The following is a 57,671-nucleotide window of genomic DNA, read 5'->3' on the forward strand; positions in this document are numbered from 1 at the left end:
GCTTCTCTAAGCTATATCCTTGTTTTCTAAGTTCATAGATCTGAACTTTATCATCATAAGTTAATTTCATAATAAAAACACCCCAAAAGTTAGATTTTTTCTGTCTAACTTTTGGGGTGCAGTTCAAGGTCAGCGATTTCTTGATTTTCTTGGAATTGTCCATCAAGAAGCTTACATCCAAAAACAAACTTTGTATACTGTTTGCTCTGTAGTTGGAAACGATTGGTATCAAAAACAGCTAGCAGTCTTTCAACTTTGGCTTTAAAACCGGTTTCTTCTTCAATTTCCTTGAGAATATTTTCTGTTGGAGAATAACTAACCTCACCAAAGCCACCTGGCAAAGCCCAATCATTCTCTCCTTGTCCCCTAACCAGACAAATCTTTTCGTCCTCAACAATCCAAGCACGGACGTCCATTAACGGAGTCGCATAAGCAGAAGTTGGCTTCAAGACTTCTGCCACTTCTTCGGCATCAAGGTCTGATGCTTGATTCAACATTTCAGATAAAAGGCCTCGCAAGTCTTCGTAGCGCTCACGGTCAAACGGATCTTTTGTAAAGGTTAATCCAGTATCTGTAATGGCAATCATTCTTTGCAAATACTTGACAAAATCACTTGTCTTCATTTTCTAAACTTTCTACCAACTTGGCTAGATTCATAGAGTTAGAGCCTTTGAGCAGGATTTGGTCATGAGCCCCAAGGCTTTCTTGGACCTGCTTAACTAGGTCTTCAAATTGGTCTTGGTCTTCTGTTTTCTTGAAGTAATAAACGTGTCCGATTGGGAACATTTGACTGGCAAGTTGGGCCAATTCTGCGATATCTGCTCCATAGAAAATCACGGTATCCAGTACATCTGGCGAGAGGCTCAGAATCATCTGGTTATGGAGTTGGACTGACTGGTCACCTAATTCCCTCATATCTGCTAAGACAGCGATTTTCTTGCCACCTTCATTGGCTGGAATAGCAGAGAAAGTCTCTAAAATCAATTTCATAGCAGTCGGATTGGCATTGTAAACATCTGACAGAATATCTGCTCCATTGGCTGCTTTCTTCCACTCGGTACGGTTACGCGTCAATTCAAGATTTTGGAAGGCCAAACGAATTTGCTCCTCTGAAACTCCTTCTTGCAGGGCAACATAGGATGCAATCATTGCATTGGTTGCATTGTACTTACCAGTCACTGGCAAATCAAGGGCTTGTCCTAAAAAATTAGCCTTAAAGGTCAGACTGTCCTTACGTTCTACCAGATCGGTAATTTCCAACTCTGCTCCTTGCCCAAAACAGACCACCTTTTTATCAGCTGGCAAATAGTCCTCTACAATAGGGTCAGCTGGCGTCAAGAGCAAGGAATTCGAAGCCATTCCATCAGCAATTTGCATTTTTCCTTGGGCAATCTCCGAACGGTCTTTGAAAAAGGCCAAATGGGCTTCTCCAACCAAGGTCACAATGGCTGTTTTTGGATGCGCCAATTCTGACAAAAGGTGAATATCTCCCAAGTGATCCTGCCCCATCTCCAAGACCAACTTTTCTGTCCCTTCAGGCATATGGAGAACTGTGTAGGGAAGGCCAATCTCGTTGTTGTAGTTTCCTTGTGTTTTGTAGGTTTTGTAGGTTGTTGATAGCAAGTGCGCCAACATATCCTTGGTCGTCGTCTTACCATTTGAACCTGTAACTGCAAAGACATCAACAGCCGTTTTCTCAAGATAATAGGCTGCTAGTTTTTGAAAGGCAGTCAACACGTCGTCTACTAGAATGTAGGGATGATTTGCGATTTCTTTCTCAGACAGGGTTACAGCAGCACCATTTTCAAAGGCTTTTTCGATAAAGTCATGGCCATCACGCGCACCTTTGAGGGGCACAAACAAGTCCCCTTCCTCAATCAAACGACTGTCAAACTCAGCATTTTCTAACTGGATGTCCTCAAAGATGCTGACATCATTTTTCGCTCCAACAGCTTGGGCAACTTCGTGGATAGTTAATTTCATTTCTACTCCTTTAAAAAGGGTCGAAGCCCGAGAACTCTGATCACCTTGCAGTGATGGTTCTGGCTTCTACCCTCTCTTTCATTTTTATAGCAAATGCGCTTCGCGCTTGTCAAAACTTTCCTTGGCAAGGTCAACCAATCGCTCAATTAGGTTTGGGTAGCTGATTCCCATATTGTCCCAAAGAAGTGGATACATAGACCACTGGGTAAAACCTGGCATAGTATTGAGCTCGTTTAGGAAGATCTCTCCCTTGTCTGTATAGAAGAAATCGCAACGAGAGAGACCGAGACCACCAATCGCACGAAAGGCCGTTTCTGCATTTTGACGCATGACAGCTACCACATCATCACTGATTTTAGCTGGGATGTCCATGGTAATCTTGTTATCAATATACTTGGCGTCATAGTCGTAGAAGTCAACATCCTTGACCACTTCTCCTGGCAGCGTGCTTTTGACATCGTAGTTGCCCAAGAGACCAACCTCGATTTCACGGGCGTTCACCCCTTGCTCAACCAAGACACGGCTGTCATATTGGAAGGCAAGTTTCAAAGCTTGACGGAGTTCTTCTTGATTTTCAGACTTAGAAATACCGACACTAGAACCCATGTTTGACGGCTTAGTGAAGACTGGATAAGTCAATTTTTCTTCCACTTCAGCGATTTTAGCAATCACATCATCCCCTTCAACGATAGCCACATAAGGAACTTGGGCAATGCCAGCAGATTCTAAAACACGCTTGGTCGTGATTTTATCCATGGCAAGACTAGATGATAAGATATTACAGCCGACATAAGGCATTTTCAAAACTTCAAGGAATCCTTGAACAGAGCCATCTTCTCCCATCGGACCGTGAAGAACTGGAAAGACCACTGCACCTTCTTCGTAGATAGCACTTGGTGCGACTTTCTTATCCCAATCAATTGTTTCATTGGTCATGAGACGGTCCTCTTGACCTGGAGTCTGGCTAAATTCCTGAGTTTTGATAAAGTCACCTGACTGACTGATAAAGAAAGTCTTGACTGTGAAACGATCGTAGTTGACCGCGCGCATGACACTTTCAGCTGAAAGGACAGAGACTTCGCGTTCCGCACTCCGTCCACCATATAAAAGAATAATCGTTTGTTTCATATTATTTGTCCTAATTCTACTAGAATACTCGCTCTTTAGTATATCATATTTGCTTGGTTTTTTAAAACTTGAACCTGATTCTACTCATCACACTATACAAAAAGAGGCCGATAGGAACGATTTTCAGCCTCCTTGATTTTTTATAAATGGATGAAGTTCGTAAATTTGCCTATACTTACAACTCTGTCCGATTTTCAATCGCTCGTAAGAGAGTCACTTCGTCCGCATACTCGATATCTGCTCCCACAGCAAGACCTCGTGCCAGGCGCGTAACCTTGATCCCAGCTGGCTTGAGCAAGCGTGAAAGATACATGGACGTCGCTTCCCCATCTGCCGTAGCATTTGTGGCCACTATCACTTCTGAAACCTCACTATCCATCAGACGAGTCATAAGACTCTTTAGATTGATATCATCTGGACTGATGCCATTCATGGGGGAAATGAGACCATGCAGGACATGATAGAGCCCATGGTATTCTTGGATATTTTCCATGGCTGCCACATCACGACTATCCTCTAGCACCAAAATAGTTGTCTGGTCACGACTTGGATCAGTACAGATGGAGCAGGGATCGTCATCAGTCAAACGACCACAGATGGAGCAATAGGTCAGCTCTCTCTTAGCAGAAAGGAGATTTTTTGCAAATTCATTGACATCATCATCAGACATCCCAATCGTATAAAAGGCCAGACGCGTAGCCGTCTTAATCCCGATACCTGGTAACTTAGAATAACTGTCAATCAGCTTAGCAATAGGTGTTGGATAAAGCATAAATTCCTTTCTAGTTCATTGGATGGTATTTTTGATACAGATTGATAATATCACGCGCAATGGAAGGTCCTACACCATTTGTTAGATTGGTATTATGAGGAAAGACCACTGCAACAGCGATTTGAGGATTATCAGATGGAGCATAGGCCACCGCATTGGTATTGGTTGCTTCCTGACCATCTGCCACATAGCTTTCGGCTGTACCCGTTTTTCCGCTAATGGATACCAAGGCACCATTTGAAAAGGCACGGCCAGTTGTCAACCCACTAGTCCCATGAGCAACCTGATAAAAACCTTGGTGCAAGACACTCATATCGGAGTCGGATATATTGACCTTATTCATCTCTGTCGGTTGCAGTTGCTGAATCAAGTCACCCAGTCCTCCCTTATCATTATTACCATAAATGCCTTCAACAATACGAGGAGCCACACGAACACCATCATTTGCAATAGTTGCTACATACTGAGCCAATTGCATTGGGGTATAGTTATCAAACTGCCCAAAGGCATTGGTAATGAAATTGGCAAAGTTATACTCTTTGGGAATAAATCCAGTAGATTCATCTGGTAGATCAATCCCAGTCGCAGCCCCCAAGCCATATTCGCCAAAGGTTGAACGCAATTTACCCATAGCAGACTCTAGATTGCTGGTGCCGACAAACATATTGGGTTGATAGGTCTGCCCCATAAGACCTAAGGCTGTTTGGACCATATAAGCATTGGATGAATACTCCAAAGCTTGAACCGCCGTAATCGGCATTGGCCTAGAAAAGGCAGTATACCAAGAATTAATTGGAGCTGAACCTTGAAAGACAATGGACTGGTCTGTCAAGGTCTGGTTTCCTGACAAGACTCCATTTTCCCAACCTGAGCTGATGGTCGCCGCCTTGACAACCGAACCTGGAACAAAGACATTGGTTACCGTTCCCAAGGAATCAGGCGTCAACTCTCCCGTTTTCAGGTCATGTTTGATCCCTGACATGGATAACACAGCACCTGTTTTGGGGTTAAGGGCGACTGCATACACGCCTTCAGAATACTTGGCCCCACCATTTCCCAACTCTGAATTGAAATAACTTTTCAGCAAATCATCCACACTATCTTGGAAGACCAAATCAATTGTCAGTTTAATATTATTCCCTTTAGTACCAGCTTCGATATTTTCAACACTTTCCATGTTACCGTACTTATCTAGATGAATTTCTTTCACCGAGCGTTTTCCTTGTAAGGTTTCCTCGTATTGTTTTTCCAGGTAAGAAGTCCCAACACGGTCATTAAGAGAATAACCTTTTTTAAGATAGGCATCCGCTTCTTCCGCTGGGAGACCAGCTTTTTCACTCGACACAATACCAATTATAGAGGAAAGGGAAGTTTCTAAAACTTTTCTTTCCCAAGAAGTAGAAATACTGATACCAGGTAATTTCTTGGAAGCGGAGGCAATCAAAGCAATCTGGGTATCTGTCAAAGAATCCGTCACAATGCTTCCTGTCGCAAAGTTTCCAACCGCATTTAACTGACTAAAAAGATAGACTTCTTTCTTTTCATCCTCTGTATAGTTTAGTTGACTCGTCTGGACACTATCGACCGCATTGTTATACAGTTCTGATTCAGATAGACGATTACCATCTGAATCCAAGCGTTTCTCACTTGGGAGAGCCTCTACTGTTTTTTTATAGATCTCAGGATCAGCTAAATAATAATCTGCCAGCTGGCGTTCTGTCAAATTTGGCGAAGTGATGCTCACATATCCCAGTAACTGACTAGCGATTTCTTTCAGATCTTTAGCCGTCATTTTATTACTACGCGTGAAGGAAACAACCTGCTTTAACGTATTTTCTACCAAAGGTTTTCCACTAGCATCATAAATCTCCCCACGGGCAGAACTGGTTGTGACCTTGGTCTGACTAGCTGAGGCTAGCTTTTTTTCGTAAAAATCCTTGTTCAGAACCTGCATATACAACAAACGACCAATAATGGTCAGAAAAAGTAAAATGACAATTGCAAACAATAAATTAAGCCGAATCGGAATCGAATGGCTATTAAATTTTCTCATACAAATCTGTCTCATTTCTAATAAAAATCTTACTCTCCATTTTACCATAATTTGAGAATAAAATTGTAGAAAAGAAGGAAGCTTTTTTCTTTTCCAATAGACAATACGTTTTTACTTAGTCATCCCTATATTATATGTTATAATAAATGTAAGACTAGCCTTTTTCCAATATGACTCGTATGAAGGAGCCTTCCCCATGAACAAACCGGATATCGCAACTGTCATTGATTCCCACTTCGAAGAAATGACAGACTTAGAGCAAGAAATCGCTCGCTATTTTTTGCAAGCTGAAACGATTACAGATGATTTATCTTCCCAACAGGTCACTCAAAAATTACATATCTCTCAGGCTGCACTAACTCGCTTTGCTAAAAAGTGTGGCTTTACTGGCTACCGAGAATTTATTTTCCAATACCAACATCACTCAAAAAAACAGGACACTTATTCTCACAAACATAGTCCTTTAACCAAACGAGTCCTCAGAAGCTATAGCAATATGAGGGAACAAACACAAGACTTGATTGACGAAGTCCAACTAGAACGAATTGCCCAATTAATCGAAGATGCTGAGCGTGTCTACTTCTTCGGAACAGGGAGTTCTGGCCTTGTCGCTCGTGAGATGAAATTACGCTTTATGCGTTTAGGAGTTGTCTGTGAAGCTATAACCGATCAAGATGGATTTGCTTGGACTACTAGTATCATGGATGACAATTGCTTGGTTCTGGGCTTTTCACTATCTGGATCTACTCAATCTATTCTGGATAGCTTATTAGACGCTAAAGAAATGGGAGCAAAAACAGTCCTCTTTACCAGTGTACCAAACAAAGAAAACCAACTGTATACTGAAACTGTACTGGTTGCTAGTCACAATCAATCATCCTATATTCAGCGTATCTCCTCTCAACTTCCAATGCTTTTTTGGATTGATTTAATTTATGCTTACTTTTTAGAAATCAATCGAGAAAACAAAGAAAAAATTTTCAATAGCTACTGGGAGAATAAAAAACTTAATGGCTATCGAAGACAAAGAAGAGCTAGAAAATCCTAGTTTGGCATTGCCAAACTAGGATTTTTATTCGTCACTAAACATAACTCATCTAGATCCTGAGTCAATCATATCTTGACTCGGTCTTAAATAATTTCATGTAATCACTTTTTGAAGGGAGTAAATAAGCAAGCCTGACGGTATCCTCAACAATTGTATATAATACGATGTAATCCTTACTCAAGGTCAATCCTCTCGTTTGATAGTGAGGATCTAATCTCTTACCAAATTTTTCATCGGCATCAAATCCAGCTTGGGGGAAAATTTCTAGCCGATGAATATCTTTTCTGATACTCGCCACTTTTCGTCTCGCAGCCTCTACAGAACCGATTTCCTCTGCTATATACTGATATATTTTATCCAGACTATCAATCACTCTAGGAGAATACAAAATCCTATATTTTTTATAATCCATAGCGTGTAACTACATCCTCATCTGTCAAGTGATTTCCAGCCTCAATCTTGGCATAACTTTCTTGAACTTCTGCTTGTAATTGTCTAAACAAATACTCCTTCTCTAATTCCTCTTCATTAAGTAAATCTACTTCATTTGTTACGGCAACATTCTTTAAAAATAATCTAAGTGCCGATGAAAGAGAGAGATTTTTTTCTTTTAACACTTTCATGGCATCATTTACCAATTCTCTATTAGCTTGGAAGGTCACAATTTTATTTGAATTCGCTATAGACATTTTATATAACTCCTTTATATATTTTATTTATTATCTCACGATTATAAAGAAAGTCAAGGGAACTTGATTAGAAAATCCTAGTTTGGCTGAGCCAAACTAGGATTGTTTTGTTTTGAAATGATAATAAGCACCCAACATCCCTGCTGTATTTTGGTGATGAGCAAATTCTAATCGTGTTTTTTCTGCTAGACTTGGTACCAAGGCCGCCTTCAGGGCTGTGCGGATCTTAGGTTTGAGAATTGCCTCTTGTCCCATGATACCGCCACCGAGAATGACCACTTCTGGATTGGCAACGTAGCAAATATTTGCCAGACCTTTCCCAAGATAATCTACCATGCGGTCAATACCAGCCATGCAGAGTTTATTACCTTCTGTAGCTTCCTTGAAAATGCGTCGACCATTCCACTGATCAACTGGATCGCCATGAGCTGTTGCTACATACTCCACCAATGCTGTCGTAGAAGCCAAATCTTGGAAATCTCCATCCTGCATATGCATATAACCGACTTCACAAGCTGAATTGCTAAAGCCATGGAAGACTTTTCCATCCATAATCAAGCAACCTCCGATACCTGTTCCAATGGTCAAGCAAAGGGTGACACTCGCTCCCTTACCTGAACCAGATACCGCTTCAGCAAGACCTGCACAGTTGACATCATTTTCAATTTCACAAGGAATAGTAAAGCTAGTCTCGATTTCCTTCTTGAACTGTGTACCTGCATAATTTGGAATCTGTGGGCCAGCATAGAAAATCTCACCCTTGTCAGGATCCACCATCCCAGCAGAAGAAATGGCAACACCTGCTACTGGGCCTTTTTCTAAATAGCTGGCTACAATATCTTTGGTCTTTTGTAAGATATGAGGTCCACCCTGATGCGCCTCTGTTGGCATTTCATGCGATTCAACAAGTTGGCCTTCTTGGTCAATCAAACCATATTTGATGTTGGTTCCACCGATATCAATTGCAACGTAGTGTGTCATAAATACCTCCTTATGAATTAGAGGAAGCGCTCCTTGGTTTCACGAATCAAGGCTGCAGCTGCTTCTACAACTGGACGATCGTCTTCAGTCACTGGTGTCAATGGTGAACGAACAGAACCAATATTCAAGCCTTCATTGATCTTCAAGACTTCCTTAATCACACCGTACATATTTCCATGTGCAGCAGTGAGTTTACCAATGATAGCGTTGATAGCATACTGCAATTCACGCGCTGTTTCCAAGTCTTTGTCAGCAATCAACTGATTGAGTTTCAAGAAAAGTTCTGGCATAGCACCATAAGTACCACCGATACCAGCTTTAGCACCCATGAGACGACCACCTAGGAACTGTTCATCAGGACCATTAAAGACGATATGGTCTTCTCCACCAAGGCTCACAAAAGTTTGGATATCTTGAACTGGCATAGAAGAGTTCTTAACACCGATAACACGAGGATTTTTCAACATTTCAGTGTAAAGGCTTGGAGTCAAGGCAACACCTGCCAATTGAGGAATGTTGTAGATAACATAGTCTGTATTTGGAGCTGCAGAGCTGATATCATTCCAGTATTTAGCAACTGAGTATTCTGGCAAGCGGAAGTAAATTGGTGGAATCGTTGCAATGGCATCTACACCCAAGCTTTCTGCATGGCGAGCTAATTCCATACTATCTTTGGTATTGTTGCAAGCAACGTGAGCGATAATAGTCAATTTACCTTTGGCAACTGCCATGACTTCTTCCAAGATTAATTTGCGGTCTTCAACGCTTTGGTAGATACATTCACCAGAAGAACCATTGACATAAAGACCTTGAACACCTTTATCAATGAAGTATTGAACCAAGGCACGTGTACGCTCTGGACTTACTTCTCCTTGTTCATCATAACATGCGTAGAAGGCTGGAATGACACCTTCGTATTTTTTTAAATCTGACATAGATTTTCTCCTATTATTTTTATTTTCTGCTAAAGCAGATTCTTTCTTTACTTCTTTAGTATACACTTTACTGAAAAGGCTTTCAATATCTTGTGGTCACTTAGATTTTAGTTTCTCGCTTATAGAATAGCTTTTGGAGCGTTTGAAAGTAGTTTCAGAAATAATTGCAACCCTTACTCATACTTAGCAAATAGCTTTTCCATCACTCCTACTTGTAAAAAAGCAAGAAGTCCAAAACCAAAGAGAATAAAAGCTGATCCTCCCAATAGAAGGGTAAAGGCTGATAGATATAGAAACATCAAAATCAAAAAGATAATTACGATCATCAAGATAAACCAAGGAGCGTTAAAACTAGCCAACATCAATCCTTTTTGAAGAATTTCTTTCCAAGATAGGTCATAACGTGCCGCGATAGGGTAACTAGCCAACATCACAATGGTAAGGAAAATCAGAATACCTAAACAAATAGCTTTCACTAATTGGAAGGGCAGAGCTGTTTGACCCCAGAAAAGATAGAGATCTGAAAGAGCAAGAAATACAATTCCTAATTCTAACATCCCCAACTGAAAACCTAATTTCAGATTTTGCCTGAAAGCTCTTAGATAGGTTCTAAAAACTGGAACACGTCTACTTTGCTTGACCTCAAACATCGTCTGATAGAGACTAATTTTGGCTACCCCAATCGTTACGATTGGCAAACAAGTTATTACAAAGAGAAGATTGACTGTTACAATATCTAAAACCTTCTCACTAATTCGCATTAGAAAATTATCTGTATCAAATGCAGCCTTGATGAGACTTCTTCCTTTTTGTGACATGTTTGCTCCCCCTATAATTTAATTTATATCACTTGCTAAATCACTCCGATTTATCAATTGATAAGATTCAACTCTTAAACTCAATTTTCAAAAGTGTTCAATAGTACTCAATGAAAATCAAAGAGCAAACTAGAAAGCTAGCCGCGGGTTGCTCAAAGCACTGCTTTGAGGTTGTAGATAAGACTGACGAAGTCAGTCACATATATATTCCAAGGCGAAGCTGACGCAGTTTGAATTTGATTTTCGAAGAGTATAAGATAGTCATCAGCTATCTCTGCTGATCATTCTAATCAATTAAAATTTTAAACAAATACTTGCGAACTTGATCTTCCATACCTGCATAACCATTTGGTTGATGTGGCTCTCCTGGGAAGAAAACTGCAAAATTGTGATAACCCAACAAGAGTGGGTATTTTTCATGACAATGGACAAAGCCAATGTCACTTGTTTCGTCAAATGCTACTGCTTCATCTTTGATACGTGAACCGTAGCTAGAATATTCATGGCCTTCTACCAACAAATGCAAGTCAGCATAGTTCTTGTGATGTTCAAATTGATCATTCTCAACTTTATTTAGGACATTTTCTTGAACAACTAGAAAGACCTTATCCCCATCAATATCATATTTTCCTAATTCGAACGAATCTTTACGATGTTCATAAAGATAATCAATTGCTTTATCAAGATTTGGATGAATCCCTTTATAAAAGCTAATATTTTTTAAATCGTCAAAAATCATTATTTTCTCCTTTAAAAATCGTCATTAAGCGATTAAAACTAACACCTCCAACAGTGTCATTCACTGTCGGAGGTTTTTAGATCATGCTAGCAATAGCAAATTGATACGGTAAAAGAAAGCGTTTCTTATCCTTTAACAGCTCCCATAGTAATACCCTGAGTGAAGGATTTTTGGAATACTAAGAAGACTGTTACGATTGGCACAGCAGCAAGAGCTGCACCTGCCATGATCAAACCATAGTTGGTTGCCATTTCAGCCTGCATAGTCGCAACACCGAGTGAAATGGTCAAATTATTACGTGAAGTCAACATTACCAACTGCATGAAGTAGTCGTTCCATGTATTGATGAAGGTAAAGATTGCAAGGGCTGCAAATCCTGGTTTCACAATTGGGAAGGCTACGCTCCAGAAGGTACGAATCTCACCACAACCATCGATTTTAGCTGATTCAAGCAACTCTGTAGGAATATTCTCACTGAACTGTTTCATGAGGAAGACCCCGAATGGCCATCCAATCAAAGGCAAGATAACTGCCCAGAGAGTATCGTGAATTCCCATGAAGTTGACGATACGTACCAATGGTACAAGGACAACTTGTTTTGGAAGTGCCATGGCAGCGATGAAGATGGCAAAGAGAATACGCTGACCATAGAAACGTTTTTTAGCCAATACATAACCTGCTAGAGATGAGGTCGCACAGACTAAGAACATGGTTACCAATGAGATAAACACAGAGTTCCACATCCACTGCATAGCAGGGTTTTGCACCATGAGTTGTTGGAAGTTTTCCATGGTCGGCATTTTAGGGAACCATTGTGGTGGAATCATAATGGTATCAGGTTGTGACTTGAAGGCACCTGTCAAAATCCAGTAGAATGGAAAGATAAACAGCACGGTCAACAAGAGCAAGATAATAGTTGAAATAACAGTGAAAGCTGTTAAAGGTTTCTTTTGTGTAGATTGCATAGCTGTCTCCTTTCTTTAGTATTCTACGTCGTTTCCGAGTGCTTTAAATTGAACAAAGCTTACGATCGCAATCATGACTGCCAAGAAGACACCAATTGTGTTGGCATAGCCGTATTCTGTCAATTGAAAGGCTTTTTCGTAAAGGTAGTACATCAAGGTACTTGTTGAGTAGTTTGGTCCACCAGATGTCAAAAGCTGAATCAAGGCGAAAACTTGGAATGAGTTGATTGTTGTGATGATTGCGATATAAAGAGTTGTTGGAAGAAGGCTTGGCCATTTAATCTTCCAGAAAACTTGAAATTCAGTTGCACCGTCTACACGAGCCGCTTCAACCAGTGAATTGTCAATATTCCCCATAGCAGCTATGTAGAGGATGATTGGTTGACCAACTGAAGTTGTCAAGAGGATAATCATAATTGCCAGTAATGCCCAGTGCTTATCTCCCAACCAAGAAATATTCTGGCTGATGATATGACTTGATTTAAGGACAAAGTTTAGAATCCCTGATAGTGGGTCATAAATCCATTTCCAAACAACTGTTACGGCAACACTACCTGTTACAACAGGAAGGAAGAAGACGAAACGGTAGAAAGATCTGGCAATAGCATTTTGATGGTAGGTTTGCGACGCCACAAAGAGCGAAAAGAGAACAACAATCGGTACAGATCCAACAACCAAAATAACTGTGTTAATCAAAGACTTCATAAAGACAGGGTCTTTAAACATACGAATGTAGTTGTCCAAACCCACAAACTCAAATTTAGTCATTGAATAGTTAAAGAAACTTGTAATGAATCCCATAATCATAGGAACCAATACAAAGATGACAAAGAAGAATAATACTGGTGCTAAGAAAGCGTAGGAAATCACTGTTTCCCGCATACGAATTTTATTGACTTTCACAGTCGGCACCTCTCTTTCACAAATAGAATATTTTGGATTTTCTTGAACTGTTTTAAAATCAAAATGAAATTTTTTAAGATTCTCTTATGTAAGAACTTCATTTTAATTTCGTGACAGTTCCTGATATTTCAAATAAAATCCTCCCTTTTCTTACATAGATTATGCACAGGGAAAAGGGAGGAGTCAATCTGATTCAGTGCTTATTGTTTTGTAGCTTTTTTGATAGTTTCGTTTGCTTTTTCAGTAAATGCTTTCAATGCATCAGCTGGTTTTTGATCGCCATTTGAAACTGATTGCAACATTGGGAACCATAGAGTTCTCATTTCTGCAAAACCATCAATTGTATTGTAGTATGGTGAGTAGTACTTAGTCCAAGCACCGATTGTTTCCATACGTTTGTCATCATAGAGTTTACCAAATGATGTACGAACTGGGAAGGCACCTGTACGAACAACATCTTTTGGACCCCATTCTTTGTCATCCGCGATGAATTGAACGAATTTCTTAGATGCTGCAACTTTCTTGTCGTCCTTGTTGTTGAATACTGCAAATCCGTTTACAAGGTATTCAAGAGCTGGTTTACCTGAATCTGATGGGAATGGTACTTCTAGCACTTCTACTTTACTTGCTTCCAAGAGTTTAGCTTGGATACCGTTTTGAGCTGGCGCCCAAAGGATTGTGTAAGATGTTTGACCATTCGCAAAGTTTTGGATATCTGCCCCACCGTCAAATTGTGAACCATTATTCAACAAACCGTCTTTGATCCAGCTAGCTGCTTTTTCAAGACCTTTGACGAATTTAGGATCATCAGTTGTATATTTTGTTACATCTTTGTCTGTTACAGAAGCTCCATAAAGATTAGAGATGAAGGCACGTGTTCCTTGGTCTCCCCCTTGACCAGAACTGAACAATGAACCTGGTGTATACCCTTTATCTTTAAGCGCTTTCAATACTTTTTCAAAGTCGTCTGTTGTCCAACCTTCTTTTACAAGGTTCGCAACTCCAGCATCTTCCAACATTTTCTTGTTCATGGCCATGTAGAATGGTGCTGAACTGATTGGATACATGTAAGCTTTATCACCAGCTTTACTTGCTTTTACAATGTTTTCATTGTTGACATCTTTAACAAAGTCATCCGTGAAGAGGTCATTCAAGTCAGCCAATTTACCATTTTTACCATATTGGATGATACGTCCTGGTGCGTCAAAAAGTACGTCTGGAGCTGTACCTGCTTCGATAGCTGTAGTGATCTTTTCTGGACCTGACTTAAAGTCGATTGTTTCCAATTTCACTTTTACATCTGGGTTTGCTTTTTCAAAGGCTTCGATGATAGATTTTTCATATGTTCCAACACCGTCACCAGTTTTTTCTTGAGTGAAGACTGGGAATGCCCACCAAGTGATTTCTGTTTTTCCGCTATCTCCACCAGATTTTCCAGCATCTTTACTTCCACCAGAATTTCCACATGCAGCAAGGCCAAGAATAGCAGCACCCGCAAGTACTGTACAAGCTAGTTTTCTAAATTTCATTTGTATTCTCCTAATTGATAAGCGTATCCATATTGGATAATGAGCAAGTTTTTATTTGTATACGTTTTCATTTTATCCGACGCATCCACCACTCTCCTCTGCTTTGAGATTGTGTTATTTAAGACCAGCAACAAAGCGTTCTGTAATCTCTTTTGGTCTAGTAATGGCGCCACCAACAACGATACCTCTCACTCCATATCCAAGGATTTGTTTGGCTTGTTCTGGTGTATGAATTTTCCCTTCGGCAATGACATCAACTCCTGCATCACAGAGTTTTTTGATCAATTCAAAATCTGGTCCGTCCACTTTTGGACTGTAAGATGTATAGCCTGATAAGGTTGTTCCGACAAAGTCAATCCCTGCTTCTACAGCTGCTAGTCCTTCTTCGAAGGTACTTGTGTCAGCCATCAAGAGCTGGTTAGGATATTTTTCCTTGACCTGACGGATAAACTCCTGAATCTCTAAACCATCGTAGCGTTCACGCTTGGTACAATCCAGAGCAATCACCTCGATGTCCAGTTCTGCCAATTCATCAACTTCTTTCATGGTAGCCGTGATGAAGGGTTCTTGTGGCGGATAATCTCGTTTGATAATCCCGATAATCGGAAGTTTTGTAACCTCCTTGATTTCTTTGATATCACGAACACTGTTTGCTCGGATACCGACTGCTCCACCTTGCTCAGCTGCTTTGACCAGCAAGGGAATGACTCCTCCCGCTTCTGTATAAAGCGGTTCGTGAGGAAGGGCCTGACAAGAAACGATGATTCCATCTTTGATTTGTGCAATCAAGGCTTCTTTAGTAATCTGTGGCATCCTCTTTCCTCCTTTTCTTTGTTCTTATGAGGTCATTATATACCATTTGTTAAGCGCTTTCAATACTTTGTGATAGAATAGATTTCAGTTTCAAAAGTATTTTATAGAACAGCTGTTTCTGAAAGTAGTTTCAGATAACATAAATATCCATACCTATTACTCAAAATTACGAATCTTATTATAAACTTCTATATCAATAAAACCAGTCTAGAATTCCCATCTTTTTACAGGACTCCAGACTGGTTTATTTTAGATTAACATAGAAGTTCAAAGAACAACAGAAGACAAATTAACTGTCTTTTCGCTTATAAGAAATCATTGCTCCAAGGAGCACTCCTACAAAACCAAATAAGATTGTTAGTGATGAGGCAGACTCACCTGTATTTGGTAACATAGACTGTTCGTTATTACTTACTTTATTCTCTAATCGATTAGATTCAGAGTTTTCATTTGTTGATAACAATTTAGGCGACAGTGAAATTTCCTCAGCCTTGTTATCTTCTGTAGGATTTTTAAATAGTGGATTGTCAATGGAGTGTCGGAAAGTCATCGCATAAATACTAGAATTATTAGTCTCAAAAATAATCTTTCCATCTTTTTGTTCGAATTCAATAGTGTGTAGTTTTCCTTCTGGATCTACAGCATAAACATTCTCAACGGACTGATCTATAGCAAAAGTAACAAGGACTTTTCCTTCAGGTTTAACATATCTGCCGTTTACATCCTTCAATTTGATATCAAATGCTTTATAGTTTAATGAACTTAAATCACTAACTTGAACTTCTTGAATTTGAACACCTATCACATTTTTCAATACTTCTTCTGAAGCTTGAATTTGAACACTTCCTGTTGCATTTTTTAAAATACGTTGCGAACTAGCAATTCCTGAGACAACGTGCTTCGTTTCTGATTCATCTTTAGTGTTTTTATTATTTACTTGTTTATCAGTAGATTTCACTACTGAACTTCCTTCTCCTGAGGTTGATAATGGACCCATATATTCTGGGATTTCTAGTATCGGAGATTCACCTCCATTCACGCCACCTGTGAAAGCTGGAAGGTGGTGGACATCAGCATCCGCACCATTAACTCCGCCTCTAAAATCTGGCTTAGCGACTGTAGGAGCTGGAAAATCTCCTAATGTGGACAGAGCGCCGCTATACTCTGGAACTTCTGTAACAAGTGAGTCGCCTCCATTCACGCCACCTTTAAACTCTGGCTTAACGACTGTAGGAGCTGGAGAATCTCCTAATGTGGATATAACACCGCTATACTCTGGAACTTCTGTAACGAGGGATACGCCTCCATTCACGCCACCTTTAAACTCTGGCTTAGCGACTGTAGGAGCTGGAGAATCTCCTAATGTGGATAGAATACCACTATACTCTGGAACTTCTGTAACAAGTGAGTCGCCTCCGTTAACTCCGCCTGTAAAGTCATGCTGTTCAACTGTTGGGGCCGATTCTTCTCCTGAGGTTGATAATACACCCGTATACTCTGGGATTTCCAGTATAGGAGATTCAGTGAAAGGAACTCCACCTTTAAACTCTGGCTTAGCGACTGTAGGAGCTGGAGAATCTCCTAATGTGGATATAATACCACTATACTCTGGAACTTCTGTAACAAGTGAGTCGCCCCCATTCACGCCACCTGTAAACTCTGGCTTAGCTACTGTAGGAGCTGGAGAATCTCCTAATGTGGAGAGAACACCGCTATACTCTGGAACTTCTGTAACAAGTGAGTCGCCTCCGTTAACTCCACCTTTAAACTCTGGCTTAGCTACTGTAGGAGCTGCAAAGTCACCAGATGTACCTAAAATACCAGAATCTTCTTTTCCACTATCTTTTTTTGGATCTAATTTCCCAGCTAAATCCTTATCCGAATCCTTCTTAGAAGGTTCCACTTCTTTATCTTCCACATAGACAGGATCTTTTGGTTGACCCTCAATATAAGAACGAACCCAATCCAACTGCTCTTTTGATAAAACCAAACCACCACTACGGCTTCCTACAACACCATTTTGGTGAACTCCAATTAAAGCACCTTTATCATTATAAAGACCACCACCAGACGCTCCAGGTTTCGTACCTCCATAGCTAATTCCCTCTATTCCAGAGCCGAAGTCTGTAGTTCCTACTACTTTGCTATCTAAAACTGGACTTAGCTTGTTATCTGGAAAACCATAGACCGAAACTGAATCCCCCTCTGCAACTTTCGAAGATTGTTTTACAACCTCTACAGGAGTTACTTCTTTTACTGTTTCTTTTAACCGAACCAAAGCTAAGTCATTTTTAAATCCAAATACTGAATCTTTCTTATTCCAATAAACAATATCATCATCTGAAAAATTCACAGACAACCCATTCGGTAAAGTTGCTTTATACACTGTATTGGTGCGACCAGACTTAGTAACTACCTCAGAACCTTTAACTGTTAAGAAATTATGAGCGACTGTTAACACCAAATTGGGTGCAATTAAAGTACCTGATCCCGACCCATCTGGCGTTTGAATGTGCGTTGTAGCATAGAAATTTTCTGAGCCATTCGGAGCTTGTAACACCTCTTTACTAGGTATAGGTAAGTTCGATTTACCACTCAAATCGACTTTACCAACTTCAGTTCTTGCAAAATCCGAAGAAGACGTAGATGGAGGAGTTACCGAATCTACTACCGCTCTTATAATTGTATCACCTAAAGCTAACTTACTGACATAGTCATCAGACCAAGTAGTATCACTTGCTAGTTTGTTAATTGGCACTCCGTTATAGGATACCACTTTAGCTGTTGGGGAAGTTGCTATTAACTGTTTGAAGTCTGGATTTTGTCTTAAATGAAAATTCAAGCCACTTCCAACAGGACCTTCCTGAACAACCTTATCTGAAATCAAACGAGTTCCTTTAGTATCTTCCACTCGAAGTAGAACACGACCTTTTTCTTCACCTTTTACTAAAGTAGCTCGACCTTTTTCATCAAAACTATATAAAGCACCATCAATCTCAGACTCTACATCTTTTAAAGCTATATGATTTTCATCATAGTAGTAACGGTTTGCACCATCTATATACCAACCCTTTATACCATATTTATCAATCATAGAACGAATCCAAGCTCTGTGATTTTCCGTAAAGATAGTACCACTGCCAATACGCTCACTCTCAGGAGCGTTTGAAGTATTTGTTCCGTGCTGGTGGATACCGACTACCTCTCCCTTATCATTAAACAAAGGAGCACCTGAAAAACCTCCTAAAGCTGAGGAATGATAAGTGACTGCACCACTCTCTTTATTGATACTGCTCACAGTTGTTGAGACTGAATAAGCCTTACCGTCTTTCAAGCGAGCTTTATTTTCTTTACTTAAATTTGGAGTAGAAAAATCATTAGGATATCCGACCATAGTGATTTTATCACCAGTAGAAACCTCTTTATCGCTCAGTTCTCTTGGTGAATCTTCACCACCTGTCATAGCTTCTACAGGCTTTTTAGTTACCACTACTGCTAAATCATTGCTATAGTCTTTACCAAGGTCTTTGCCGTTATACAAGTGAATAGAGTCTTTTTCAAGAGCTTCCGATACACCAGAAGTAGGTACTTTATTGCTTTTCTCCTTTTCCGAGTTCATTACAACATAACTACGAGCAGACTCCCCACCACGCAAGACCGCAGACTTATCCTCTTGGTTTTTATCATAGTAGTTATGAGCTACTGTTACCATCACATTCGGCGCTACAAAGACACCACTGCCAGACGCAGTTTGTTTTCCACTTGTTCCGCTATCATAAGTGGTATAAGTCATAGCAACACCTTCTGCAGATTTACTATGAACATCCACATCGTGAATATCGCTACCGCCTTGAATGACATCAGCAGAAACAACCCCACCACCAATAACTGGTAACTCTGGTGCAGCTAAACCAATCACCGCTGATAGTGTCAAACAACCAACCAAACCATAGGCTTTGGATTTACGAAATTTCCCTAAACCCTTTAAACATACAAACATACATTACCTCACTTTAACTTTCAAAGTTAATTTATCCAAGTAAATTCTAAAAAATAAAATATTACAGTTTCCATTAGCATAACACTCTCTACTTTGATTCTTACAATAAAAATAGACATGGACTATTTTGCTACTTTACAAATGATATTTAAGTACTGTATCTCCAAGAATATAGTTTTTTATAAGATATTATCCTAATCAGAAAAACTAAGTTATACATAAACTTATATATAAATGTTCATTTGTAGCCAAACTGTATATTTTCTTATAAATTATAACATATTTTACAGACGCTTTCCAATGTCTTGAAAGAACTATACCAAACTAGATAGCAAAATGAATTGTTTTACACCAAGGTCAAGAAAAAAACTCATACTCAATAAAAATCAAAAAGCAAACTAGAAAGCTAGCCGCAGGCTGCTCAAAGCACTGTTTTGAGGTTGCAGATAAAGCTGCCGTGGTTTGAAGAGATTTTCGAAGAGTATAAGATAACTTGTCACTCTCCGCTGATTCATACTAATTAAAAATCAAAAAAACAGAAATTGCAGCTTCGAAGTATTCGTATGATAGTTCATATTAAGGACTGTATCATTCTTTCCCTAAAATACAGTGATAGCTATAAGAGTTGCTGAATTTCAAAGTATATATGAACTAGAATATTTGCTGACTAGACTCTATACAAAAAGAGAGCCACTAGGCTCTCTCATTCATCACTTCACATATTTAAAAGGAATCTCACTACCACAAAGCCAGTTGTAGACTTGGTCATTGACAAAGACATTCATGGCTTCGTGGGCATACTCAGGCATGATGCGATAGGCCTTATCGCAGGTCAGACGGTTGTAAATTGCAAACTGGGTAATAGGATAGCAAACATCGTCGTCCAAGCCCGTAATCATCTTAACTTCACCCTTGATACGATGAGCGAGATTTTTCACATCGATATAGGCAAGGGTAGCCATGATTGCCTCCTCAGTTTCATGGAATGGATCATGGAACTTGAAATAACGGAAAAGTTCGTCGTAAGCCTCGCTAGTATTCCCAATCTCAAGCACCCGTCTAAAGTCTGACAAGAAGGGATAGATGGCAACTGTTTTCTGAATCCGAGGATTGAGCGCTGCTGCAACTAGAGCTAGAGCCCCTCCTTGCGAGGCACCATAACTAGAAAGTCTCTTCTCATTTACCTGTGGCAGACTGGCAATAATTTCAACCAACTGGTAAATATCCAGATAAACATCCTTATAAAAGAGATGCTCCCGACCTTCCACAGCACCACGGATGATATGCCCCTTAACGGTATTTCCAAGAGGAGAACGCAAACCGTCTTGCGAGTAACCTGACTGGCCCCGCACATCCATGGAGACAACACCGTAACCAGACACGGTATAGGCCAGCATGTCAGCCCAGTCCCAGCCACGTCCCATATAACCATGGAAATGGAAGATTAGAGGAACTTTTTCCTCACTCTTTGGAAGAACGACGCGCGCATAGACCTTACCTTCATTGGTTCCTTCAAATGTTAACTCATAGCACTTGACTTGAGGAATGCAGAAATCTCTTTCCTCCAACTGGTAGGCTGGAAGAGTTGAAACTTTTTTCACTTCCCCATCCCAGAAAGCATCAAAGTCTTCTGGAACCTCATCCCTTCCTCTATAAGTCTTGATTTCTTTTAACAAAGCTGGATTTTTCATAACATGCTCCTTTTTGTAATCGCTATCATAAATGTAGCATATCTAGAAAAGCAATGCAAGAAAGAAAAGCAAATAGAAAGTGATTTTAGATTCTTTACTTTTAGGATGATGGACTGAAAGTAGTTTTAGAAACGAAAAAAGAGCATTTCTGCCCTTCTTCTCTGTTCAATCTTATTTTGTTGCTTCTTTCTTTTGGAAAGTGGTTTGGTAATTTACTTTAATCGTTACTGTCATGTGAGAGTCCTCGTTTCTTTTTGATAACTCTAGTATAAAGGGCAAACCTGAAAGCTAGCTTAATACTCTTCGAAAATCAAATTCAAACCACGTCAGCGTCGCCTTACCGTACTCAAGTACAGCTTGCGGCTAGCTTCCTAGTTTGCTCTTTGATTTTCATTGAGTATAAGATTTCCTTAGAGAAAGCTCAATCTAGATGTTCTTTCTTTTCCAAATGAAGGGCAATCATGCGCCACTCTGGATCCTCTTGCCAACCTTCTATCGAACTAATGTAGCTAGCAACCTTTCTGGCTTCTTCTAAAATCGGAAAATCTTCGATAATATCAGCCACTTGAAACTCTGGGAGACCTGACTGTCTGGTTCCAAAAATCTCACCCGAACCCCGCATTTTCAAATCTTCCTCCGCAAGGACAAATCCATTGGTGGTTTCTGTCATGATGCGCATGCGATCTTTCCCAGAATCAGTCTTAGGATTAGCAACGAGAACAGCATAGGACTGCTTGTCCCCCCGACCGACACGACCTCTGAGCTGGTGAAGCTGGCTGAGACCGAAGCGATCGGCATCCATAATAACCATAACAGTCGCATTGGGAACGTTAACCCCGACCTCGATAACCGTCGTTGAAACTAGAATATCCGTTTTTCGCTCTTTGAACTCCTGCATAATCTGGTCTTTTTCATCACTCTTCATCTTACCATGTAAAAGAGCCACCTCTGCCTTACCTGCAAAATGAGCCGTCAATTCCTCTGATAAGGCAATGGCATTTTTCAAATCCAGAGCTTCTGATTCTTCAATCAAGGGAGAGATGACATAGGCTTGAGAACCTTTTTGAATTTCCCCCTCTAACCAAGTCAAGACCTGAGGCAATTGCTCATGCTTGATCCAGCGTGTCACAATAGGTTTCCGTCCTGCTGGCATCTGGTCAATAATGGAAACATCCATATCGCCAAAGGCTGTGATAGCCAAGGTTCGTGGTATGGGAGTCGCTGTCATCATGAGTACATCTGGATTGTCCCCTTTTTCACGTAAAATACGCCTTTGCCCCACACCAAAACGGTGCTGCTCATCGATAATGATCAAACCAAGACGAGCATAATCTACCCCATCCTGAATCAGAGCGTGGGTTCCGATAATCAAATCAGCCTCACCCTTGGCAATGTTCTCCAAAACTTCTCTCTTTTCTGCAGACTTCAAGGAACCTGTCAAGAGAGCTAATTTCAAGTCTGGAAAAAGCCCCTTCAAACTCTCAAAATGCTGCTCTGCTAGAATCTCTGTTGGCACCATGAGGGCTGCCTGATAGCCAGCTGTCACCGCCGCAAACATGGCCAAGCCAGCGACGACTGTTTTTCCACTCCCCACATCTCCTTGCAAGAGACGATTCATGTGGTGATCCGACTTCATGTCTGTCAAAATTTCCTGCAAACTCTTTTCTTGAGCTTGAGTCAAGGCAAAAGGCAAGCTTTCCTTGACTGTTGTCACTTTTTCCTTAGACCAATTCAGAACCAGACCACTTCCCTGAACTCTATTTTCAGACTTGAGCGTCTGTAACTGCATTTGAAAGTAAAAAAGTTCCTCAAATTTGATACGGCGAAGTGCCTGCTTGTATTCTCCCAAATCCTTAGGAAAATGCATGGCACGAACGGCCTGACAACGGGACATGAGTTTGTATTTGTCCAGCAAGGACTGAGGAAGATTTTCTTCTATTAAGAGGTCCAGCCCCTGATCAAAGGCCGTCTTGATGATCTTGACCAGACTGGCCTGACTGATTCCCTGAGCCAAGCGATAGACAGGTTGGAGGTCATCTTCCACCTGAGCCAGTACCTTTATCCCTGTCAGACTAGCCTTGGCGCGATCCCATTTTCCAAAGACAGCAAAGGTTGCTCCCAACTCTATCTTATCAGCTAGATAGGGCTGGTTAAAGAAATTCACCGCAAAAACGACTTCTCCCTGTTTAAGACTAAAGCGCAGGCGATTGCGTTTGAAACCATAATACTGAACACTGGCAGGAGTCACGACTTGTCCAGACAGAACTGCCTTTTCCCCGTCTTCCAGATCCAGCACCTGCTTAGTCTTAAAGTCTTCATAACGGAAAGGAAAGTAGAGCAAGAGGTCTTGCAAGTTTTCAATTCCTAGTTTGGCGTATTTTTCTGCTGACTTTGGTCCCACACCAGGTAAGACATGCAAGGGTTGATGTAGATTCATGCTCCACTCCTTTCTTTGCTAATCATATTCTCTCGGAATGCGGTCGCTTAGAAGACAAACCACCTCATAGTTAATAGTCCCACGGTAGGTAGCTACTTGAGTAGCTGTGATCTCCTTGCCCCCATTAGAACCAATTAAGGTTACCTTGGTTCCCAGCTGATAAGGCTTAGGCAGACGAATGGTGATTTGGTCCATCGAAACCCGCCCGACGATTGGGCAGGCTTGCCCATCTACCAAGACGGAGAAATTCTGCATGTCACGTGTCCAACCATCCGCATAGCCGATTGGCAAGGTCGCGATGACTTGCTCGCTATCCGCCTGATAGGTCGCTCCGTAGCCCATGCAAGCTCCAGCTGGAACTGTCTTGACATGAACTAAAGCAGACTCCAAGGTCAAGGCTGGAGTCAAGTCATAAGGCAAGTCCAAGACCTCTCCGCTTGGGTTTAAACCATACATAGCATCTCCCATACGGACGGCATTGAAAATGGTATCTGCATGCCAAAGGGTCGTTGCCGAATTACTGGCATGAACCAAGTCTGGAAGACCTTTCATACTGGCCAAAATAGATTTAAACCGTTCTAACTGGGCATTAAAGTAGTAATCTGATTCTTCATCAGCAGTAGCAAAGTGGGTAAAAATCCCCTCAACATGCGCACCGTATTGTTGGAGCAAAGCTTGAGCCTGCTCAACCTCACTTGCTTCTCTAAAACCGATCCGTCCCATTCCTGAATCAATCTTGAGGTGGACTGTCAATCCAGTTAGGTCTGATTCCTTATCTAAGAGTGATTGAATCCACTCCAGTCCAGCCACAGTCAAGGTGATGTCGTATTCTTTAGCTAGAGCAACTGCTTCGATGTCAGAAACTCCTAAAATAAGGATTTTCTTCCTGAGTCCAGCTTGTCTGAGTTCAATGGCTTCATCAATATTGGAAACGCAAAAACCATCAACATCATCTTGAATCGCCGTGGCAACAGCAACAGCCCCATGTCCATAGGCATTGGCCTTGACCACAGCCAACTTGAGCGTTCCTTGAGGGATATGATCTCCCATTTGCTGAATATTTTGTCGAATAGCTCCCAGATGAATCAGAGCCTTGGTTGGTCTATGTGGACTAGCTTTCATGATTTTCCTCCAAAATGACACTGGCTGTCACAAACTGATCTGTGTGGCTGATAGACAGCCAAATCTTTCCTGAAAATGGTGACTGACTAAAATAAGGCGCCCCGCGTTCATTGTTCAAAACTTCTAAATCCTGAAAACCGAGCTTTCCAATACCAGTTCCCATAGCCTTGGAAAAAGCCTCCTTAGCCGACCAGCGACCAGCCAAGTATTCAATCTGCCTGCGCCCTTTAAGACTGTTAAATCGTTCCATTTCCTTAGTGGTCAGCACGCGCTTGGCAAAACCTTCATGTCGTGTAAATGCGCTTTCTATCGAAGCCAATTCTTCAATGTCAATTCCGTGTCCAACTATCATTCTCATCAAAAGGAGTTGAGATTCCCCCAACTCCATCCTTTTCACTTATTTTGTCAAGGTAGCATAAATCTCTTCTACCAAAGCCTCTGTATTTTCCCAACCTAGGCAAGGGTCGGTAATAGAGCAACCAAAGACCTCTGGTTGGTTTTGACGACCATCTGCTAGGTAAGATTCAATCATAAAGCCTCGAACTATCTTTTTGATTTTCTCGTTCCAATCACGATTTTGCAAGGTCTGACGAACAATTCGAATCTGTTCCATATATTGCTTGCCTGAGTTATCATGGTTGGTATCAATGAGGATAAAAGGATTTTCAAGTCCCATGGTCTCATAACGTTCAATGGCATTTAGCAAAGTTTCATAGTAAAAGTTAGGCTCATTTTTCCCATATTCATTAACTGCCCCACGAAGGATGACATGGGCCAAGGGATTTCCTGAAGTCTCAACTTCTTGCCCATGGAAAAGGAAGGTCTGTTTATTTTGAGCGGCATAGATGCCATTAAACATGACACCCAAATTTCCAGAGGTTGGATTTTTCATTCCGACTGGTGCATCAATTCCTGAGGCCACAAAGCGGTGCTCTTGGTCTTCCACAGAACGAGCCCCAACAGCATGGTAGCTGACCAAATCATCTACCAAGACCAAATTTGACGGATAAAGCATCTCGTCTGCCGTTGTCAAACCAGTCTCTGTAATCACGCGGTAGTGCAACTGGCGCACAGCCTGCAAGCCGTTAATCAAGCTTGGAGCCTTAGAAGTATCTGGTTGGTGAACTAAACCTTTATAGCCGTCTCCGTTAGTACGAGGTTTAGCTGTATAAACACGCATAACCATGAAAATCTTGTCCGCCACCTTCTTTTGCAAGGCAGATAAACGGCGGGCATATTCCAAGACAGCCTCTTCATTGTCAGAAGAGCAAGGACCAATCACCAAAAGAATTCTGTCATCTTCTCCTGAAATAATGTCTGCCAATTCTCTATCACGGCGCTCTTTTAGTCGCAAGGCTTCCGCAGACAATTGGGTTTCTGCCTTGATTGCTTCAATATCAATTTCTTGACCTTTTTCAATAAATGCCATCTTATTCTCCTAGCGTTTGATAGATTTCTCTGACAAGGGCTTCCGTATTTTCCCAGCCCAGACAAGGATCTGTGATAGACTTGCCAAATACTTCTGGTTCGTTTTGACGACCATCTTCTAGATAAGACTCAATCATAAAGCCACGAACGTACTGCTTGATTTTTTCATTCCAATCACGATTAATTAAGGTCTGGCGGACAATTCGAATCTGGTCCATGTATTGCTTGCCAGAATTGTCATGATTGGTGTCTACAATGATAAAGGGATTTTCCAAGCCCATTTTCTCATACTGGGCAATGGTATCCATCAAATTATCATAGTAGTAGTTGGGAATATTCTTACCATACTCATTGATTGCTCCACGAAGAATGGCGTGCGAAAGCGGATTCCCAGTTGTTTCCACTTCTTTTCCTAGAAAAAGGAAACTTTGTTTGTTTTGAGCAGCATAAATCCCATTAAACATAACATTGAGATTTCCAGATGTTGGATTTTTAAACCCAGTCGCAAAATCTGCCCCACTTGCCACAAAGCGGTGTTGCTGGTCTTCAACCGAACGGGCACCAACCGCCATGTAAGAAATCAGATCATCCACAAGAGGAAGATTTTCAGGATAAAGCATTTCATCAGCTGTCGTCATACCTGTTTCCGTGATGACACGATAGTGAAGATGGCGAACAGCTTTGATTCCGTTGATAAGACTAGGCGCTTCTGCCGTGTTAGGCTGGTGAATTAATCCCTTATAGCCATCTCCGTTGGTACGAGGTTTGGCAGTATAAACACGCATAACCATAAAGATACGGTCTGCTACTTCTTCTTGTAGGACTGCCAAACGCTTAGCGTACTCAAGAACAGCTTCTTCATTGTCAGATGAGCATGGTCCGATTACCAAGAGAATTCGTTGGTCTTCTCCACGTATAATGGCTTCTAGCTCTTGATCGCGCTGTGATTTTCTCTCCAAAGCTTGGCCTTCTAATTTTGATAAGGCACGAACTTCTTCAATATTAATTTTAGGACTTTTTGCTGTAAATACCATAACTCATCTCCTTATAAAGCAAACGGATACCAGGTAAAAATTTACTTTTCACAAGGTATCCGCCTCTAAACTATCTCATTTTATTGTCTTTTTCCGTGACAGTTTTTAAACTTCTTACCAGAACCACATGGGCAAAGTTCATTCCGTCCAATCTGGCTCAAATCCAAATCTTCTGGCATATTTGCTTGGTGGGCAGCGATATTACGAGTCGCTGTTGTACTGATGATATGGTGTTCTGCTTGTGGTCTTTCTTGTTCATGAATTTGGGCTTTCATCATCAAGCGTGTCACATCAAACTCAATCGAACCAATCATGTCATTAAACATACGGAAACCTTCTGCCTGATACTCAACAACAGGGTTGTTCTGAGCATAGCCACGAAGTCCAACCGCGTTACGCAATTGATCAAGGGCATCGATATGATCTGTCCACTTGTTATCCACCACTCGTAGAATCAAGACTTTTTGGAATTCTTTAACTGCTTCTTCATCGCGTAGTTTTGAAACCTGACTATCGTAAACTTGCAAGGCACGTTGGAAGAGTTCTTCCTTAATAGCCTTATCAGACAAGCCTGACAAGTCTTCAACAGAAATAGAATCTTCAGGAAGCAAGTTGTACTTAGCAAAGTTCAAAATTGCCTCTAGTTTTTCATCTTGTTTGGCACGCGCATGACCATCGACGACACGACCAATCGTGCGTTTGATCATAGAGTGAATTTCAGGTGCCAAGTCACGATCTGCAGTGATAACGTCGTAACGTTGAGCATAGATAATCTCACGTTGTTCACGCATGACATCATCGTATTGAAGGACTTGTTTACGGGTATCGTAGTTATTTCCTTCGACACGTTTTTGTGCTGCTTCAACCTGACGCGTCAACATGCGAGACTCAATGGCCTCTTCAGACATGTTGAGACGTTCAAAAATTCCCTTCAAGCGTTCAGAACCAAAACGTTTCATCAAGTCATCTTCAAGAGATAGGTAGAATTGTGACTCACCTGGATCTCCTTGACGACCTGAACGTCCACGAAGCTGGTTATCGATACGACGGCTTTCATGACGCTCTGTACCAATAACGCAAAGTCCTCCAAGTTCACGAACTCCTTCACCAAGCTTGATGTCGGTACCACGACCGGCCATGTTAGTCGCAATAGTAACAGCACCACGTTGACCAGCATTCATAATGATTTGGGCTTCTTTATAGTGGTTCTTGGCATTCAAGACTTCGTGAGGAACACCAGCCTCGACCAATTTCTTAGAAATGTAATCACTAGTTTCAACCGCTACTGTACCAACCAAGACAGGCTGACCTTTTTGGTAACGAGCCTTAACGTCTTCAACAACCGCTTTAAACTTAGCTTCAATGCTAGCAAAAAGTAGGTCTGGATGGTCAATACGTTGAACAGGACGGTTTGTTGGGATTGGAATAACACGAATGTTGTAAATTTCTCGGAATTCTTCTTCCTCAGTCTTACCTGTACCCGTCATACCAGACAATTTCTTGTACATACGGAAAAGGTTTTGGTAAGTGATTGAGGCAGATGTCTTGGTTTCATCCTGAATTGGCACACCTTCTTTAGCTTCAATGGCTTGGTGCAATCCATCAGAATAACGACGACCTTCCATGGTACGACCTGTAAATTGGTCGACGATCAAAATTTCTTGCTCTTCGCTCACCACATAGTCAATATCGAGAAGCATGATGTAGTTGGCACGAAGGGCGTTATCGATAAAGTGAGTCAGAGCTACGTTTTCGATATCATAGAGATTTTCAAGTTTGAAGTAGCTTTCAGCCTTGTCAATCCCTGAATCAGACAAACCAATAGTCTTAGACTGCACATCGATGATGTAGTCGTCTTTGTCCAAAGATTTTACATAGTGGTCTGCCATGTGGTAAAGCTGACTGGTTTCAACTGCGTTAGCACCTGATACGATCAAAGGTGTACGGGCCTCGTCAATCAAGATTGAGTCAACCTCATCGACCAAGGCATAGTTAAGCGGACGTTGTACCATGTTTTCAGCGCGAACGACCATGTTATCACGAAGGTAGTCAAATCCGATTTCTGAGTTAGTTGAGTAGGTAATGTCACACTCATAGGCTTCTTTTTTCTCCATTGGAGATTTAGCAGCCAAGTTAATCCCTACTGACAAACCAAGCCATGAGTACAATTCACCCATCTCAGTCGCGTCACGTTCTGACAGGTATTCATTGACCGTAACTACGTGAACCCCTTTACCTGAAAGGGCGTTGAGGTATACGGGCATGGTCGCAGTCAAGGTTTTCCCTTCCCCTGTACGCATCTCTGGCACGTCACCATGGTGAAGAACGATTCCCCCCATGACCTGAACCTTATAAGGGAATAGACCTAGGACACGTTTGGCACCCTCACGGACAACCGCAAATGCTTCATAAAGCAATGAATCCAGTGATTCTCCATTTTGATAACGTTCTTTAAATTCAACTGTTTTTGCTTTTAGTTGGTCATCAGTCAAAGCAGCCATTTGGTCTTCGTATTTGAAAACCTTGTCAGCCATCTTTTCCAGACGACGGATTTCTCCTTTATCATTTTCGATAATTGTTTTTAAAATATTAGCCATGTTTTTCCTTACTTTAAATTCCGAATATTTTAGAATGTTCTTTTAATTTTAGCACAATTACTGATTATTTTCAAGGAAGAATCCCCATTTTGAAAAGGAAAAAGAGGCTAGTTTCCAAGCTAACCTCTCTGACTTTTATGATACTTTAATTGCCAAAAATCGGCAAAAGAGCAAATAGGATAAATAGATTAATCCAAAGAGAAAGACAGCAGATGAGTCCAAAAACAAAAAGACTGACTTTCTTGGACAGCAAAGCCATCAAAATCGACAGAATTCCAAAAACTAGTAAAACTTTCTGCATGATTAAGAGATTGATAGATATTCCCAGAACTGGTTTATCCCAAGGAACAAAGAAGAAAGCCAGCCAGATCAGCAGAACTAAACCAATATAGACCTTGGAATAGCGTGTAATAAATGATTTTAGATGTTCCATAAGCCACCTCCTACAAATAGAAAGTAATATAATACTAAATTAAAATCAAAGAGCAAACTAGGAAACTAGCCGTAGGTTGCTCAAAACACAGTTTTGAGGTTGCAGATAGAACTGACGAAGTCAGTTACATATATAATCCAAGACGACGTTGACGTGGTTTAAAGAGATTTTCGAAGAGTATAAATCAATGCCTTCCACCGTTAGACTTCCCTAGTTCCCGTCTCAAGCGAAACATGTTTTTGAAACAGATATAGTCTAACCAGTCACTACCTAGAGATAAGACTATCAAAAGCAACCAAACACCCCAAGCACTAGCATCTGATTCATGATTTAGAACAAAAGGGAAAAATAAGAATGAAAAAATTGTCATATCCAAGCTAAACAGAGCTAAAAGGGAAATATAAATCCAGTAAAAATAGTAGAAGATGGGGAAAATTTTACTGTTTCTGTCAGCATTGTCTATCCAATAGAAAAAATATAAACAAGGAAATAAGAGTATCAAATTAAACCAATTAAACGACAGTTTCATCATCGACACCTCCTCTTTAAAATTGTTTTCTTTAGTTTCGTTCTATTAAATGTTATTACCAATATAAATCAATTCTCCCCGCTTTAGACTTCCCGAGTTCTCGCCTCAAGCGAAGCATTTTTTTGAAACAGAAATAAGTTAACCTATTCAGACCAATAGCTAGCAGAATAAAAAGAAACCAAATGCCCCATAACTTGATATCTGTCAAATTTCTCATGACGATATTGAAAAACAGAACTGAAATAACTGTCCAAGCAAGGCTAAAAAGAGCATAGAGGGGGATGTAAAACCAGTAAAAATAGTAAAAAATTGGGAAAAATTTACTATCTCTATCGGCCTTTTCAATCCAGCTGAAAAAGTAAAACCAGGGAAATAAGATTATCAATTTAAACAAATGTTTCATCACCGGCCCCCTCTCTATTTGATAGCGTTTTCTTCAACTTCATTCTATCAAAAAAATCTGGAAATGTCATTCCAGATTCTACTTTTTTATTTACGTTTTCTTGCGATGAGATGAATCGGTGTTCCTTCAAAGACAAAGGCCTTGCGAATTTGATTTTCCAAGAAACGTAGGTAAGAAAAGTGCATAAGTTCTTCTTCATTGACAAAGATGACAAAGGTTGGTGGTTTTGTTGCCACTTGGGTCGCATAGAAAATCTTAAGACGTTTTCCTTTGTCTGTCGGTGTTGGATTGATGGCAATGGCATCCATAATAACATCGTTCAAGACAGCTGATGGAATACGTGTATTTTGACTTTCACTGATTTGCTTAATCATCTCAGGAAGTTTGTGGAGACGTTGCTTGGTCAAAGCTGATACAAAGATAATCGGTGCGTAAGGCAGGTATTGGAACTGCTCACGAATATCTTCTTCCCAGTTTTTCATAGTGTGGTTGTCTTTTTCAAGCGTATCCCACTTGTTGACTACGATAATCATCCCTTTACCAGCTTCATGGGCAAATCCTGCGATACGCTTGTCGTATTCACGAATACCCTCTTCCGCATTGATGACCATTAAGACCACATCTGAACGGTCAATAGCACGCATGGCACGCATGACAGAGTATTTCTCGGTATTTTCATAAACCTTACCAGACTTACGCATACCAGCCGTATCAATCATGGTAAACTCTTGACCATCTGTATCTGTAAAGTGGGTATCAATGGCGTCACGCGTTGTTCCAGCAACAGGACTAGCAATGACACGGTCTTCCCCCAAGATAGCGTTAATCAAGCTTGATTTTCCGACGTTGGGACGACCAATCAAGCTAAACTTAATCACATCTGGATTTTCTTCTTCATATTCATTTGGAAGATTTTCTACGATGGCATCTAGCACATCTCCTGTACCGATACCATGAACAGATGAGATAGGCAGTGGTTCGCCCAAACCGAGGGCATAAAAATCATAGATATCATTTCGCATCTCAGGGTTGTCCACCTTGTTAACCGCGAGGATAACTGGTTTGTGGGTCTTATAAAGCTTACGAGCTACGTATTCGTCTGCATCGGTAATTCCTTCCTTACCGGACACGACAAAGACGATAACATCGGCTTCTTCCATGGCAATTTCTGCCTGGTGCTTGATTTGTTCCATGAAAGGAGCATCGACATCATCGATTCCTCCTGTATCAATCATGCTAAAAGAGCGATTGAGCCACTCACCCGTCGCATAGATACGGTCACGTGTCACTCCTTCGACATCTTCTACAATGGAGATTCGCTCACCAGCGATCCGATTAAATAGGGTTGATTTCCCAACATTGGGACGTCCTACAATGGCAATAGTTGGTAGGGCCATAATTTCTCACTTTCTACAATAACTTCTTCTGTTCAAGATTTTTTCTAGTTGAGCTTGGTTCAGCTTGACCAAACTGTTCTGCTAGGCGCTGACTCCAGCTTGTGGTCGCACGCGCCCCAGCATAGTCAGCCTGTACACGGTCATAAGCCTCAATCACATCAACTGTTTGTTCCTGATATTCTTCCTCAAACACCACTTGATTCAATGGCAAGCGAGGTTTGACTTCATGTTCTTCATTTGGTATTCCTAGTGCCATCCCAAAGACAGGATAGGTGTAGTCAGGCAGGTTAAAGAGCTCTGCTACTTCTTCTGACTTGTAACGCACCAAGCCAATAATGACACCACCATAGCCCAAGCTTTCAGCTGCCAGCAAGGCATTTTGACCAGCAAGAGCTGCATCGACCGAACTAATCAAGAGACCTTCTACACCTTGAGGTTGGAATGAATCAGTATGAAGCTGGGCTCCCTTTTCTGCTCGGTTCAAATCTCCGACAAAGAGAAGGAAAACAGCTGACTGGCGAATGGCTTCTTGAGGCACCAATTCATACAAGGCATCTTTCTTTTCTTGACTTCGTACCACAATCACAGAGTAGGATTGGAAATTCTTCCAAGACGAGGCAATTTGGGCTGCTGTCAGGATTTCAGTCAAGTCTTCCTGAGAAATGCCTTGATCCTTAAATCTTCGAACAGATTTATGAGCTTTCATCAGTTTAATCGTTTCTGTCATCGACGGTTAACTCCTTCTAAACGAGTCTCCTCAACCAAATAACGGATGCGTTCCATGACGCGTCTGGCTTCCCAGGTTTCGTCATTTCCATGCTTCCCTTTAGCGAAATGCAGCTCCAAATCTTCAAAGTTGAAGTTGGAGGTGAAAAAGGTCGGTAAATTTTCCTGCATCCGATATTGGAGAATAACCTGCAGGATTTCGTCACGCACCCAAGCTGTTGATTGCTCGGCACCAATATCATCTAAAATCAGGACTTCAGACAGTTTAATCTCATCCACCAAGGTCTTGACATTACCATCACCGATAGCATTTTTGACATCCATGACAAAGCTAGGATAGTGGAGGAGAGTTGATGAAACACCACGTTTTTCTGATAAATCATGGGCTAAGGCAGCCACCATGAAACTTTTACCCACACCAAAGTCTCCATATAGGTAAAGACCTTTTCGAATAGCTGGATATTGCTCCACGAAGGCTAATAGCTTTTCAAAAACTGGCAAGCGTCCTAAATCATCCAAATCAACTTGAGCCAAACTAGCTTTCTTGAGACTGGCTGGTAGATTGATTAACTTGAGACGATTCTTAATAGCCGCTTCTTTTTCCGCTGCGATTAGTTCAGGAGTTTCTTCATAAGAAACGTCCGCATAGCCATGATTCATAACCAAAATAGGCTTGTAGCCTTTGGCAATATAATCCGTATCACCACGAAGAAACTTGTCGCGCTCGGTGATGTACTGATTAAACTTGGAGATACTGCGATTTAATTCCTCTGGAGTCAAGGATTCTTGCTGGATAAAGGCCGCAACATCAGGGTCCTTCATGATTTTCTGGACCAAGTCTTGATAATGAAAACGGCTAGGTTGACGTTTGAGTACGTCTCCGACACTTTCCATCTAATCTCCTCCTTTTTCTAATCGAGCTAATAGTTCTTGTTTCTTACGTTCTAGTTCCAGACGAGTTTCCTCGCTGGTTTCATTCTTATAATCTGGATTACTCCACTTGGGTACATTGGACTTGGTAGAACTGGGTTTACTGCTTTTTTGAGCCTGACTTTTCTGCCCTCGCTCACGGATCCGAAGAACTGCCTCTTCTGCCGAATGAATTTTTTGATAGGCATAGTCATTGGCCACCTTCATGGCATATTTCTCATTGATGTTTGCAGAATCCACCTTATTAAAGGTTAATAAGAGAATAATATTGATGACTTCGTCCAGCAAGCCCAAGCCAGCCATCTGTTGCAAGAGGTCTCTTTCTGTTTGGGTAATGGTTCCCTTGCGTGTTTGCTTGATTTCTGCCAAGAACTGCAGGGCAGTTTTACTTTTGGCTTCTTTGATAATGGTTGCTTCCTTAGGACTAAAGTCAGAGGAAACAGGTTTTTGAGCAATTTTTTCACGCATGCGTTTGGTTGAAATAACCTGGGAAACAGCTGTTGACTTGGCCAATTGATAAGTTTCAAACCAAGTCCATTTCTTCTCCTCAGCAATAGCAAAGAGGTTTAAGACATCGGACTGCTCATCCGCAAAACGAAGCCCATCTCGAGACATAAGCTGACGAAAATGGTCCAAGTCAAAATCGTTGGCCACTTTCTTCTTGAGACCAAGGTCTTCTTGACTTCCCAGTTCTGCCAAGTCTGGAAAGACTTGATTGAGTGAGACAGGTATTTCTTCTCCCTCAGCACTCTCAACTTTCAAATCCTCCACAGCTGCATCACCAATCTTCTTCTCCAAAAGTCTGCGATAAACAGGATGCTCCAAGAAGTCCTGACTAGATAGAGGAGCATGGATAACTATCTGATAGGTATCACCCTTTTGATAGAGGGTCAAGAGATTAAAAGCAGATAGAATTTTCAGGGATTTTATCAGTCTATCCATCCCAAAGTTGAGATGGTTGAGAATACTTGAAAAAAGATATTCCTTTCTGCCATTATCCCAAAAACTAATGGTATAAAGATAAAGGCTCAGTGCCTCCTGACCGATAATCGGGAGGTAGCACTGTACCAGAGATGAGGTATCTTGCGACACCCGATTATTCTTTAGATAAGAAAAACGGTCAATTGGCTTCATTTATCTTTCCTTTTTCTTTTTAGAGGACTGGGTGATTTGTTTGAGCAGACTCTCTAACTCACTTACATCCTTAAAACTACGATAGACACTGGCAAAACGTACATAAGTAATCTCATCCAACTCAGCCAACTCCTCCATGACGAGTGAACCAATGTCCTCACTTTGAATTTCATTTTCATTTCGACCACGGAGTTTCTGTTCGATACGATTGACTACCATGTTGATTTCATCACTTGACACAGGACGTTTCTGGGCTGAGCGGATAATTCCATTAAAGATTTTATCTCTGGAGAATTGTTCCCGTGTGCCATCTTTTTTAACAACCACTAAGGTTCTTTCTTCTACTCGTTCGTAGGTTGTAAAACGGTGCTGGCATTCATCGCACTCACGTCTTCTACGAATAGTGTTCCCTTCTTCTGCTTGGCGACTATCGATAACACTTGACTTGGTAGCCCCACATTTTGGACAACGCATCCTTTCCCTCCTTATCGTTTTCTTTTCATTATACCATTTTTTAAGCGATTCCCAAAACAATTCTTCTTTTTGCTTGACAAGTTTTTTGTTTTGTTGTATTATTTAATTAAGACAAAAGGATAGGAGAAAGGAGACCAAGATGTCCTGGACATTTGACAACAAAAAACCCATCTATTTACAGATTATGGAGAAAATCAAGCTTCAGATTGTTTCCCATACACTGGAACCCAATCAACAACTTCCAACCGTACGAGAGCTAGCTAGCGAGGCAGGTGTCAATCCAAACACCATCCAAAGAGCCTTGTCAGACCTTGAACGAGAAGGATTTGTTTACAGCAAGCGCACAACTGGACGATTTGTGACTGAGGATAAGGAGCTAATCGCCCAATCGCGTAAACAATTATCAGAAGAAGAATTGGAACACTTCGTTTCCTCCATGACCCATTTTGGCTATGAAAAAGAAGAACTACCAGGCGTAGTCGGCGATTATATTAAAGGAGTTTAAGCCTATGTCATTACTAGCATTTGAAAATGTATCCAAATCTTATGGAGCAACACCAGCCCTTGAAAATGTTTCTCTTGACATCCCAGCTGGAAAAATTGTTGGTCTCCTTGGGCCAAACGGCTCAGGGAAAACAACCCTGATTAAACTAATCAATGGCCTCTTGCAACCAGATCAAGGACGTGTCCTCATCAACGACATGGACCCAAGCCCAGCAACCAAGGCTATCGTGGCTTATTTGCCGGATACGACCTATCTCAATGAGCAAATGAAGGTCAAAGAAGCCCTAACCTACTTCAAGACCTTCTATAAAGATTTCAATCTTGAACGCGCCCATCATCTACTTGCAGACCTAGGCATTGATGAAAACAGTCGTCTCAAGAAACTATCAAAAGGAAACAAGGAAAAGGTACAACTGATTTTGGTTATGAGCCGTGATGCTCGTCTCTACGTTTTAGACGAACCCATTGGTGGGGTGGATCCAGCAGCCCGTGAGTATATTCTCAATACCATTATCAACAACTACTCCCCAACTTCTACCGTTTTGATTTCTACCCACTTAATTTCTGATATCGAGCCAATCTTGGATGAAATTGTCTTCCTCAAAGATGGAAAAGTCATCCGTCAAGGCAATGTAGATGATATTCGCTATGAATCTGGTGAATCCATTGACCAACTCTTCCGTCAGGAATTTAAGGCCTAAGCAAAGGAGATTATTATGTTTTGGAATTTAGTCCGCTACGAATTTAAAAATGTTAACAAGTGGTATTTAGCCCTCTACGCTGCCGTGCTCATCCTTTCTGCCCTTATCGGGATACAAGCACAATCCTTAATCAAACTACCTGAAAAAAATCTATCTGTTCTACTTGTTTTTCTAGCTACTGTCTTTGGTGGTTTGATGATTACACTTGCGATTTCAACTATCTTCTTGATTATTAAACGATTCAAAGGAAGTGTCTATGACCGACAAGGCTATCTGACTTTGACCTTGCCAGTTTCTGAACACCATATCATCACTGCTAAATTAGTCGGTGCCTTTATTTGGTCTATTGTCAGCACTGCTGTACTAGCTCTAAGTGCTTTTATTGTTCTGACTCTAACGGCTCCAGATTGGTTTGCAACTTCTGACTTGATACCATTTATAAGAACACACCTTCCTCAACTCTCTCTTATGGGGGTATCCTTCCTACTAAATACCATTTCTGGAATCCTCTGTATCTACTTGGCTATTTCCATTGGACAGCTTTTCAATGAATACCGTACCGCACTGTCAATTGTAGCCTACATTGGTATCCAAATTGTCGTTGGCTTTATTGAACTCTTCTATCGTTCTAACCCTGGCTTTTACTTCCCATCAACCTCAGGAGGAGCTGATCAGTTCCAGATGGGCATTATCATGACTATTCTGGAAGAAGTTATTCTTATAGCCATCTACTATCTAGGAACTTATCACATCTTGAGAAACAAGGTTAATTTGCAATAAAAAATGCCCAGCTAAACAGCTGGGTTTTGATTTAACTCAATATCAAACTGGCTACAATAGGGCTGACAAAGACATAGAGAATACCGGTAACACCGATAGCCAAACCACCCATAGCTCCTGCTACAGAGCCGTATCGAAAGGCTGTTCCCGTTCCGACAGCATGGCCTGTCCCTCCAAGGGAAAGACCAACAGCTACTGGATCATCTATTTTCAACCACTTCAAAAGGGTTGGGCCGATAACACTGGTTAAAATCCCAGTTGCCACTACAACCACCAAAGTCACGGTCGTCAAGCCTTGCAATTTTTCTGTAATTCCTACTGCCATGGCGGTTGTTACTGACTTAGGAAAGAGTGAAATGGCTAGGAAAAAGTCCATGCCAAAAATCTTAGCTACAAGGGCCGTGAAAGAGGTATTGACAACTACTGCTAGCAGACTACCAAAGAGAATACTCCGAGCATGGTGCTTCATCAAGTGAAAACTCTTATAAAGCGGAATCCCTAGAGCCACGGTCGATGGGACAATCAAGTTGTTCAAATAAACCCCACCTTGGTAGTAATCTTGGTAAGAAATACCCGTCACCTTTAGAAAGATGATAATGAAAACAGCTGACAAAAGCAAGGGCGTTGTCAATGGATGTGGAAAACGTCTGTAAATCAGCATTCCCACTAGGTAAGCTAGGATAGACAGGGCAAGCCCAAACAGGGGATTGGAAACAAATTCACTCATTTGGCATCTCCTTTCTCATAATCTCCCTCAAACCGTCTCTTGATAAACTGAACCACCAAAGCAATGAGGATAATATTGATAACAGCTGCGAAAAAGACAATCAAAACAATTGGCAAAAGATAGGGAGCAATCACATCAAACTTCTCCATAATTCCCACTGCTGGCGGCAAAAAGAGAATGGTCATATTGGCCAGCAAGAAATTCCCAACCATGTTGACATGCCTGGTTCTCAACCACTTGAATTGCAGGGCTAGAAAAAGAATAATCAAACCGATAATACTGCCTGGGATAGGCAAATGAAAGAAACTGGAAATCCCCTCTCCGATTAGAGAAATCACAAAGAGAATCATTAATTGAACATATAATTTCATCCTAAACTCCACGAAATAGACTTCTGCATACCAGTTTACTCTTTTTTCAGAAAATTTCAAGGAAATGCACAAGAGTCATTAAAAATTAGAGAAGAAAGGGGATACAAACAATTCTTGACTTGTAAAAATTGGCTTGATTTAGGATAAAAGATGCCTGCGTCCTTCTTGCCAGCTTTCTTGAAAAGTAGTATAATTATTGCATGCGCAATCATCTTGTGATGCAGAGATTGTCCGTTAATGGACTTTCTTCTATTGACAACTCTAAAAAGAAAGGAGAAAATATGACCTACTTGGAAAAATGGTTTGACTTTAATCGTCGTCAGAAAGAAATTGAAAGTCTCTTAGAAGAGACTATTGCCCAGCAGAGCGAGCAAAGTCTGACCTTGAAAGAGTTCTACCTCCTCTACTATCTGGACTTGGCTCAAGAAAAATCTCTACGCCAGATTGACCTGCCAGATAAACTTCATCTGAGTCCGAGTGCTGTTTCTCGGATGGTGGCTCGCTTGGAAGCTAAAAATTGCGGTCTGCTTAGTCGCATGTGTTGTGATCAAGATAGACGCTCTAGCTTTATCTGCCTGACAAGTGATGGGCAAAAAACACTAGCCACACTACAAAAGGCTGTCGAAGAAAGCTTGGAAACTGGTTTGGATTTCTTGATTTAAGATGATTTTTTAAGAAAAGTTGCGTGCGCAATCATTTTTCTTGACATTCTCTTTTACAAGGAGTAAAATAAAGTCATCATTAAACAAAGGAGTTTTTAAAATGATTGAAATTACCTATCTAGATGCCAGCAAGAACGAAAGAACTGTGACTTTCGAGTCTTATGAAGACTTTGATCGTTCACAACAAGCTTGCCTTATCGGCGTCGCAGACTACTACCCTGTCCAAAAATTAACCTACAACGGTCATGATTTGGACTACCATGGGACTTATGGAGATGTCTTCTTCTATCTCATGAAACAAGATTTAAGCCAATATAACTAAAAAAGGAGAAATACAATGGCAAAAGCAATTACAGATGCAACATTCGAACAAGAAACAAAAGACGGTTTGGTCTTGGTAGACTTCTGGGCAACTTGGTGTGGTCCATGTCGTATGCAAGGTCCAATCTTGGATAAATTGTCTGAAGAACTTTCAGAAGATGTCTTGAAAATCGTTAAAATGGACGTTGATGAAAATCCAAACACAGCTCGTGCTTTTGGAATCATGTCTATCCCAACTCTTCTCTTCAAAAAAGACGGCCAAGTTGTGAAACAAGTTGCTGGTGTACACACAGCAGAACAGATCAAGGCCATCGTTGCTGAATTGAGCTAATCACACTAGAGACCAAATACTTTCTTTGGTCTCTTTTTTCTTGCCCTTTGCCTTTTTTCAAAAAATATGCTAGACTGTAGGTAGAATATTACGATGTTTGGGACATGCCATCGCTAAAAAAAACCTCTACTTGGTATTTTTTAGCTCCCTCAAGGGAGCTTTTTGCGTGCTCTGAACATTTCCCATTTTGGAAGGAGTACTATGAAACGTCAATCTGCCTTGGTCGTCTTTAGTGGCGGTCAAGATTCTACAACCTGCCTCTTTTGGGCTAAAGAACACTATGAAACGGTCGAAGCCGTTACCTTTGCCTACGGTCAGCGTCATCATCTCGAAATTCAAGTTGCTAGAGAAATCGCTAAGGAACAGGGTATCCATCACCATATCCTCGATATGTCTCTACTGGGACAAATCACTGAAAATGCCCTGACTTCTGATCTGGAGATTGAGCAAAAAGAGGGAGAGGTTCCCAATACCTTCGTTGATGGTCGCAACCACCTCTTTCTGTCCTTTGCGGCAGTCCTTGCTAAGCAACGGGGCATTAAAGATATCGTGACAGGTGTCTGCGAGACAGACTTCTCAGGCTACCCCGATTGTCGAGATGTCTTTGTCAAATCTCTCAATGTTACTCTCAACCTGGCCATGGATTACAACTTCGTTATCCAAACGCCTCTCATGTGGCTAGACAAGGCTGAAACTTGGGAATTAGCCGACCAACTCGGTGCCTTTGACTATGTTCGTGAAAAGACCTTAACCTGCTACAACGGGATTATCGGAAGTGGTTGCGGAGATTGCCCAGCCTGCCACCTACGTCAACATGGTCTAGATGTTTATCTCTCACAGAAAGGAGAGGACTAATGTTTTTTGCACCCAAAGAAATCAAACAGGAAACTGGGGAGTCTCTTGTCTACAATCCTCACAGAACCTTGGTATCAAAAGAATTTACCTTTGATGCTGCCCACCACCTCTTTCACTATGAGGGAAAATGCAAATCCCTTCATGGTCACACCTATCATCTGCAGATTGCTGTCAGTGGTTTTTTAGATGAACGTGGCATGACCTACGATTTTGGAGATATCAAAGCCATCTACAAGAACTATTTAGAGCCCCACTTGGATCATCGCTATCTCAATGAAACCCTGCCCTATATGAACACGACTGCTGAAAATATGGTTTACTGGATTTTCCAAACCATGAACCAAGAGTTGCCAGACGAGCGTGGTCTCCGTTTGGAATACGTTCGCCTCTATGAGACTCCGACTGCCTTTGCGGAGTTTAGACGGGAGTGGTTAGATGACTAGGGAACGTGTCCTCAAACTACCAGTTCTGGAAATTTTCGGCCCAACCTTTCAAGGCGAAGGCCGTGCAATCGGGCAGAAAACCATGTTTGTCCGCACTGCTGGTTGCGACTACCACTGCGACTGGTGCGATTCTGCCTTTACTTGGGATGGTTCTGAAAAACCAACTCGTATGACATCTGACGAGGTCATTGCTGAGTTGGATAAATTAGGGAGCTATGACTATGTAACCCTATCTGGGGGAAATCCTGCTATCCTAGCAGCCAACATGGCCGAATTGGTCACCAAACTCAAGGAACGTGGTGTCACTCTGGCTGTTGAAACTCAAGGCTCTCGCTGGCAAAATTGGTTGAAAGACATCGACCAAGTCACCCTGAGTCCCAAACCTCCTTCATCCAAGATGGAAGTCAACTTTGAGACCTTGGACTTTATCGTTTCCCAATTGGACCCAGACAAGGTTACCTTTAAAATTCCTGTCTTTGATGATGCAGATTTGGCCTTTGCCAGAGGAATACAAGAACGCTACCAACCAGATGTTCTCTTTTTATCAGCAGGAAATCCTGAGCCCAAGGCTACGGGTAATATTGTCCAAGACCAATTGGACCGTCTCAAAGAACTCTGGGAACGTATCGCTGCCGACGATAGCTGGGGCAATGTCCGCGTCCTTCCTCAACTCCATACCCTCCTCTACCACAACCAACGTGGTGTTTAAGATTAGAAAGAAAAAATCATGTCACAACAAGAAGAAATGAAAAACCTTAGCCTACTAGGCAACAAAGAAACCAACTACATTTTCGAGTATCAACCAGAAGTCCTGGAATCCTTTGACAATCGTCATGTGGAGAATGACTATTTCATCAAATTTAACTGTCCTGAATTTACCTCACTGTGTCCAATCACTGCTCAACCAGACTTTGCGACGATTTATATTTCCTACATTCCTGACAAGCTCTGTGTCGAGTCAAAATCCCTCAAGCTCTACCTCTTTAGCTACCGAAACCACGGAGATTTCCACGAAAACTGTATCAACACCATCGGGAAAGACTTGGTCAACTTGCTAGACCCTCGCTATTTAGAAGTCTGGGGAAAATTCACTCCACGCGGTGGCATCTCAATCGACCCCTACTACAACTACGGTAAACCTGGAACTAAGTATGAAGGCTTGGCAGAACAACGCCTCTTCCAACACGACCTTTATCCAGAGAAAATTGACAACCGTTAAACTCATACGAAAAAGCCCTGTTCCTCAAAATGAGGAGCAAGGCTTTTTGAGTTTCAATTATTCTTCTGTTCCAAGGAAGTTTTTCGCAACAAGAGCTGCAAGAACTCCACCAACGATTGGCGCAAGGATGAAAATCCAAACTTGTTGAAGGGCTACGCCACCTACCAAGACAGCTGGGGCCAAGCTACGAGCTGGGTTTACTGAAAGCCCAGTAATGTTCAAGCCCACAAGAATCATCGCCATCAATGACAAACCGATTACCAGACCAGCAATCGCGCCATTTCCCTTGCTTTCTGAAGTCACGGTCATGATAACCAAAACAAACAAGAAAGTTGCGATGACTTCAAACAAGAAACCACCAAAGACAGTGACACCGTTTGCCAAGGCATTTTCACCAAGACTAGCAGTTGACATGCCTGAGTTAGACAAGAGGAAGAATACCGCAGCTGACGCAAGGAAAGCTCCAACTACTTGTCCAAGGATGTAGTTGACAAGTTCTGAAGATGACAAACGTTTGTTTACAAACATAGCAATCGAAACCGCTGGGTTCAAGTGAGCACCTGAAATAGTTCCGATTGAGTAGGCTGCAACCACGATTGCCAAACCAAAAGCAAAGGCGATTCCAAGGTGTCCAAGGCCTTCAAGACCATTTCCAAAAACAACAGCTCCTGTCCCAACGAACACAAGCATGAACGTACCGATTAACTCAGCTACAAATTTTTTCATTTTCTTTCTCCTTTTTTCAAAAACTAGATACTAGTCTATCAAAAGAGGGAAAGGGTTTCAAGAAAATTGTTTGGAAATTTTCAGGACAAAATTCTATAAAAACGGTAGTGTTTATTTGAAACATTTTTTTCAAAGGTGTATACTAATAGCGTAGTTTTGATAGGGTTTACAAAACCCATTATCGAAGCTTATTTGTAAACCTTTGCTGTTCTTTTATGAACGTTTGAATGGTATCGTGGATACCAAGGAGGAATCATATGTCTAAAGTTGCTATTGTCACAGGTGCAGGTCAAGGAATCGGTTTTGCAATCGCAAAACGATTGGTTCAAGATGGCTTTAAGGTAGGAGTCTTAGACTACAATCCTGAAACAGCTGAAAAAGCTGTTGCCGAATTATCAGCTAAAAATGCCTTTGCTGTCGTGGCCGATGTTTCGAAACAGGCCGAAGTTGCACAAGCATTTCAAAAGGTTGTTGACCATTTTGGTGATTTAAATGTTGTCGTAAATAACGCTGGTGTTGCTCCAACTACTCCTCTTGATACAATTACTGAGGAACAATTTACACGCACTTTCGGTATCAACGTTGGTGGTGTCATTTGGGGTTCACAAGCTGCACAAGCGCAATTTAAAGCACTTGGCCACGGAGGTAAAATTATCAACGCAACCTCTCAAGCTGGTGTAGTCGGTAACCCAAATCTAACTGTTTATGGTGGAACAAAATTTGCTGTTCGAGGAATTACGCAAACATTAGCACGTGATCTAGCAGACTCAGGCATCACTGTTAACGCCTACGCACCAGGTATTGTGAAAACACCAATGATGTACGACATCGCTCATGAAGTTGGTAAAAATGCAGGAAAAGATGACGAGTGGGGTATGCAGACATTTGCAAAAGATATTACTCTAAAACGTCTATCTGAACCAGAAGATGTGGCTGCTGCCGTCAGCTTCCTTGCAGGACCAGATTCAAACTACATTACAGGACAAACCATTATCGTTGATGGTGGTATGCAATTCCATTAAGATACACAAAAAGAGGTTGGAAAATGATTCAACCTCTTTTATTAGTTTTCATTATTAGTCAGGAGGATACAATAGAAACTCTTTCAATAAGTAATATTAGCTTATCCCTAGTATTGAAAAGACTGGATAGCTTCTTTCAAGTCATCTTGTAAACTATTTCTCTGGTCAAGTTGGACATAGACTTCCAACATACAGGATCTGAAGTTGGAAAATTTATAAAAATCTTCCCTTTCTTCTATCGGAAAGTCAACAGTTTTTATCCAAGAAGCTACTTTCTCTTGCTCCAACTTCCCTTGTAAAATAGGTTCATAGATCACTCTTGCTAAACGCCAATCTTCATCATCTGTAAAACGAATGGTAATTCTTTTAAATAATTGACCAAGTATGTCAAATACTTCATGGACTCTGTTTTTAGGAAAGTCTGGATGACAAACCACCTCTGTCAGTAAATCGGCTCCATGTGCAAAAGCATGAACCCAACCATACTGACTTGAAAAACCCCTTGTATCCTTTTCTTTTGAAAGATAATACAAACCTTGATTTAAAAGGACATTGCGAATTTCTCCTTTTAATCCCTGATAAAAACCCGATTGCTGGTTAGCATCTGCAGACAAGAGATTTGCATAAACAAGTGCCCTAAAAGAACGTTCAAGGGTTGACAAGCCTACCTTATCAATCTCTTTATCTAGTCCTCCATCAGCTGAGACCACCTCAGCAATGAACTGAAATTGTTCCTGTGTAAATAGCTCTTCCTGAATTCCTCTAGCAAAGCTTGTAAAAACAAGGTCATCGCGAATTTCTGGAGAAGGATCTCCCAAATGGTCAAGCAACCACTGGATTTCTTCATCATGATAACTTGGTTTTTCTTCTGCTATTTCTCTAAGTAACTCTTGATACATGGGCAATACCTCTACATTTCTAGCAACTGTTCAAAAAGCCAGCCCAAGATAACTTTCTATCTTATTCTTTTTTAGATGGACGTTTTCCTGCAGCAATTGCATCTGCCTCTGTCATCTCAACAACGTTGGCTTTATTCGTTTTTGAAGGCATTCTATCCTTACTATACCAGTAAACTTTCGCATTCCCATGGTTTGCAACATAGACAATTCTATCTTGCTGTTTGGCTTTAGTCTCAGCTTCATGAGCAATTCTTTTCTCTTCTTCTTTTTGAGAAATTAATGATTCAACCGCACCTATCCTATCGAGCAATTCTGCCTTTTTATCGTTATTTTCAATCTGATTAACTGTTTCTTTGGCAGACTTCACTTGACTCGCATCTTGACTTTCTTCCAATTGTTTGACTAAGTCTTCACCTTTTTCTTGCAACTCATTTGCAGCTTTTTCTTTGGCAATTCTCTCTTCTTCTGCTTTTTCTTTAGCTTTTTTCTCGTCTTCGATTCGTTTCGCCTCCTCTATGCTAGATGAAGTATCCGTCGTTGAAGCTGTCGAAGCAGTAGATGTCACAGTCTGCTTAGTTTCTGACTGAGAAGATGAAGTTTTCTTTGTAACAGTTGGGGTTTGGAGAGCAACTGCAACAAAACTAACAATGAAAAGCCCTATCATTAAATTTCTTTTTCGAATATCTGGTGATTTCTTTACAAAATACCAAATACCAACTCCGCTCAAAACAAGATAGAGAGTAGGCAAAGCAATCAATAAAATGATTCCCAACAAAACTAGACCAATTTTGATAAAATGCATTCTTTTGGGATCTTGCTCTAGCCATTCTTTGATTCTATTCATATTATTCTCCTAAAACTCTGTCCAATCTTTACTCTCCCAACTGGGCACTGTAGGCGATAATCTGGTCAACTGTGTCTGACAAGAATTGGATGGTATCACGGAGTGGTTTATCTGTTGAAATATCCGCACCGATAATCATAGCTGACTCAAGTGGTGTCTTGCTACCACCTGATTTGAGAAGATTGAGCCAATCTTCAGCTCCAGTTTCTGAATGTTTCAGATGAAGGTAACCCGCAGTCGAGATGACTAGCCCTGCTGAGTAAGTGTAACTATACAAGCCCATGTAGTAGTGAGCTTGGCGCATCCAAGTCAAAGCCGCATCGTCGTCAATCTCAATGGCATCTCCCCAGAAATCCGTCAAGACTTCCTTCATAATACTGTTGAGTTTACTTGCTCCAAAGGTCTCTCCTTCTTCAATCAATGTATACACCTTACGCTGGAAGGCTGCTTCCAAGAGGTGAGTAATGAAATTATGGAAGTAGGTATCTGTCAAGCGGTGGGCAAGTGCAAAGCGTTTTTGACGCGGGTCGTCAGACTGGTGTTCCAAGTAATCACTTAGGAGCAATTCATTGAAAGTTGACGGTGCTTCGACATAGTAAGTAGACATGTGGGCATTAAAGTAACTCTGATGATTATCAGAAAAGATGAATTGACCAGAATGACCGATTTCATGAATCAAGGTATAGACATCGCTCAAACGACTTGTCCAGCTCATGAGGACATAAGGATGCACGCGATATGGGTCCGCCGCATAACCACCAGAATCCTTGCCACTATTGGCAGCAAAGTCCACCCAGCGCTCTTCTTGATAGCGAGCAACTTCCTGACAATATTCTTGCCCCAAAGGTTCTACTGACTTCATGACCAAATCATAGGCGTCGTCAATAGTCACTTCAGGATTGAGGGCGCTATCCAAGTCCAATTTCCAGTCTGCAAAGGTCATCTTTTCAAGACCATTGACCTTGGCAACATGCTTAAGGTATCTCTGAGCAACTGGCGCAAAGTCCTTCATGATGAGGTCAATCTGACGATCAAACATGGCACGGTCCACTTCTTGTTCAGCTAGAAGATAATCAAAGACAGAGTCGTAACCCTTCATATCTGCCAATAGTTTTTCAGACTTGACTTGGGCTAGATAGGAAGCCGCAGCCGTATTTTGGTGCTTACGAAGTCCCTCTGAGAAGGAACGGAAAGATTTCTCACGAACCTCAGCGTCCTCATGGTTCTGATAGAAGTTCTCATAGGTCACAAAGCTGTTTTTGTAGGTTTTTCCATTGGCTTCAAAGTCAGCCATTTCAAAATCCCCAGCTCGCATCTTAGTGTAAATATCCTGTGGGCTGTAGAAAACTTCACCTAGATTGGTCAAGACCTTCTCCACATCAGCTCCTAGGTAGTGGGCTTTTTTGATTTTGGCCTGACGAATAGCTGCTGTCAAGTGAGGCAATTTACCCAAACGGTCCAAGACTTCCTCATCAGCTGCCACCAAGGCATCGTCAAAGAAGGTCAAGGCTACACTGGCATCTGTTTCAAATTCCATCCCAGCTTGAGCAATATTAGCAAATTCGTCATTGCTATAGTCTGTCGTCTGCGGCATAAAGCCATAGTTTCCAATATGGCTCATCTGAATGTAGATTTGTTCCAATTCCGCAAAGGCTTTTTCAAAATCCTCAAAAGTATGAAGATTGCCCTTGTAATCACGACTAAATTGGTTGATGTCTTCACGAGCCTTCTCGATTGCACGCAAGAAATCCTCACGGTCTTGGTATAGGGCTGTTAAATCCCAAAGTTCCTTCTCTGGAAATTCTGAACGGTGTTTTTGTTCCATTTTCTTCCTCTTATTTCTCTAATTCTAATAAAACACTAAGGGCTGATAAAGCATAAAGCGGCGCTGTTTCTGCTCGCAAGATACGAGGACCAAGTCCTGCCAAGACGGCTCCCTTAGCTTCAAAACTCTCAATTTCTGCAGGTGAGAGCCCGCCTTCTGGTCCAAAGATAAAGAGCAGTTTTGCTCCTTTTTCAAGACCAGAGACCGCTTGTAAGAGCGCAGCGGCTTCACCTTCTTTGGCCGACTCTTCATAAGCCACTACGATAGAGTCAAACTGGTCCAGCTGAGCTAGAAAGTCTGATTTTTTCTCGAAAAGCTGAATAGTTGGGACCAGATTACGCTTGCTTTGCTCGGCCGCTCCAAGGGCAATTTTTTCTAGTTTTTCAACCTTTTTACCCAATTTCTTGCCGTCCCACTTGGCGACCGACCAATCAGCAGGGAAGGCCCAGATTTGGCTGGCACCTAGTTCCGTCACTTTTTGAGTGATAAACTCCAGCTTATCCCCCTTGGGAAAGCCAGATGCAATGGTCACTTGGACTGGCAGTTCTACATTGTCATCTAGTTCTTCTACCAATTCCAACTGACGAGCTTCCACATCCAGCACACGCGCCAAGCGCTTAATGCCATCATCAAAGACCAAAGTCACCTCATCATCTTCTTTCAAGCGCATAACCTGAAACATATGCTTGCTGGTTTCCTTGTCCTCGATGGTGACAGGAGAGATAGCGCTGCCTTTGACAAAATACTGTTGCATGCTAGCCTCCAATCACACCGGAAATATCCTTGGTTTTCTTAAAGACACAGGCATTCCATCCCCCTTGGATCATGTGGGTTTCAAGGAAAAATCCAGCTGACTCAGCTGATTGGCGCACCATATCCCACTTGTCCTTAATAATTCCACTCATGATGAGGTAGCCTTCATCCTTGACCAAGCAGTAAGCATCATCCGTCAGATGAACGAGGATATCCGCCAAGATATTAGCTACAATCACATCTGCCTCGATCTCAACTCCCTTAAGCAAGTCTCCTGCTGCTACATGGATGTTTTCCATACCAGGGTTTAGCTCAATATTTTCCTGAGCCACACGAACCGCCACATCATCTAGGTCATAGGCGAAAATTTCCTTAGCACCAAGTAGCGAGCTAGCAATGGAGAGGACACCAGATCCAGTCCCCACATCTAGCACCGTTTCGCCACCACGAAGAACCTGTTCCAAGGCAAAAAGGCTCATCTTAGTGGTTGGATGTGTTCCAGTCCCAAAAGCCATGCCTGGATCTAGCTTGATAATCTTTTCTCCCGCAGTCGCCTCATAGTCTGTCCACGACGGCACGATGGTCAAATCATGAGTGATGCGAGCGGGTTCATAGTATTTCTTCCAGTTGTCTGCCCAGTCTTCCTCAGCTAAGGCAGTCGTCCCCATCTTGACCTCACCCAAATCCATAAAATCTGTTAATTCTGCTAGGCGAGCCTGTAAGTCCGCCTCAACTACAGCCACATCAACTGTATCAGGGTAGTAGGCTGTCACTACGATTTCTTCTTGCTGCTCGACCTCTGGGAAAATTTCACCAAAACGATCCACATTCCCCACATAGTCCATGCTATCTTCAATCGCAACGCCTTGCGCTCCCAGCTCAATCAAGAGATTAGAGACCATCTCCTCTCCCTCACGCTTCACTGTAACTTTTAACTCTTGCCATGTTTCCATATTTAAGATACCAAGCCCGTAAAACACAAAACCAAAATAGGAAATTCTCTGAAGACGCTTGTGTCTAAGAGAAGTTTATCTTTTTGGCACAGTGTTTAGGGCGAGTTCAGTTTAGAAATTTAACCGAACCATCCTTTCTAATCACTTACTTTTAAATAATCTTTTAATCTCTCTTGCAACTGAGGTACAACTTGACTGGAACTAAGAAATTCCTCAACATTCATCAACTGATAGTCCTGACCTTCATCTCCAAATACGATAATGTCAAACTGAGCCTGTGTCAACTGACCGACTAGAAATACAGATTGTTTATCCGCAAAAAGCATACTTGGATAAACCTTACTCCAAAGCAGACAATCCTCAGTCAGATGAATTCCCAGTTCTTCATAAACTTCACGCGCCACGCACTCAAAAGGACTTTCATCACCTTCACGTCCACCGCCTGGAAGTTCCCACATATTGGGCCAGGGAATGCTTGCCTTATCATCGCGTAAGATAGTCAAAAGCTTATCCCCACAAAACAAAGCAATCTTACAGCCTGTGAAATCAGAAACCTCTATTTCCATGTCAAACTCCTAGTATCTCGGATAAGGGTAAAATTCTCCCTCTTCCAAGCCAACCTTTCCTTCTTCAAAGACTTCTTGGTTCCATTCCATGACAAATTCTTCTGCTTCTGGGTCTTCCAAAAAGTCCATAAGGGCATCTAGTCCAACCTCAGCAGTATCTTTAAGGAATAGCGCAAAATAAGCTAAAAATTCGCGAGAAAATCCCTTTTTAGGCAGGTAAGGAATGACAGTCAAATAGTCTTCTGCATTGACGGTTGACTTAGCAGGATTGTAAAAAAGCACTGCTTCTTCAAAGAGAATGTCATCTGACGAAACCTCTCCGTCCTCATCTACCATCTCCACACCTGCAGCGTTTTGCGCTTCCAATAGAAAACTCACTTCAACCGCGTGGTTGCGCTTGTCCCAACTAATCTCAAAGTCAAAGGGAAAATTCTTCTCCAACTCTTCCTCTAAAACATCTAAAAATCCATATGTTGCCATTTTGTCCTCTTTCTATGCGACTCTTTAATCGCCCCGAATACTCGGAAATATGCTAAAATAGATACTACCATCTTACCACATATACATCAGAAAATCCACGTTAGAAAGGACTGCTATGCCAGACAATCTCGCGCTTCGCATGCGCCCTAAAACCATCGACCAAGTCATCGGTCAGGAACATCTGGTCGGACAAGGAAAAATCATCCGCCGCATGGTGGAAGCCAACCGCCTGTCCTCCATGATTCTCTATGGCCCTCCGGGAATCGGCAAAACCAGTATTGCCTCTGCCATCGCAGGGACGACCAAGTATGCCTTTCGAACTTTCAATGCGACGGTTGATAGTAAAAAACGACTGCAAGAAATTGCGGAAGAGGCTAAATTCTCTGGTGGTCTCGTCCTATTACTAGACGAGATTCACAGACTAGATAAAACCAAGCAAGACTTCCTCTTGCCTCTCTTGGAAAGTGGTCTGGTCATCATGATTGGGGCTACGACTGAAAATCCTTTCTTTTCTGTCACTCCTGCCATTCGTAGCCGTGTTCAAATTTTTGAGTTGGAACCTCTGTCTAACCAAGACGTCAAAGAGGCTCTTCAGATAGCTCTAAGTAACCCTGAACGTGGTTTTGATTTTCCAGTAGAACTAGATGAGGATGCGCTGGATTTCATCGCAACCTCTACAAACGGAGACCTTCGCTCTGCCTTCAACTCACTGGATTTGGCTGTTCTCTCTACCCCTGAGAATGACGAGGGCATCCGCCATATCACTCTCGACATTATGGAAAATAGCCTGCAGCGGAGCTACATTACCATGGATAAGGATGGAGACGGTCACTATGATGTTCTATCTGCCCTGCAAAAGTCTATCCGTGGCTCAGATGTTGATGCCAGTCTTCACTATGCTGCCCGCTTGATTGAGGCTGGGGATCTGCCAAGTCTCGCTCGTCGCTTGACCGTTATCGCCTATGAAGATATCGGTTTGGCCAATCCTGAAGCCCAGATTCACACTGTGACTGCTCTGGATGCTGCCCAGAAGATTGGGTTCCCAGAAGCCCGCATTCTCATTGCCAATGTCGTGATTGATTTGGCCCTTTCTCCAAAATCCAACTCAGCCTATGTAGCTATGGATAAGGCACTTGCTGACCTCAAAACATCAGGGCACTTGCCTATTCCGCGACACCTGCGTGATGGACACTACAGCGGAAGCAAGGAACTAGGGAATGCCCAAGACTATCTCTATCCACACAGCTATCCTGGAAATTGGGTCAAGCAAGACTATCTGCCAGAAAAAATCCGCAATCATCACTATTTCCAAGCAGAAGATACTGGTAAATATGAACGGGCTTTGGCTCAAAGAAAGGAAGCTATCGACCGTTTGCGAAAAATCTGAAATCCTTTTCAAAAAATTGCACTTTCCTCTTGATTTTTTTTGAAAAAGTGGTATCATATAAACATAGAAACGCTGTGGTGTACGACTTCACACTTAAGTGTTGACCGACTATTTTTTGTATTATTAGGGAAACAAAAGTCTTCTAACAGCATGTAGGCCGTCTCACACGGAAACAGCTTCAGTTAGAGCGAGTTGCCCACCTGCTTAATTGCGCGGGTTCAATACAAACCGTGAAGTTTCGGCACCAATACAGCTTTTTTCTTTGCCTCCTTAGCTCAGCTGGCAGAGCAGCGGACTCTTAATCCGTGGGTCACAGGTTCGATCCCTGTAGGGGGCATCTAAATACAACAGGAAAAAGCCTTGTAAATCAAGGCTTTTTTTGCTTGTCTATAACTGATTTACCCCATCATTTGTCCCACATTTTAAATCTATCTTTTCTTTTTGAATCAAATTACATCTTTACAAATAGTGTAAAGCCAGTTACTTTTGCTTTGATTCCATACAATATTTTCATGTAGAGAAGACAAATTTTATCTTCTCTTTTTATTTTCAAAATAATAAAAACTGATTTTCTTTTCATAAATCAGACTGAAACTTCCAAATTTTCCATTTTGTTTATTGATATTTCCTCTAAAAAGGTGTATAATATTTTTATTATCAAACTATACTATACTATATAGGGGGTATTGAAATGAAATTTTCTAATCGTTTATCGCTATTCCTTGCAGGAGTTGTTTTTGTCCTTTTAGGACTTTTCCTATTTACAAACCCAGTAGCTAATCTTGTTGCTTACAGCTGGTGGATTGCATTTGGTTTACTGGTTTCTTCTATAGCAGCTATTTTAGGCTATTTCTCTGTACCAAAAGAGCTTCGCTCACCAGCTCATCTTTTCCAAGGGATTGTTAATCTTCTCTTAGCTCTTTACCTCGTTGCCTATGGCTTTGTGACGCTGCCAGTTGTCATTCCAACTATTTTAGGAATTTGGTTAATTGTAGAAGCCATTATAGCTTTCTTTAAAGGCAATCGTCTGGGATTGATTTTCCCTATTATTGGCAACCATATCATGTGGATAGCGTTGCTTGCATTTTTACTAGGTCTAGTGATTTTGTTCAATCCAGTAGCTACAAGTGTCTTTGTCGTTTATGTCGTTGCCTTTGCATTTTTAATTGTTGGTTTCACCTATATCCTTGATGCCTTTCGTAAATAATCTAGCTGCCATTTTGGGCATATTAAAATAGCTGGGAAGTTACATTCTCAGCTTTTTCTGTTGCCTCCTTAGCTCAGTTGGTAGAGCAGTAGACTCTTAAGCTATGGGGCGCAGGTTCGAGCCCTGCAGGGGGCACATCTAAATCAACAGAAATAAGCCTTGAAACCAAGGCTTTTTTTAACGTCTAATAGCTTTTTGTAGAAAAGTATTTAAAAATAAAAGAGAAGAGAATCTCTCACTCTCTTCTCAGTATATCTTATTAAATTTAGTTTTTCTTAATCTACCTGATTTTCCTTTGCAACGACAAATTCTTTAACCAATCGATAGATAACAGCAAATATCGGTGTAAAGAATATCATCCCAAGTAAGCCAAAGAGATTGCCTCCAATACTAGCAGCCGCAAGCGTGAAAATAGCTGGCAAACCAATAGACTGACCTACAACTCTAGGATAAATAAGGTTTCCTTCAATCAGCTGTATAACTTGATATAGAAGAAGAGAAAGTAAGGCTTGAGTAGGACTCACTGTGAAGATAAAAATCGCTCCCACAACACAAGCAATCATAGGCCCTACATAAGGAATGAACGATAGCACTCCTGCAAAGATACCTGTCATTACTCCATAGGGTATCCCAAACACGCTGTAACCAACCGCTATCATAACTCCTATGATAACTGCTTCAATCAGCTGACTCATCAAAAATTGGTCATAAGTCTCTAGTGCTACTTGTCCAATGTAAGTCAACTTTATCACCACCTTCTCTGGAAGAAAAACTTTTAGAAGTCGACTCGTCATCGCTGCCAAATGTTCCTTACTGGATAAAAATGAAAAGGTGAAGACTATAATCAAAAAGGCATTCATCAAACTTGAAAAAATATTGCCGATATTACTAGTCAGACCTGATAAAAAACCTATCAAAGCTTGGCTAATAGAACTAGATTGTCCCTGTATGCCTGATACGATAGTTGACAACATGTCTTTGGTTACAAATTCCGAGCTGCCTAGCAATTTCCCAAGTTGAGTAAGGACTGTTGAAAGGACTGTTCCCAGCTGACTAATAGTCTGAGCTAGGGTTGGCAGCACCAAAACCAAAAGAGCAATCACGATTAAGATAAGAGCTAGGAAAACAAGTACCATGGCAATCGGACGACGCAACTCTGCCTTTACCTTCAATTTAACTAAGTACTGTTCAATTTTTTTCATAGGAACATTAAGCACAAAAGCAATAACAGCACCATAAATCAAGGTTGATATTACATCAAAGAGAGAGATTGCTCCTGATATAAAGCTCGATGCATTCAGAATTACAAGAGCAACCAGCCCTATAAAAAGTATTAACGGGGTGTATTTTTTTACTAAGTTCATAAATTCTCCTTAATAAACATGTTTAGATACGACTATACTATTTGGTTTTTCAAACTCTCGATTAAGGTAGGCTTGGTAAGTTCCTGGAGCGATAAATCCTTTGGGTGAGAGGATATCGGTGCCAGCCTGACCGACTATGGTATCAGCCAAGAGCACACAGTTTGTAGATAAGACAAAGTAGGATTTAAACTTAGATTTGATAAATTTATAAAGTTCCCCATCTGTCTCATGTCTGATTTTATAAGCGTAGGTGTAGTCTTCCTTACCATCACCTGTCATGATTTTATCTGCACTTGGCTCCCATGGAATCGTCAGTTGTTTCAATTCAGCCAACTTTTTCTGAACTGCTTTTTCCATTTCAGGCGTCAAATCTATCCCATAACCAAAAAGCGTTTTTTGACTCTCACGTTTACATAGGTCAATGTACTTGTCACGATCACAGAAATATAAGACACCATCTCCTACCATGCCAAATAAGGTCTCAGAAGACGGATCATAGTTGCCATAAGAAATAACACGGCCTTGATAGCAGATATCCACATGACCAATTGCCGAAAACAGAGAGGTCTCAGCTGTATGAACAAAAATTTCAAGCTCCGCTGTCTTACCAGACTTCACCATTCCAAGATGGATATCCTCTCTCTCATCAGCATTTTCCTGCATGAATTTGTTGATTTTTGCTAAAGTTCTTGCAGGGATGAGAGCGGCTAGGACAATAGGTAAGCTAATTCTAATGCGACGTTTGAGATGGTTTTTCCCAATTTCCTCCTCAAACAAGAAACCATCACGGATATTGGACACACCATAAAGAAAAAAATAAGCCCCTAATACAAAGAGTTGAAAGACAGAATTTCCTGTAGAGGACAAAAGACTAGTCCCACCAAGAAAAACTAGTACGAGTCCATCTAGTAAGAGACGAAAACGAGGTCGAATTTTGTTTTTGCGGTAGAGAACATAGGTGACAAGGTTAATACTAGCATGAAAAATCTGATAAACTCCAATCACAAGAGCCAAAATATAAATCGGCACATCCGTCGCAAGATTGGAGCCAAGCAAATATCCCAGCACTAACAATTTAACCAGTGCAACTCCCAAGGTGTCCGTTGACTGACTTTTTTTGAAAATACGTAATACTAAATCTAAGACCGTTGCTATCCAAGCTAAAAACAGAACCAGTCGAATAACCTTTACTGGCAACCAAGTCCCCGTGACCATCAAGATGAGACCTAGCAGAACAAACAAGAACCCCTGAGCAAGTAATTTCTTACCTGTCAGACCTAAAGATAGAATTTTCGCCATATAAAAACCTTTCAACAATAAAAATTAAACACTCCGATTAAACTGACTAGTAAATAGCCAACACTACAAACAGCCTGTGCCAGCAACATATGGTGACTAGAAATGACTGTAGTAATGTCACCATCTTGTCTTATGCACTTCTAAAATTTGTTATATTGATTAGAAGCCAGAGCTTATAAAAACTAGCTAAACTCGAGAGATAGACACAATTGCGACGAAAAAATGTATAACCAATTCAACTTGTTAAGGTAAGAAAGCATTATTTCCAATCTATTAATTATTCATCTATTACCTATTATGACACAATATTCCCTATAGTTCAACTTTTTACTTGTTTTTATATTACACGGACTAAAAAGTTTTCAACAGTTGATTGCATTTGTTTTAATAAGTTTTAACCTTTCTTGGTTAGATAAAAAAAGAACCATACAGTTTAGAATCTGTATGGTTTTTGCCCCACTTTTGTCCCATTTTTAAATCATGACATTGAAAATACCTAAAATCACTTATATTTCAATATTTTTAATTGCTCTCAATATGAAAGTCCTTTCCAAATCCCTGTAGGGGGCATCTAAATACAACAGGAAAAAGCCTTGATTTACAAGGCTTTTTTGTGTAGTCTTAGCACTAAAAAACGATAGAAAAAACACCCCTTCTGAACTGCACCCCAAAAGTTAGACAGAAAAAACCTAACTTTTGTGGCGCAGTTCATTCGCGTCACATGAAGTTATTTAAGCATCTCCCTTTTTTTTATTACCATTTTCTGTTATAATAAATTGTACTTCTAAAATAGAAAGGTCTTAAGATGACAACTCTTATTAAACATAAACGTGTAGAATTTTCAGAACTTTTTATGACCTAGTTTTTGTTTTTGCAATTTCAAAAGTAACTACTTTAATTGACCATCTTCATAACGGTATTTTGACTTGGAATTCTTTCCTTGATTTTTTCATTGCTACTTTGTTTCTCATCGATTCCTGGATGATTCAAACCGATTATACCAATCGCTATGGAAAGAACTCTTTATTTAACATAGTAATCATGTTTATCAAAATGGGAATTTTACTCTTTATAGCCAATATGATTGGACCTGATTGGCAACAATATTTTCATTATCTCTGTTGGGCTATTGGTACATTAACCCTTACCTTATTTTTTCAATATTTGGTTGAATTTTTTAGAAAATCAACCGATGATGCTAATCGGGAAAGTATCAAAGGTTTTCTATGGATAACAGGTCTAGGAAGTTTAGGAGTCTATCTAGCAGCTCTTCTTCCTATTTACCTTAGAGTCTATATCTTATTTGCTAGTATTCTGCTAACATTTATTATGCCAAGTATCTTGCTTAATAAAGATAAGCATTACCAGGTAAATCTCCCCCATTTAATCGAGCGTATCTCCCTTCTTGTCATTATTATGTTTGGAGAGATGATTACGGAGCTAGCTAACTTCTTTACAATCGAGAATTTCTCGATTTATTCGGTTCTTTATTTCATTATTATGATTTCTCTGTTCTTGTTTTATTTTGGTCAATTCGACCATGCTATTGATGAAAAATCTAATCAAAAGAGACTATTTCTAATTTACAGTCACTATCCTATTTTCATTGGACTTCTTATGATGACCGTTTCGATGAGTTTTCTTCAGAATCCTGAAGCTAATCGTCTCTTTGCAACCAGCTTCTCTTATATCGGATTTGGCCTCTTCCAAGCTGCTGTCCTAGCAAATGGGCCCTATAACA

Annotated in this window: 56 protein-coding genes, 2 tRNA genes and 3 pseudogenes (1 of these 61 running past the window's edge); 17 read left to right on the forward strand and 44 right to left on the reverse strand. The window is 41.1% G+C overall.

The genetic code is table 11. The annotated features are described in order from the left end of the window. The 6 genes and pseudogenes from FJR77_RS06020 to pbp2b all read right to left on the reverse strand — a co-directional run. Positions 1-70: pseudogene (locus FJR77_RS06020) on the reverse strand (transposase); the annotation flags it as partial. 52 nt (positions 71-122) lie between these two features. Beyond that, positions 123-623: pseudogene (locus FJR77_RS06025) on the reverse strand (NUDIX hydrolase); the annotation flags it as partial. After that, positions 610-1,983, reverse strand: a complete 1,374-nt coding sequence (locus FJR77_RS06030) for a UDP-N-acetylmuramoyl-tripeptide--D-alanyl-D-alanine ligase (protein WP_140833733.1) — start codon at positions 1,981-1,983, stop codon at positions 610-612. The pseudogene FJR77_RS06025 and the gene FJR77_RS06030, both read right to left, overlap by 14 nt. Before the next feature lie 84 nt (positions 1,984-2,067). Further along, positions 2,068-3,111 carry a D-alanine--D-alanine ligase gene (locus FJR77_RS06035; protein WP_061759288.1) on the reverse strand — a complete coding sequence of 348 codons (1,044 nt, stop codon included), beginning with the start codon at positions 3,109-3,111 and terminating at the stop codon, positions 2,068-2,070. 175 nt (positions 3,112-3,286) lie between these two features. Next, complete coding sequence (gene recR, locus FJR77_RS06040) at positions 3,287-3,883, reverse strand: recombination mediator RecR (RefSeq protein WP_000966748.1); 597 nt, start codon at positions 3,881-3,883, stop codon at positions 3,287-3,289. Between the two features lie 10 nt (positions 3,884-3,893). Further along, positions 3,894-5,951: a penicillin-binding protein PBP2B gene (gene pbp2b / locus FJR77_RS06045; protein WP_140833735.1), complete on the reverse strand. Its 2,058-nt coding sequence runs from the start codon at positions 5,949-5,951 to the stop codon at positions 3,894-3,896. Between the two features lie 181 nt (positions 5,952-6,132). Between pbp2b and FJR77_RS06050 the strand changes: the two genes are divergently transcribed. Then, entirely contained in the window at positions 6,133-6,984 is an 852-nt protein-coding gene (locus FJR77_RS06050; protein ID WP_140833737.1) for a MurR/RpiR family transcriptional regulator, read from the forward strand. Between the two features lie 61 nt (positions 6,985-7,045). Here FJR77_RS06050 and FJR77_RS06055 read toward each other — a convergent pair whose 3' ends face one another. From FJR77_RS06055 to nrdR, 26 genes are all read right to left on the reverse strand, one after another. Continuing rightward, entirely contained in the window at positions 7,046-7,396 is a 351-nt protein-coding gene (locus tag FJR77_RS06055) for a type II toxin-antitoxin system RelE/ParE family toxin (protein WP_140833740.1), read from the reverse strand. Next, positions 7,386-7,673, reverse strand: a complete 288-nt coding sequence (relB, locus tag FJR77_RS06060) for a type II toxin-antitoxin system RelB/ParD family antitoxin (RefSeq protein ID WP_140833742.1) — start codon at positions 7,671-7,673, stop codon at positions 7,386-7,388. Before relB ends, FJR77_RS06055 begins: the two co-directional genes overlap by 11 nt. Positions 7,674-7,769: 96 nt before the next feature. Further along, a complete protein-coding gene (locus tag FJR77_RS06065) occupies positions 7,770-8,654 on the reverse strand; it encodes an ROK family protein (protein WP_125451360.1) in 885 nt (294 codons plus the stop codon). A gap of 17 nt (positions 8,655-8,671) precedes the next feature. Beyond that, positions 8,672-9,589, reverse strand: a complete 918-nt coding sequence (locus FJR77_RS06070; protein WP_001281521.1) for a dihydrodipicolinate synthase family protein — start codon at positions 9,587-9,589, stop codon at positions 8,672-8,674. 173 nt (positions 9,590-9,762) lie between these two features. Beyond that, on the reverse strand, positions 9,763-10,407 hold the full coding sequence (locus FJR77_RS06075) for a YesL family protein (RefSeq protein ID WP_140833745.1): 645 nt from the start codon (positions 10,405-10,407) through the stop codon (positions 9,763-9,765). 286 nt (positions 10,408-10,693) lie between these two features. Further along, complete coding sequence (locus tag FJR77_RS06080; protein ID WP_000575437.1) at positions 10,694-11,146, reverse strand: YhcH/YjgK/YiaL family protein; 453 nt, start codon at positions 11,144-11,146, stop codon at positions 10,694-10,696. A 125-nt stretch (positions 11,147-11,271) separates the two neighbouring features. Continuing rightward, positions 11,272-12,111 carry a carbohydrate ABC transporter permease gene (locus FJR77_RS06085; protein ID WP_001192119.1) on the reverse strand — a complete coding sequence of 280 codons (840 nt, stop codon included), beginning with the start codon at positions 12,109-12,111 and terminating at the stop codon, positions 11,272-11,274. Positions 12,112-12,126: 15 nt separating this feature from the next. After that, positions 12,127-12,993 carry a carbohydrate ABC transporter permease gene (locus tag FJR77_RS06090; RefSeq protein ID WP_153193231.1) on the reverse strand — a complete coding sequence of 289 codons (867 nt, stop codon included), beginning with the start codon at positions 12,991-12,993 and terminating at the stop codon, positions 12,127-12,129. A 221-nt stretch (positions 12,994-13,214) separates the two neighbouring features. Further along, the gene (locus tag FJR77_RS06095) at positions 13,215-14,543 is read right to left on the reverse strand and encodes an ABC transporter substrate-binding protein (RefSeq protein WP_000672103.1); all 1,329 of its coding nucleotides are present in this window, start codon (positions 14,541-14,543) and stop codon (positions 13,215-13,217) included. A 114-nt stretch (positions 14,544-14,657) separates the two neighbouring features. Beyond that, entirely contained in the window at positions 14,658-15,356 is a 699-nt protein-coding gene (locus FJR77_RS06100) for an N-acetylmannosamine-6-phosphate 2-epimerase (protein ID WP_001135675.1), read from the reverse strand. Positions 15,357-15,645: 289 nt separating this feature from the next. Further along, complete coding sequence (locus FJR77_RS06105) at positions 15,646-19,356, reverse strand: SIALI-17 repeat-containing surface protein (RefSeq protein WP_140833747.1); 3,711 nt, start codon at positions 19,354-19,356, stop codon at positions 15,646-15,648. Between the two features lie 710 nt (positions 19,357-20,066). Continuing rightward, positions 20,067-21,047 (reverse strand): acetylxylan esterase, encoded by a 981-nt coding sequence (locus FJR77_RS06115; protein ID WP_140833751.1) that lies wholly within the window; start codon positions 21,045-21,047, stop codon positions 20,067-20,069. Between the two features lie 421 nt (positions 21,048-21,468). Then, positions 21,469-23,484: an ATP-dependent DNA helicase RecG gene (gene recG / locus FJR77_RS06125; RefSeq protein WP_140833757.1), complete on the reverse strand. Its 2,016-nt coding sequence runs from the start codon at positions 23,482-23,484 to the stop codon at positions 21,469-21,471. An 18-nt stretch (positions 23,485-23,502) separates the two neighbouring features. Then, complete coding sequence (alr, locus tag FJR77_RS06130; protein ID WP_140833759.1) at positions 23,503-24,606, reverse strand: alanine racemase; 1,104 nt, start codon at positions 24,604-24,606, stop codon at positions 23,503-23,505. Beyond that, positions 24,596-24,958, reverse strand: a complete 363-nt coding sequence (gene acpS, locus FJR77_RS06135; RefSeq protein WP_216629102.1) for a holo-ACP synthase — start codon at positions 24,956-24,958, stop codon at positions 24,596-24,598. The genes alr and acpS overlap by 11 nt, the downstream gene beginning before the upstream one ends. A 45-nt stretch (positions 24,959-25,003) precedes the next feature. Further along, positions 25,004-26,035 carry a 3-deoxy-7-phosphoheptulonate synthase gene (locus FJR77_RS06140; protein WP_140833763.1) on the reverse strand — a complete coding sequence of 344 codons (1,032 nt, stop codon included), beginning with the start codon at positions 26,033-26,035 and terminating at the stop codon, positions 25,004-25,006. 1 nt (position 26,036) lies between these two features. After that, positions 26,037-27,068, reverse strand: coding sequence for a 3-deoxy-7-phosphoheptulonate synthase (locus FJR77_RS06145; protein WP_049538788.1), 1,032 nt, complete (start codon positions 27,066-27,068; stop codon positions 26,037-26,039). An 80-nt stretch (positions 27,069-27,148) separates the two neighbouring features. Continuing rightward, positions 27,149-29,665, reverse strand: a complete 2,517-nt coding sequence (gene secA / locus FJR77_RS06150) for a preprotein translocase subunit SecA (RefSeq protein WP_140833766.1) — start codon at positions 29,663-29,665, stop codon at positions 27,149-27,151. A 145-nt stretch (positions 29,666-29,810) separates the two neighbouring features. Further along, the gene (locus FJR77_RS06155) at positions 29,811-30,098 is read right to left on the reverse strand and encodes a hypothetical protein (protein WP_061087687.1); all 288 of its coding nucleotides are present in this window, start codon (positions 30,096-30,098) and stop codon (positions 29,811-29,813) included. Between the two features lie 184 nt (positions 30,099-30,282). Next, positions 30,283-30,630: a hypothetical protein gene (locus FJR77_RS10325; protein ID WP_140833768.1), complete on the reverse strand. Its 348-nt coding sequence runs from the start codon at positions 30,628-30,630 to the stop codon at positions 30,283-30,285. A 52-nt stretch (positions 30,631-30,682) separates the two neighbouring features. After that, positions 30,683-31,030, reverse strand: coding sequence for a hypothetical protein (locus FJR77_RS10330; protein ID WP_140833771.1), 348 nt, complete (start codon positions 31,028-31,030; stop codon positions 30,683-30,685). Positions 31,031-31,116: 86 nt separating this feature from the next. Continuing rightward, positions 31,117-32,427: a ribosome biogenesis GTPase Der gene (gene der, locus FJR77_RS06170; protein ID WP_001207696.1), complete on the reverse strand. Its 1,311-nt coding sequence runs from the start codon at positions 32,425-32,427 to the stop codon at positions 31,117-31,119. Between the two features lie 13 nt (positions 32,428-32,440). Continuing rightward, on the reverse strand, positions 32,441-33,154 hold the full coding sequence (locus FJR77_RS06175) for an NADPH-dependent oxidoreductase (protein ID WP_140833773.1): 714 nt from the start codon (positions 33,152-33,154) through the stop codon (positions 32,441-32,443). Continuing rightward, positions 33,151-34,047 (reverse strand): primosomal protein DnaI, encoded by an 897-nt coding sequence (gene dnaI, locus FJR77_RS06180; RefSeq protein ID WP_140833776.1) that lies wholly within the window; start codon positions 34,045-34,047, stop codon positions 33,151-33,153. The genes FJR77_RS06175 and dnaI overlap by 4 nt, the downstream gene beginning before the upstream one ends. Further along, positions 34,048-35,217, reverse strand: a complete 1,170-nt coding sequence (locus FJR77_RS06185; protein WP_140833778.1) for a DnaD domain protein — start codon at positions 35,215-35,217, stop codon at positions 34,048-34,050. Next, positions 35,218-35,691 carry a transcriptional regulator NrdR gene (gene nrdR / locus FJR77_RS06190; protein ID WP_140833780.1) on the reverse strand — a complete coding sequence of 158 codons (474 nt, stop codon included), beginning with the start codon at positions 35,689-35,691 and terminating at the stop codon, positions 35,218-35,220. A 139-nt stretch (positions 35,692-35,830) separates the two neighbouring features. On the opposite strand from nrdR, the gene FJR77_RS06195 reads away from it, so the two are divergent. Genes FJR77_RS06195 through FJR77_RS06205 form a run of 3 tightly spaced genes read left to right on the forward strand, consistent with a single transcriptional unit; the run spans position 35,831 to position 37,676 of the window. Next, the gene (locus FJR77_RS06195; RefSeq protein WP_000119149.1) at positions 35,831-36,196 is read left to right on the forward strand and encodes a GntR family transcriptional regulator; all 366 of its coding nucleotides are present in this window, start codon (positions 35,831-35,833) and stop codon (positions 36,194-36,196) included. A 4-nt stretch (positions 36,197-36,200) separates the two neighbouring features. After that, positions 36,201-36,896, forward strand: coding sequence for an ABC transporter ATP-binding protein (locus FJR77_RS06200; protein ID WP_140833782.1), 696 nt, complete (start codon positions 36,201-36,203; stop codon positions 36,894-36,896). Between the two features lie 15 nt (positions 36,897-36,911). Beyond that, positions 36,912-37,676 carry a hypothetical protein gene (locus tag FJR77_RS06205; protein ID WP_140833784.1) on the forward strand — a complete coding sequence of 255 codons (765 nt, stop codon included), beginning with the start codon at positions 36,912-36,914 and terminating at the stop codon, positions 37,674-37,676. A 31-nt stretch (positions 37,677-37,707) separates the two neighbouring features. On the opposite strand, the gene FJR77_RS06210 is transcribed toward FJR77_RS06205, so the two are convergent. Both FJR77_RS06210 and FJR77_RS06215 read right to left on the reverse strand, forming a co-directional pair. Further along, the gene (locus FJR77_RS06210) at positions 37,708-38,403 is read right to left on the reverse strand and encodes an LrgB family protein (protein ID WP_001288952.1); all 696 of its coding nucleotides are present in this window, start codon (positions 38,401-38,403) and stop codon (positions 37,708-37,710) included. After that, positions 38,400-38,774: a CidA/LrgA family protein gene (locus tag FJR77_RS06215; RefSeq protein ID WP_000781325.1), complete on the reverse strand. Its 375-nt coding sequence runs from the start codon at positions 38,772-38,774 to the stop codon at positions 38,400-38,402. The genes FJR77_RS06210 and FJR77_RS06215 overlap by 4 nt, the downstream gene beginning before the upstream one ends. Positions 38,775-39,055: 281 nt before the next feature. Here FJR77_RS06215 and FJR77_RS06220 point away from each other — a divergent pair, with 281 nt between their 5' ends. The 7 genes from FJR77_RS06220 (at position 39,056) to queF (ending at position 42,605) form a co-directional block, all read left to right on the forward strand. Then, positions 39,056-39,436 (forward strand): MarR family winged helix-turn-helix transcriptional regulator, encoded by a 381-nt coding sequence (locus tag FJR77_RS06220; protein ID WP_042750621.1) that lies wholly within the window; start codon positions 39,056-39,058, stop codon positions 39,434-39,436. A gap of 100 nt (positions 39,437-39,536) precedes the next feature. Next, positions 39,537-39,758, forward strand: coding sequence for a DUF4649 family protein (locus FJR77_RS06225; RefSeq protein WP_000570256.1), 222 nt, complete (start codon positions 39,537-39,539; stop codon positions 39,756-39,758). 15 nt (positions 39,759-39,773) lie between these two features. After that, positions 39,774-40,088 carry a thioredoxin gene (gene trxA / locus FJR77_RS06230; RefSeq protein ID WP_001029581.1) on the forward strand — a complete coding sequence of 105 codons (315 nt, stop codon included), beginning with the start codon at positions 39,774-39,776 and terminating at the stop codon, positions 40,086-40,088. Positions 40,089-40,289: 201 nt separating this feature from the next. After that, on the forward strand, positions 40,290-40,943 hold the full coding sequence (queC, locus tag FJR77_RS06235) for a 7-cyano-7-deazaguanine synthase QueC (RefSeq protein ID WP_033679805.1): 654 nt from the start codon (positions 40,290-40,292) through the stop codon (positions 40,941-40,943). After that, a complete protein-coding gene (queD, locus tag FJR77_RS06240) occupies positions 40,943-41,386 on the forward strand; it encodes a 6-carboxytetrahydropterin synthase QueD (RefSeq protein ID WP_000464573.1) in 444 nt (147 codons plus the stop codon). The genes queC and queD overlap by 1 nt, the downstream gene beginning before the upstream one ends. Further along, positions 41,379-42,095: a 7-carboxy-7-deazaguanine synthase QueE gene (gene queE / locus FJR77_RS06245; protein WP_140833786.1), complete on the forward strand. Its 717-nt coding sequence runs from the start codon at positions 41,379-41,381 to the stop codon at positions 42,093-42,095. Before queD ends, queE begins: the two co-directional genes overlap by 8 nt. Before the next feature lie 18 nt (positions 42,096-42,113). Continuing rightward, complete coding sequence (gene queF, locus FJR77_RS06250; protein WP_000082587.1) at positions 42,114-42,605, forward strand: preQ(1) synthase; 492 nt, start codon at positions 42,114-42,116, stop codon at positions 42,603-42,605. A gap of 57 nt (positions 42,606-42,662) precedes the next feature. Here the strand turns inward: queF and FJR77_RS06255 are convergent, their stop codons facing one another. Next, positions 42,663-43,331 (reverse strand): MIP/aquaporin family protein, encoded by a 669-nt coding sequence (locus FJR77_RS06255; RefSeq protein ID WP_140833789.1) that lies wholly within the window; start codon positions 43,329-43,331, stop codon positions 42,663-42,665. A 257-nt stretch (positions 43,332-43,588) separates the two neighbouring features. Between FJR77_RS06255 and FJR77_RS06260 the strand changes: the two genes are divergently transcribed. Continuing rightward, entirely contained in the window at positions 43,589-44,353 is a 765-nt protein-coding gene (locus FJR77_RS06260) for a (S)-acetoin forming diacetyl reductase (RefSeq protein WP_049523928.1), read from the forward strand. A 107-nt stretch (positions 44,354-44,460) separates the two neighbouring features. Here FJR77_RS06260 and FJR77_RS06265 read toward each other — a convergent pair whose 3' ends face one another. The 7 genes from FJR77_RS06265 to FJR77_RS06295 form a co-directional block, all read right to left on the reverse strand. Beyond that, complete coding sequence (locus FJR77_RS06265) at positions 44,461-45,252, reverse strand: DUF2785 domain-containing protein (RefSeq protein ID WP_140833791.1); 792 nt, start codon at positions 45,250-45,252, stop codon at positions 44,461-44,463. A gap of 61 nt (positions 45,253-45,313) precedes the next feature. Continuing rightward, the gene (locus FJR77_RS06270) at positions 45,314-46,096 is read right to left on the reverse strand and encodes a deoxyribonuclease (protein WP_140833793.1); all 783 of its coding nucleotides are present in this window, start codon (positions 46,094-46,096) and stop codon (positions 45,314-45,316) included. 28 nt (positions 46,097-46,124) lie between these two features. Further along, on the reverse strand, positions 46,125-47,921 hold the full coding sequence (gene pepF / locus FJR77_RS06275; protein WP_140833796.1) for an oligoendopeptidase F: 1,797 nt from the start codon (positions 47,919-47,921) through the stop codon (positions 46,125-46,127). Between the two features lie 10 nt (positions 47,922-47,931). After that, on the reverse strand, positions 47,932-48,675 hold the full coding sequence (locus tag FJR77_RS06280; RefSeq protein WP_140833798.1) for a 16S rRNA (uracil(1498)-N(3))-methyltransferase: 744 nt from the start codon (positions 48,673-48,675) through the stop codon (positions 47,932-47,934). Between the two features lies 1 nt (position 48,676). Beyond that, positions 48,677-49,627, reverse strand: coding sequence for a 50S ribosomal protein L11 methyltransferase (gene prmA, locus FJR77_RS06285; protein WP_140833800.1), 951 nt, complete (start codon positions 49,625-49,627; stop codon positions 48,677-48,679). A 137-nt stretch (positions 49,628-49,764) separates the two neighbouring features. Next, entirely contained in the window at positions 49,765-50,193 is a 429-nt protein-coding gene (locus tag FJR77_RS06290) for an NUDIX hydrolase (protein WP_140833802.1), read from the reverse strand. Positions 50,194-50,202: 9 nt separating this feature from the next. Further along, positions 50,203-50,673 carry a DUF3013 family protein gene (locus tag FJR77_RS06295; RefSeq protein WP_049531867.1) on the reverse strand — a complete coding sequence of 157 codons (471 nt, stop codon included), beginning with the start codon at positions 50,671-50,673 and terminating at the stop codon, positions 50,203-50,205. Between the two features lie 115 nt (positions 50,674-50,788). Here FJR77_RS06295 and FJR77_RS06300 point away from each other — a divergent pair, with 115 nt between their 5' ends. The 4 genes from FJR77_RS06300 (at position 50,789) to FJR77_RS06315 (ending at position 53,402) form a co-directional block, all read left to right on the forward strand. Next, a complete protein-coding gene (locus tag FJR77_RS06300) occupies positions 50,789-52,060 on the forward strand; it encodes a replication-associated recombination protein A (protein WP_140833805.1) in 1,272 nt (423 codons plus the stop codon). A gap of 264 nt (positions 52,061-52,324) precedes the next feature. Further along, positions 52,325-52,397, forward strand: a tRNA-Lys gene (locus FJR77_RS06305). Between the two features lie 354 nt (positions 52,398-52,751). Next, a complete protein-coding gene (locus FJR77_RS06310; protein ID WP_049521056.1) occupies positions 52,752-53,267 on the forward strand; it encodes a DUF308 domain-containing protein in 516 nt (171 codons plus the stop codon). A 62-nt stretch (positions 53,268-53,329) separates the two neighbouring features. Further along, positions 53,330-53,402 (forward strand) — tRNA-Lys (locus FJR77_RS06315). Positions 53,403-53,542: 140 nt separating this feature from the next. On the opposite strand, the gene FJR77_RS06320 is transcribed toward FJR77_RS06315, so the two are convergent. After that, on the reverse strand, positions 53,543-54,631 hold the full coding sequence (locus FJR77_RS06320; protein ID WP_181146609.1) for an AI-2E family transporter: 1,089 nt from the start codon (positions 54,629-54,631) through the stop codon (positions 53,543-53,545). Between the two features lie 9 nt (positions 54,632-54,640). Continuing rightward, positions 54,641-55,930 carry a membrane protein gene (locus FJR77_RS06325; protein WP_001062783.1) on the reverse strand — a complete coding sequence of 430 codons (1,290 nt, stop codon included), beginning with the start codon at positions 55,928-55,930 and terminating at the stop codon, positions 54,641-54,643. A gap of 805 nt (positions 55,931-56,735) precedes the next feature. Between FJR77_RS06325 and FJR77_RS06335 the strand changes: the two are divergent. Then, positions 56,736-57,671 (forward strand): annotated as a pseudogene (locus FJR77_RS06335) (low temperature requirement protein A); it runs 209 nt beyond the window's last position.

Source organism: Streptococcus shenyangsis (genome assembly GCF_006385785.1).
GTDB lineage: Bacteria > Bacillota > Bacilli > Lactobacillales > Streptococcaceae > Streptococcus > Streptococcus shenyangsis.

What these genes read in the sequence shown, in the direction of transcription:
- FJR77_RS06320 (WP_181146609.1), bottom strand. Translation starts at nt 54,631, where the DNA reads ATGAACTTAGTAAAAAAATACACCCCGTTAATACTTTTTATAGGGCTG.
- FJR77_RS06325 (WP_001062783.1), bottom strand. Translation starts at nt 55,930, where the DNA reads ATGGCGAAAATTCTATCTTTAGGTCTGACAGGTAAGAAATTACTTGCT.
- trxA (WP_001029581.1), top strand. Translation starts at nt 39,774, where the DNA reads ATGGCAAAAGCAATTACAGATGCAACATTCGAACAAGAAACAAAAGAC.
- FJR77_RS06195 (WP_000119149.1), top strand. Translation starts at nt 35,831, where the DNA reads ATGTCCTGGACATTTGACAACAAAAAACCCATCTATTTACAGATTATG.
- FJR77_RS06050 (WP_140833737.1), top strand. Translation starts at nt 6,133, where the DNA reads ATGAACAAACCGGATATCGCAACTGTCATTGATTCCCACTTCGAAGAA.
- prmA (WP_140833800.1), bottom strand. Translation starts at nt 49,627, where the DNA reads ATGGAAACATGGCAAGAGTTAAAAGTTACAGTGAAGCGTGAGGGAGAG.
- recG (WP_140833757.1), bottom strand. Translation starts at nt 23,484, where the DNA reads ATGAATCTACATCAACCCTTGCATGTCTTACCTGGTGTGGGACCAAAG.
- dnaI (WP_140833776.1), bottom strand. Translation starts at nt 34,047, where the DNA reads ATGGAAAGTGTCGGAGACGTACTCAAACGTCAACCTAGCCGTTTTCAT.
- FJR77_RS06185 (WP_140833778.1), bottom strand. Translation starts at nt 35,217, where the DNA reads ATGAAGCCAATTGACCGTTTTTCTTATCTAAAGAATAATCGGGTGTCG.
- FJR77_RS06070 (WP_001281521.1), bottom strand. Translation starts at nt 9,589, where the DNA reads ATGTCAGATTTAAAAAAATACGAAGGTGTCATTCCAGCCTTCTACGCA.
- FJR77_RS06280 (WP_140833798.1), bottom strand. Translation starts at nt 48,675, where the DNA reads ATGCAACAGTATTTTGTCAAAGGCAGCGCTATCTCTCCTGTCACCATC.
- nrdR (WP_140833780.1), bottom strand. Translation starts at nt 35,691, where the DNA reads ATGCGTTGTCCAAAATGTGGGGCTACCAAGTCAAGTGTTATCGATAGT.
- FJR77_RS06030 (WP_140833733.1), bottom strand. Translation starts at nt 1,983, where the DNA reads ATGAAATTAACTATCCACGAAGTTGCCCAAGCTGTTGGAGCGAAAAAT.
- FJR77_RS06115 (WP_140833751.1), bottom strand. Translation starts at nt 21,047, where the DNA reads ATGAAAAATCCAGCTTTGTTAAAAGAAATCAAGACTTATAGAGGAAGG.
- FJR77_RS06085 (WP_001192119.1), bottom strand. Translation starts at nt 12,111, where the DNA reads ATGCAATCTACACAAAAGAAACCTTTAACAGCTTTCACTGTTATTTCA.
- FJR77_RS06105 (WP_140833747.1), bottom strand. Translation starts at nt 19,356, where the DNA reads ATGTTTGTATGTTTAAAGGGTTTAGGGAAATTTCGTAAATCCAAAGCC.
- FJR77_RS06155 (WP_061087687.1), bottom strand. Translation starts at nt 30,098, where the DNA reads ATGGAACATCTAAAATCATTTATTACACGCTATTCCAAGGTCTATATT.
- FJR77_RS06080 (WP_000575437.1), bottom strand. Translation starts at nt 11,146, where the DNA reads ATGATTTTTGACGATTTAAAAAATATTAGCTTTTATAAAGGGATTCAT.
- FJR77_RS06260 (WP_049523928.1), top strand. Translation starts at nt 43,589, where the DNA reads ATGTCTAAAGTTGCTATTGTCACAGGTGCAGGTCAAGGAATCGGTTTT.
- recR (WP_000966748.1), bottom strand. Translation starts at nt 3,883, where the DNA reads ATGCTTTATCCAACACCTATTGCTAAGCTGATTGACAGTTATTCTAAG.
- FJR77_RS06295 (WP_049531867.1), bottom strand. Translation starts at nt 50,673, where the DNA reads ATGGCAACATATGGATTTTTAGATGTTTTAGAGGAAGAGTTGGAGAAG.
- FJR77_RS06145 (WP_049538788.1), bottom strand. Translation starts at nt 27,068, where the DNA reads ATGGTATTTACAGCAAAAAGTCCTAAAATTAATATTGAAGAAGTTCGT.
- FJR77_RS10330 (WP_140833771.1), bottom strand. Translation starts at nt 31,030, where the DNA reads ATGAAACATTTGTTTAAATTGATAATCTTATTTCCCTGGTTTTACTTT.
- FJR77_RS06090 (WP_153193231.1), bottom strand. Translation starts at nt 12,993, where the DNA reads ATGCGGGAAACAGTGATTTCCTACGCTTTCTTAGCACCAGTATTATTC.
- FJR77_RS06210 (WP_001288952.1), bottom strand. Translation starts at nt 38,403, where the DNA reads ATGAGTGAATTTGTTTCCAATCCCCTGTTTGGGCTTGCCCTGTCTATC.
- queE (WP_140833786.1), top strand. Translation starts at nt 41,379, where the DNA reads ATGACTAGGGAACGTGTCCTCAAACTACCAGTTCTGGAAATTTTCGGC.
- FJR77_RS06300 (WP_140833805.1), top strand. Translation starts at nt 50,789, where the DNA reads ATGCCAGACAATCTCGCGCTTCGCATGCGCCCTAAAACCATCGACCAA.
- FJR77_RS06255 (WP_140833789.1), bottom strand. Translation starts at nt 43,331, where the DNA reads ATGAAAAAATTTGTAGCTGAGTTAATCGGTACGTTCATGCTTGTGTTC.
- secA (WP_140833766.1), bottom strand. Translation starts at nt 29,665, where the DNA reads ATGGCTAATATTTTAAAAACAATTATCGAAAATGATAAAGGAGAAATC.
- FJR77_RS06175 (WP_140833773.1), bottom strand. Translation starts at nt 33,154, where the DNA reads ATGACAGAAACGATTAAACTGATGAAAGCTCATAAATCTGTTCGAAGA.
- FJR77_RS06220 (WP_042750621.1), top strand. Translation starts at nt 39,056, where the DNA reads ATGACCTACTTGGAAAAATGGTTTGACTTTAATCGTCGTCAGAAAGAA.
- queC (WP_033679805.1), top strand. Translation starts at nt 40,290, where the DNA reads ATGAAACGTCAATCTGCCTTGGTCGTCTTTAGTGGCGGTCAAGATTCT.
- FJR77_RS06225 (WP_000570256.1), top strand. Translation starts at nt 39,537, where the DNA reads ATGATTGAAATTACCTATCTAGATGCCAGCAAGAACGAAAGAACTGTG.
- pepF (WP_140833796.1), bottom strand. Translation starts at nt 47,921, where the DNA reads ATGGAACAAAAACACCGTTCAGAATTTCCAGAGAAGGAACTTTGGGAT.
- FJR77_RS06205 (WP_140833784.1), top strand. Translation starts at nt 36,912, where the DNA reads ATGTTTTGGAATTTAGTCCGCTACGAATTTAAAAATGTTAACAAGTGG.
- FJR77_RS06265 (WP_140833791.1), bottom strand. Translation starts at nt 45,252, where the DNA reads ATGTATCAAGAGTTACTTAGAGAAATAGCAGAAGAAAAACCAAGTTAT.
- FJR77_RS06215 (WP_000781325.1), bottom strand. Translation starts at nt 38,774, where the DNA reads ATGAAATTATATGTTCAATTAATGATTCTCTTTGTGATTTCTCTAATC.
- FJR77_RS10325 (WP_140833768.1), bottom strand. Translation starts at nt 30,630, where the DNA reads ATGATGAAACTGTCGTTTAATTGGTTTAATTTGATACTCTTATTTCCT.
- FJR77_RS06200 (WP_140833782.1), top strand. Translation starts at nt 36,201, where the DNA reads ATGTCATTACTAGCATTTGAAAATGTATCCAAATCTTATGGAGCAACA.
- der (WP_001207696.1), bottom strand. Translation starts at nt 32,427, where the DNA reads ATGGCCCTACCAACTATTGCCATTGTAGGACGTCCCAATGTTGGGAAA.
- pbp2b (WP_140833735.1), bottom strand. Translation starts at nt 5,951, where the DNA reads ATGAGACAGATTTGTATGAGAAAATTTAATAGCCATTCGATTCCGATT.
- FJR77_RS06270 (WP_140833793.1), bottom strand. Translation starts at nt 46,096, where the DNA reads ATGAATAGAATCAAAGAATGGCTAGAGCAAGATCCCAAAAGAATGCAT.
- acpS (WP_216629102.1), bottom strand. Translation starts at nt 24,958, where the DNA reads ATGATAGTTGGACACGGAATTGACATTGAAGAATTGGCTTCGATAGAA.
- FJR77_RS06095 (WP_000672103.1), bottom strand. Translation starts at nt 14,543, where the DNA reads ATGAAATTTAGAAAACTAGCTTGTACAGTACTTGCGGGTGCTGCTATT.
- FJR77_RS06310 (WP_049521056.1), top strand. Translation starts at nt 52,752, where the DNA reads ATGAAATTTTCTAATCGTTTATCGCTATTCCTTGCAGGAGTTGTTTTT.
- relB (WP_140833742.1), bottom strand. Translation starts at nt 7,673, where the DNA reads ATGTCTATAGCGAATTCAAATAAAATTGTGACCTTCCAAGCTAATAGA.
- alr (WP_140833759.1), bottom strand. Translation starts at nt 24,606, where the DNA reads ATGAAAGCTAGTCCACATAGACCAACCAAGGCTCTGATTCATCTGGGA.
- FJR77_RS06290 (WP_140833802.1), bottom strand. Translation starts at nt 50,193, where the DNA reads ATGGAAATAGAGGTTTCTGATTTCACAGGCTGTAAGATTGCTTTGTTT.
- FJR77_RS06065 (WP_125451360.1), bottom strand. Translation starts at nt 8,654, where the DNA reads ATGACACACTACGTTGCAATTGATATCGGTGGAACCAACATCAAATAT.
- FJR77_RS06075 (WP_140833745.1), bottom strand. Translation starts at nt 10,407, where the DNA reads ATGTCACAAAAAGGAAGAAGTCTCATCAAGGCTGCATTTGATACAGAT.
- FJR77_RS06140 (WP_140833763.1), bottom strand. Translation starts at nt 26,035, where the DNA reads ATGGCATTTATTGAAAAAGGTCAAGAAATTGATATTGAAGCAATCAAG.
- queF (WP_000082587.1), top strand. Translation starts at nt 42,114, where the DNA reads ATGTCACAACAAGAAGAAATGAAAAACCTTAGCCTACTAGGCAACAAA.
- queD (WP_000464573.1), top strand. Translation starts at nt 40,943, where the DNA reads ATGTTTTTTGCACCCAAAGAAATCAAACAGGAAACTGGGGAGTCTCTT.
- FJR77_RS06035 (WP_061759288.1), bottom strand. Translation starts at nt 3,111, where the DNA reads ATGAAACAAACGATTATTCTTTTATATGGTGGACGGAGTGCGGAACGC.
- FJR77_RS06100 (WP_001135675.1), bottom strand. Translation starts at nt 15,356, where the DNA reads ATGCCACAGATTACTAAAGAAGCCTTGATTGCACAAATCAAAGATGGA.
- FJR77_RS06055 (WP_140833740.1), bottom strand. Translation starts at nt 7,396, where the DNA reads ATGGATTATAAAAAATATAGGATTTTGTATTCTCCTAGAGTGATTGAT.